At 40.6% G+C, this 57671-nt stretch carries 51 protein-coding genes and 1 tRNA gene (2 of these 52 cut by a window edge); 27 read left to right on the top strand and 25 right to left on the bottom strand.

Translation table 11 applies throughout. The features are described from left to right. A protein-coding gene (locus Q7J63_RS15620) for a T9SS type A sorting domain-containing protein (RefSeq protein ID WP_304887471.1) crosses the window boundary here: on the bottom strand, nt 1-912 show its 5' portion. The gene continues 3555 nt to the left of window position 1, outside the view; only the first 912 of its 4467 coding nucleotides appear in the window; it begins with the start codon at nt 910-912; its stop codon lies off the left edge, out of view. 622 nt (nt 913-1534) lie between these two features. On the opposite strand from Q7J63_RS15620, the gene Q7J63_RS15615 reads away from it, so the two are divergent. After that, nucleotides 1535-2701, top strand: coding sequence for an XdhC family protein (locus tag Q7J63_RS15615; protein WP_304887469.1), 1167 nt, complete (start codon nt 1535-1537; stop codon nt 2699-2701). Beyond that, nucleotides 2688-3284 carry a nucleotidyltransferase family protein gene (locus tag Q7J63_RS15610; RefSeq protein ID WP_304887467.1) on the top strand — a complete coding sequence of 199 codons (597 nt, stop codon included), beginning with the start codon at nt 2688-2690 and terminating at the stop codon, nt 3282-3284. The genes Q7J63_RS15615 and Q7J63_RS15610 overlap by 14 nt, the downstream gene beginning before the upstream one ends. A 23-nt stretch (nt 3285-3307) precedes the next feature. Here the strand turns inward: Q7J63_RS15610 and Q7J63_RS15605 are convergent, their stop codons facing one another. Beyond that, nucleotides 3308-4447, bottom strand: a complete 1140-nt coding sequence (locus Q7J63_RS15605; RefSeq protein WP_019600296.1) for a cysteine desulfurase family protein — start codon at nt 4445-4447, stop codon at nt 3308-3310. 264 nt (nt 4448-4711) lie between these two features. Between Q7J63_RS15605 and Q7J63_RS15600 the strand changes: the two genes are divergently transcribed. Continuing rightward, nucleotides 4712-5134 carry a cytochrome c gene (locus Q7J63_RS15600; protein ID WP_304887464.1) on the top strand — a complete coding sequence of 141 codons (423 nt, stop codon included), beginning with the start codon at nt 4712-4714 and terminating at the stop codon, nt 5132-5134. A gap of 6 nt (nt 5135-5140) precedes the next feature. Then, nucleotides 5141-5497, top strand: a complete 357-nt coding sequence (locus tag Q7J63_RS15595) for a hypothetical protein (RefSeq protein ID WP_304887462.1) — start codon at nt 5141-5143, stop codon at nt 5495-5497. Nucleotides 5498-5618: 121 nt separating this feature from the next. On the opposite strand, the gene Q7J63_RS15590 is transcribed toward Q7J63_RS15595, so the two are convergent. Next, nucleotides 5619-7781: a xanthine dehydrogenase family protein molybdopterin-binding subunit gene (locus tag Q7J63_RS15590; RefSeq protein WP_304887460.1), complete on the bottom strand. Its 2163-nt coding sequence runs from the start codon at nt 7779-7781 to the stop codon at nt 5619-5621. A 2-nt stretch (nt 7782-7783) separates the two neighbouring features. After that, nucleotides 7784-8245, bottom strand: coding sequence for a (2Fe-2S)-binding protein (locus Q7J63_RS15585; RefSeq protein WP_019600291.1), 462 nt, complete (start codon nt 8243-8245; stop codon nt 7784-7786). 366 nt (nt 8246-8611) lie between these two features. Here Q7J63_RS15585 and Q7J63_RS15580 point away from each other — a divergent pair, with 366 nt between their 5' ends. From Q7J63_RS15580 to hrpB, 4 genes are all read left to right on the top strand, one after another. Further along, on the top strand, nt 8612-9055 hold the full coding sequence (locus tag Q7J63_RS15580) for a hypothetical protein (protein WP_304887458.1): 444 nt from the start codon (nt 8612-8614) through the stop codon (nt 9053-9055). Nucleotides 9056-9283: 228 nt separating this feature from the next. Next, nucleotides 9284-10429, top strand: coding sequence for a Gfo/Idh/MocA family protein (locus Q7J63_RS15575; RefSeq protein WP_019600289.1), 1146 nt, complete (start codon nt 9284-9286; stop codon nt 10427-10429). A 78-nt stretch (nt 10430-10507) separates the two neighbouring features. Beyond that, complete coding sequence (locus tag Q7J63_RS15570; protein WP_026333879.1) at nt 10508-11023, top strand: DUF2911 domain-containing protein; 516 nt, start codon at nt 10508-10510, stop codon at nt 11021-11023. 94 nt (nt 11024-11117) lie between these two features. Continuing rightward, the gene (gene hrpB, locus Q7J63_RS15565; RefSeq protein ID WP_304887455.1) at nt 11118-13607 is read left to right on the top strand and encodes an ATP-dependent helicase HrpB; all 2490 of its coding nucleotides are present in this window, start codon (nt 11118-11120) and stop codon (nt 13605-13607) included. Between the two features lie 134 nt (nt 13608-13741). Here hrpB and Q7J63_RS15560 read toward each other — a convergent pair whose 3' ends face one another. Both Q7J63_RS15560 and Q7J63_RS15555 read right to left on the bottom strand, forming a co-directional pair. Beyond that, nucleotides 13742-14359: a hypothetical protein gene (locus tag Q7J63_RS15560; RefSeq protein WP_304887453.1), complete on the bottom strand. Its 618-nt coding sequence runs from the start codon at nt 14357-14359 to the stop codon at nt 13742-13744. 33 nt (nt 14360-14392) lie between these two features. Further along, complete coding sequence (locus Q7J63_RS15555) at nt 14393-14923, bottom strand: HEAT repeat domain-containing protein (protein WP_304887451.1); 531 nt, start codon at nt 14921-14923, stop codon at nt 14393-14395. A gap of 63 nt (nt 14924-14986) precedes the next feature. Here Q7J63_RS15555 and Q7J63_RS15550 point away from each other — a divergent pair, with 63 nt between their 5' ends. From Q7J63_RS15550 to Q7J63_RS15540, 3 genes are all read left to right on the top strand, one after another. Beyond that, a complete protein-coding gene (locus tag Q7J63_RS15550) occupies nt 14987-15700 on the top strand; it encodes a hypothetical protein (RefSeq protein ID WP_019600284.1) in 714 nt (237 codons plus the stop codon). 55 nt (nt 15701-15755) lie between these two features. Next, entirely contained in the window at nt 15756-16376 is a 621-nt protein-coding gene (locus Q7J63_RS15545; RefSeq protein ID WP_304887449.1) for a hypothetical protein, read from the top strand. A gap of 98 nt (nt 16377-16474) precedes the next feature. Further along, nucleotides 16475-18355 carry a CocE/NonD family hydrolase gene (locus Q7J63_RS15540; protein WP_304887447.1) on the top strand — a complete coding sequence of 627 codons (1881 nt, stop codon included), beginning with the start codon at nt 16475-16477 and terminating at the stop codon, nt 18353-18355. 68 nt (nt 18356-18423) lie between these two features. Here the strand turns inward: Q7J63_RS15540 and Q7J63_RS15535 are convergent, their stop codons facing one another. From Q7J63_RS15535 to Q7J63_RS15525, 3 genes are all read right to left on the bottom strand, one after another. Continuing rightward, nucleotides 18424-21039 (bottom strand): DNA gyrase/topoisomerase IV subunit A, encoded by a 2616-nt coding sequence (locus tag Q7J63_RS15535; protein WP_304887445.1) that lies wholly within the window; start codon nt 21037-21039, stop codon nt 18424-18426. A gap of 91 nt (nt 21040-21130) precedes the next feature. Beyond that, complete coding sequence (locus tag Q7J63_RS15530) at nt 21131-23032, bottom strand: DNA topoisomerase IV subunit B (protein WP_019600280.1); 1902 nt, start codon at nt 23030-23032, stop codon at nt 21131-21133. Between the two features lie 31 nt (nt 23033-23063). After that, nucleotides 23064-23555, bottom strand: coding sequence for a hypothetical protein (locus Q7J63_RS15525; protein ID WP_019600279.1), 492 nt, complete (start codon nt 23553-23555; stop codon nt 23064-23066). A 122-nt stretch (nt 23556-23677) separates the two neighbouring features. Here Q7J63_RS15525 and Q7J63_RS15520 point away from each other — a divergent pair, with 122 nt between their 5' ends. Together Q7J63_RS15520 and Q7J63_RS15515 are read left to right on the top strand one after the other, a co-directional pair. Further along, a complete protein-coding gene (locus Q7J63_RS15520; protein ID WP_304887441.1) occupies nt 23678-24928 on the top strand; it encodes a sterol desaturase family protein in 1251 nt (416 codons plus the stop codon). Next, the gene (locus Q7J63_RS15515; RefSeq protein ID WP_019600277.1) at nt 24921-25310 is read left to right on the top strand and encodes a hypothetical protein; all 390 of its coding nucleotides are present in this window, start codon (nt 24921-24923) and stop codon (nt 25308-25310) included. Before Q7J63_RS15520 ends, Q7J63_RS15515 begins: the two co-directional genes overlap by 8 nt. Here Q7J63_RS15515 and Q7J63_RS15510 read toward each other — a convergent pair. Next, nucleotides 25300-26226, bottom strand: coding sequence for an ROK family protein (locus Q7J63_RS15510; RefSeq protein ID WP_019600276.1), 927 nt, complete (start codon nt 26224-26226; stop codon nt 25300-25302). The genes Q7J63_RS15515 and Q7J63_RS15510 overlap by 11 nt on opposite strands. Before the next feature lie 424 nt (nt 26227-26650). On the opposite strand from Q7J63_RS15510, the gene Q7J63_RS15505 reads away from it, so the two are divergent. After that, nucleotides 26651-27010 (top strand): arsenate reductase family protein, encoded by a 360-nt coding sequence (locus Q7J63_RS15505; protein ID WP_019600275.1) that lies wholly within the window; start codon nt 26651-26653, stop codon nt 27008-27010. Here Q7J63_RS15505 and Q7J63_RS15500 read toward each other — a convergent pair. Then, nucleotides 27007-27834, bottom strand: a complete 828-nt coding sequence (locus Q7J63_RS15500; protein WP_304887438.1) for a S1 RNA-binding domain-containing protein — start codon at nt 27832-27834, stop codon at nt 27007-27009. The genes Q7J63_RS15505 and Q7J63_RS15500 overlap by 4 nt on opposite strands. Before the next feature lie 152 nt (nt 27835-27986). Here Q7J63_RS15500 and Q7J63_RS15495 point away from each other — a divergent pair, with 152 nt between their 5' ends. After that, nucleotides 27987-28874 (top strand): 3-hydroxybutyryl-CoA dehydrogenase, encoded by an 888-nt coding sequence (locus Q7J63_RS15495; RefSeq protein WP_304887436.1) that lies wholly within the window; start codon nt 27987-27989, stop codon nt 28872-28874. Nucleotides 28875-28951: 77 nt separating this feature from the next. After that, the gene (locus Q7J63_RS15490) at nt 28952-29569 is read left to right on the top strand and encodes a deoxynucleoside kinase (protein ID WP_019600272.1); all 618 of its coding nucleotides are present in this window, start codon (nt 28952-28954) and stop codon (nt 29567-29569) included. Nucleotides 29570-29611: 42 nt separating this feature from the next. On the opposite strand, the gene Q7J63_RS15485 is transcribed toward Q7J63_RS15490, so the two are convergent. The 3 genes from Q7J63_RS15485 to Q7J63_RS15475 form a co-directional block, all read right to left on the bottom strand. After that, entirely contained in the window at nt 29612-30256 is a 645-nt protein-coding gene (locus Q7J63_RS15485) for a hypothetical protein (protein WP_019600271.1), read from the bottom strand. 15 nt (nt 30257-30271) lie between these two features. Beyond that, entirely contained in the window at nt 30272-30733 is a 462-nt protein-coding gene (locus Q7J63_RS15480) for a DUF2452 domain-containing protein (protein ID WP_304887433.1), read from the bottom strand. Nucleotides 30734-30959: 226 nt separating this feature from the next. Beyond that, a complete protein-coding gene (locus tag Q7J63_RS15475) occupies nt 30960-31547 on the bottom strand; it encodes a rhomboid family intramembrane serine protease (RefSeq protein ID WP_304887431.1) in 588 nt (195 codons plus the stop codon). Nucleotides 31548-31662: 115 nt separating this feature from the next. Between Q7J63_RS15475 and Q7J63_RS15470 the strand changes: the two genes are divergently transcribed. The 3 genes from Q7J63_RS15470 to ggt all read left to right on the top strand — a co-directional run bounded on the left by Q7J63_RS15470 (nt 31663) and on the right by ggt (nt 36161). After that, complete coding sequence (locus Q7J63_RS15470; RefSeq protein WP_304887429.1) at nt 31663-31995, top strand: Hpt domain-containing protein; 333 nt, start codon at nt 31663-31665, stop codon at nt 31993-31995. Nucleotides 31996-32083: 88 nt separating this feature from the next. After that, on the top strand, nt 32084-34444 hold the full coding sequence (locus Q7J63_RS15465; RefSeq protein ID WP_304887427.1) for a prolyl oligopeptidase family serine peptidase: 2361 nt from the start codon (nt 32084-32086) through the stop codon (nt 34442-34444). A 1-nt stretch (nt 34445) separates the two neighbouring features. Then, on the top strand, nt 34446-36161 hold the full coding sequence (gene ggt, locus Q7J63_RS15460; protein ID WP_304887425.1) for a gamma-glutamyltransferase: 1716 nt from the start codon (nt 34446-34448) through the stop codon (nt 36159-36161). A gap of 125 nt (nt 36162-36286) precedes the next feature. Here ggt and Q7J63_RS15455 read toward each other — a convergent pair whose 3' ends face one another. Continuing rightward, on the bottom strand, nt 36287-37681 hold the full coding sequence (locus Q7J63_RS15455; RefSeq protein ID WP_304887423.1) for a serine aminopeptidase domain-containing protein: 1395 nt from the start codon (nt 37679-37681) through the stop codon (nt 36287-36289). Between the two features lie 186 nt (nt 37682-37867). Between Q7J63_RS15455 and Q7J63_RS15450 the strand changes: the two genes are divergently transcribed. Beyond that, nucleotides 37868-38083, top strand: a complete 216-nt coding sequence (locus Q7J63_RS15450; RefSeq protein ID WP_019600263.1) for a DUF3820 family protein — start codon at nt 37868-37870, stop codon at nt 38081-38083. A 57-nt stretch (nt 38084-38140) separates the two neighbouring features. On the opposite strand, the gene Q7J63_RS15445 is transcribed toward Q7J63_RS15450, so the two are convergent. Beyond that, nucleotides 38141-39709 (bottom strand): S8 family peptidase, encoded by a 1569-nt coding sequence (locus Q7J63_RS15445; protein ID WP_304887421.1) that lies wholly within the window; start codon nt 39707-39709, stop codon nt 38141-38143. A 259-nt stretch (nt 39710-39968) separates the two neighbouring features. Here Q7J63_RS15445 and Q7J63_RS15440 point away from each other — a divergent pair, with 259 nt between their 5' ends. The 3 genes from Q7J63_RS15440 to Q7J63_RS15430 all read left to right on the top strand — a co-directional run bounded on the left by Q7J63_RS15440 (nt 39969) and on the right by Q7J63_RS15430 (nt 43400). Beyond that, nucleotides 39969-42275, top strand: a complete 2307-nt coding sequence (locus tag Q7J63_RS15440; RefSeq protein ID WP_304887419.1) for a TonB-dependent receptor — start codon at nt 39969-39971, stop codon at nt 42273-42275. Nucleotides 42276-42294: 19 nt separating this feature from the next. Beyond that, the gene (locus tag Q7J63_RS15435) at nt 42295-42909 is read left to right on the top strand and encodes a hypothetical protein (protein ID WP_304887417.1); all 615 of its coding nucleotides are present in this window, start codon (nt 42295-42297) and stop codon (nt 42907-42909) included. An 80-nt stretch (nt 42910-42989) separates the two neighbouring features. Next, nucleotides 42990-43400 carry a hypothetical protein gene (locus tag Q7J63_RS15430; protein WP_019600259.1) on the top strand — a complete coding sequence of 137 codons (411 nt, stop codon included), beginning with the start codon at nt 42990-42992 and terminating at the stop codon, nt 43398-43400. Nucleotides 43401-43730: 330 nt separating this feature from the next. Here Q7J63_RS15430 and Q7J63_RS15425 read toward each other — a convergent pair whose 3' ends face one another. Then, the gene (locus Q7J63_RS15425; protein WP_139189914.1) at nt 43731-45704 is read right to left on the bottom strand and encodes a tetratricopeptide repeat-containing sensor histidine kinase; all 1974 of its coding nucleotides are present in this window, start codon (nt 45702-45704) and stop codon (nt 43731-43733) included. 154 nt (nt 45705-45858) lie between these two features. Between Q7J63_RS15425 and Q7J63_RS15420 the strand changes: the two genes are divergently transcribed. The 3 genes from Q7J63_RS15420 to Q7J63_RS15410 all read left to right on the top strand — a co-directional run bounded on the left by Q7J63_RS15420 (nt 45859) and on the right by Q7J63_RS15410 (nt 49064). Further along, on the top strand, nt 45859-46146 hold the full coding sequence (locus tag Q7J63_RS15420; protein WP_304887415.1) for a hypothetical protein: 288 nt from the start codon (nt 45859-45861) through the stop codon (nt 46144-46146). A 306-nt stretch (nt 46147-46452) separates the two neighbouring features. Continuing rightward, nucleotides 46453-48726 (top strand): FdhF/YdeP family oxidoreductase, encoded by a 2274-nt coding sequence (locus tag Q7J63_RS15415; RefSeq protein WP_304887413.1) that lies wholly within the window; start codon nt 46453-46455, stop codon nt 48724-48726. Nucleotides 48727-48872: 146 nt separating this feature from the next. Continuing rightward, the gene (locus tag Q7J63_RS15410; RefSeq protein ID WP_304887411.1) at nt 48873-49064 is read left to right on the top strand and encodes a hypothetical protein; all 192 of its coding nucleotides are present in this window, start codon (nt 48873-48875) and stop codon (nt 49062-49064) included. A gap of 141 nt (nt 49065-49205) precedes the next feature. On the opposite strand, the gene Q7J63_RS15405 is transcribed toward Q7J63_RS15410, so the two are convergent. From Q7J63_RS15405 to Q7J63_RS15395, 3 genes are all read right to left on the bottom strand, one after another. Beyond that, a tRNA-Thr gene (locus Q7J63_RS15405) sits at nt 49206-49278 on the bottom strand. 130 nt (nt 49279-49408) lie between these two features. Then, nucleotides 49409-51256 carry a DUF349 domain-containing protein gene (locus Q7J63_RS15400; RefSeq protein WP_019600253.1) on the bottom strand — a complete coding sequence of 616 codons (1848 nt, stop codon included), beginning with the start codon at nt 51254-51256 and terminating at the stop codon, nt 49409-49411. Between the two features lie 55 nt (nt 51257-51311). Further along, nucleotides 51312-51881 (bottom strand): YqgE/AlgH family protein, encoded by a 570-nt coding sequence (locus Q7J63_RS15395; RefSeq protein ID WP_019600252.1) that lies wholly within the window; start codon nt 51879-51881, stop codon nt 51312-51314. A gap of 92 nt (nt 51882-51973) precedes the next feature. On the opposite strand from Q7J63_RS15395, the gene pdxH reads away from it, so the two are divergent. Next, entirely contained in the window at nt 51974-52609 is a 636-nt protein-coding gene (pdxH, locus tag Q7J63_RS15390) for a pyridoxamine 5'-phosphate oxidase (protein WP_304887408.1), read from the top strand. A gap of 25 nt (nt 52610-52634) precedes the next feature. On the opposite strand, the gene bshB1 is transcribed toward pdxH, so the two are convergent. The 5 genes from bshB1 to pnp all read right to left on the bottom strand — a co-directional run. Then, nucleotides 52635-53351: a bacillithiol biosynthesis deacetylase BshB1 gene (bshB1, locus tag Q7J63_RS15385; protein WP_304887406.1), complete on the bottom strand. Its 717-nt coding sequence runs from the start codon at nt 53349-53351 to the stop codon at nt 52635-52637. A 55-nt stretch (nt 53352-53406) separates the two neighbouring features. Then, nucleotides 53407-54450, bottom strand: coding sequence for a peptidoglycan DD-metalloendopeptidase family protein (locus tag Q7J63_RS15380; RefSeq protein ID WP_026333875.1), 1044 nt, complete (start codon nt 54448-54450; stop codon nt 53407-53409). A gap of 9 nt (nt 54451-54459) precedes the next feature. Beyond that, nucleotides 54460-55404, bottom strand: a complete 945-nt coding sequence (gene trxB, locus Q7J63_RS15375) for a thioredoxin-disulfide reductase (RefSeq protein ID WP_019600248.1) — start codon at nt 55402-55404, stop codon at nt 54460-54462. A gap of 161 nt (nt 55405-55565) precedes the next feature. After that, entirely contained in the window at nt 55566-56429 is an 864-nt protein-coding gene (locus tag Q7J63_RS15370; protein ID WP_019600247.1) for an RNA polymerase sigma factor RpoD/SigA, read from the bottom strand. 88 nt (nt 56430-56517) lie between these two features. Continuing rightward, on the bottom strand, nt 56518-57671 hold the 3' portion of the coding sequence (gene pnp, locus Q7J63_RS15365) for a polyribonucleotide nucleotidyltransferase (RefSeq protein WP_019600246.1). 988 nt of this gene lie beyond the right edge of the window; 1154 of the gene's 2142 nt are visible here — the last part of the coding sequence; its start codon lies beyond the right edge, outside the window — the gene reads right to left on this strand; its stop codon occupies nt 56518-56520.

Below are 57671 nucleotides of genomic sequence, written 5' to 3'. Positions count from 1 at the left end.
ACTTTCAAAATCAACCGGAAGATCCAACTCTTCTGCTGCGATGAACACTACCTCATCCCAATAGTATGTTTGTTCGCCCGCTCCACCGTTCGTCCCAAAATCAAAGAAGATGGATACTTTATTGTATTGTTTTGCAAAATCAAGGGCGGCACCTTCCACTGGAGATGAGAAATCGAATACCAATGTTTGCCACTCGTTTGCAATAATGGAATTTGTTTGCGTTTCTACGGAAACATCTGTATTTCCTGCCTGTTCTACTTTCAATCGGATTGGAATTCCTGCTTTAGGAGACCAAACACGAACACTCATGGTTGTGGAACCTTCTTTAAATGGAATTGCAGAAGCAAAACCACTTGCATCCCCAATGGTTGTACCTGCCCACACTTCGGCACCTACAGTTTTGATCGATTTCACGACTCTGTTCTGAGGGTTGGTTGGATCTGCGACGATTTCAGAAGCGTTTCCTCCAAAATCCACCAGCTGGTAATCCAATGTGGTGTTTTCAAAGTCAACGGGTAGATTTAAAAGCGTATTCCCACAATCAGTACCCACAGTATATTCAAGAATTTTAGTAGTGGCCAATCCGCCGGCAAAAGCGAATTTACAGGCTATCCTAAATGTCGAACCGGGCGTTTGACCGGCAAAAGTCAAAGAAAACTTGTTTCCTTCAACCTGTGTCATGGGCCTTTCTGAAAAATTCGGATTGTAAGTCTGGGCAAAAGCCACTAGACCATCTTTTGATTCTAGAAGTTCAAAAGTAGCGGTTATATTAGTTCCATTGGTAGTGAAACGGTATTTGAAGCCATCGGTAAAAGCACCATCGGAAGCTTCGGTCGAAGTGCCTTCGCATTCTGTGTTTACGCTTTGCGCCTGCAAATAGGCAACAAACGCAAAACAGAATAACATAGTCATAGTAAATTTTTTCATAAGCAGTTTTACTTAGGGTTATTGTTGATTGTTAATGAATTAATAATATTGAAAAGTAATGTTTGTTCGTATAAAAACTGGATTTCACAGTACATCATTACTACATCATTGTGAGTTTTGATTTACATCATTACTACATCATTGGCTTCAGTGAGTTTTTTTGAATCCATTTAAGCCTGAAAAAATAGTTAAAATAAAAGCCTTGAGGCCTTGCTTAAAGGCAGAGAAATAAGGGACGTTTTTTAATGTGTTTTGAATTCTTGCCAAGGCAAAACCGCTTTTATAAAAATCAGGAAAATAATAGGAATAAAAAAAGTTCGAGTTGAGGTCAAGCGAATTCAAAACAAACCCAAAAACTTGCTTTTTTTGATTGGCTGTTAAGCCTGAAATATGCAAAAGGTTTCCAAATGGGATTGAAACTGAAAGAAAATTTGACTATTAGGTGAATAAATCCAGGTAACAATAGGGCAAAATCATAAATAGTAAACAACTAATTGATTATCAATTAGTTGTTTTATTGAATTCGAAATGCATAAAACGGGTTAAATTAAATATTTGTGGTTTTTTGCTTAAATTAGATTTTTGTTGTTCGTCATTTCAAAACCTCATGAAAGAAATCAATAACATCGTAGCAGCCTACGACAAAGCAGAAAGTCAAGGAAAAAAAACTGCCTTGGCAACAGTGGTGAAAGTCGATGGTTCAGCATATAGAAGACCAGGAGCCCGAATGTTGGTGACCGAGGATGGAGAACTCACAGGCGCCATCAGTGGAGGCTGCTTGGAAGGAGATGCTCTTCGGAAGGCACAATTGGTGATTTTTCAACAGAAACCAATGTTAGTGACTTACGATACTACCGATGAAGACGATCAAAAATTTGGTGTTGGTTTGGGCTGCAACGGAATCATACATGTCTTGATAGAACCCTTGGATCCAAATGATGTAGAGAATCCTGTGGCACTTTTGAAATTGAGTCAAAGAACAAGAGAAATCTGCGTAATGACCACCATTTTTTCACTCAAATATGCCTCTGCAGAACAAATAGGAACTAAGGTACTGTTCAAAAAAGACAGCATTACAGGAACGTTGGAAAAAGAACATGGTGAAATTTTTGAACAAATCAGGAATGAAATACCCTCTGTTTTCGAAAGCCAACACAACAAAATCAGTGAATGCATTGGTTTTGATGCGGTTCACGTTTTTTATCAATTTATAAAACCCCCTACAAAGCTATTGCTTTTCGGTGCTGGCAATGATGTAATCCCCTTGGTGAAAATGGCCCATATTTTAGGATATGAAATTACCTTGATTGACGGTAGAAAAAATTATGCGACCTCGGAAAGGTTTCCCGAAGTCAATCAAATTATTCTGGGAAAGGCAGATGAGGTGGTTTCAAAAATCGAATTTGATTCCAATACTATTGCCCTTTTGATGACCCACAATTTCGAATATGAAGCACAGGTTTTGTCGGCAGCACAAATGCAATCCCTGCCATATATCGGGATTTTGGGGCCAAAAAAGAAAACCGAAAAACTGAAAGAGAGGCTTGAGGCAAACGGCATCAAAATAAGTGAGGGGTTTGAATCAAAGATTTATGCACCCATCGGGCTTGATATCGGCTCAGAAACCCCTGAGGAAATTGCGTTGGCCATCTTCTCCGAGGTACAGGCAGTCATGAAAGGAAAATCTCCTTCATTTCTCCGGGACAAAAAAGGCCCCATCCACATGGAAGAATTGAAATCCACCAATAGTACTCTGGCTTATGGAAACCAATAAAACTGCACTTATCCTACTTGCTGCTGGAGGATCGACCCGAATGGGCGTTCCCAAACAGTTGCTGATGTACAAAAATCGGTCATTGCTTCAAATTTCCATTGATACGGGAATCCATTCCAATACCCAATACCAATTGTTGGTCCTGGGTGAAAAATATGCCCAAATCCTATCCCAAATCAAATTGGGGAAAATGGATGTTATCGTGAATGCAGCATGGGAAAAAGGAATGGCATCCACCTTGAAATTAGGATTGGAATATGTGATGGAAAAGGGATCATTCGATCAAGTGGTGGTGATTCTCTGTGACCAACCATTTATCAGCCCGGAATTGATTGATCAATTGATCACGACTCAAAACGCAACAGGAAAAGGCATCGTGGCATGCCATTATAAAGAGACCAATGGTGTTCCTGTTTTATTTACGAAAAAATATTTCCCGGAATTATTGAAATTAACCGGAAAGGAAGGAGCAAAAAAACTCATTTATGAACATTCCGGTGATTTGGCATTGGTGGATTTTGAATTGGGAATCGTGGATATCGATACCCGCGAAGATTACAGAGGTTTGATTGAGGGATTGTGAAAATCCCATTTGTACACATCGGATTACCGCAAAGTGTCCAACACTTTTTTGACATGCTCCACAGCCAAAAGAATGTCATTTTCGGTGGTTTGCATGCCCAAACTAAATCTAATTGAACTTCTCGCCAAATCTCCGTCCAGACCCATCGCGTTCAAAACATGAGAGGGTTTTGGTGAAATGGTGGAACATGCCGATCCAGAACTCACCGCAATTTCTTTGTTCACCAGCCTGAGCAACTCCTCGCCTTCCACTCCTTCAAATGCAATGTTGGCAACATGTGCCAATCGGTTTTCCTGATCTCCGTTCAATTTTGTGCCGGGCAAATCAAGCAGTTTTTTTTCGAGAAGATTCCTGAGGTTTTTCAAACGGACGTTTTCACTTTCCATCACTTTCAGTCGGATTTCAGCAGCTTTTCCAAATCCGACAATTGCCGGGACATTGAGCGTCCCACTCCGAAAACCCTTTTCATGACCTCCCCCCAGTATTTGACCAATTGGCTTGGGTTGATGGTGGTTGTGTCTGATGTATAAAGCCCCGATTCCTTTCGGACCGTAAAGTTTATGTGCGGAAATGGCCATCAGATGCAGATCTAAAACACTGACTGGAACCTTTCCGGCAGCTTGAACTGCATCCGTAAAAAGAATAAGATCCTTCTGTTTTGCCAGTTGCTTTATTTCTTCCATCGGAAAGATATTTCCGGTTTCATTGTTTGCCCACATCAAAGCAATCATTTTGGTATGGGGAAGTATTGCCTTTTCCAATAGATGCATTTCCAATTTTCCTAATCCATCAACAGCCAAATAAGTTACTTCTGCTCCATTTTTTTCCAAGGATTGGAAAGTGTCCAAAGTGGCTTTGTGTTCGGTTTGGCAGGTAATAAAATGCTGTTTTTCTCCTCGATAGTAATCCGATATCCCCTTAATTCCCAAATGAATAGCTTCTGTTGCACCTGAGGTAAAAATGATTTCTTTGGATTTTGCCCCGATTAGTTCCGCGACTTTGGATCTGGCGGTTTCCACTGCATCTTCGGCCATCCATCCATAAGCGTGGTTTTTACTGGCAGCATTTCCGAAATGGGTTCCAAACCAAGGCAACATTGCTTCAATTACCTCTTCATCACAGGGTGTCGTGGCATTGTAATCAAAATAAATGGGATATTTCATAGAATACGAAAGCAGCGGATTTCTGGATTTAAAATCCTTCTAATCCAAAATTAATGGATTGGTCCAAGCAGGCAAACTTTTGAACAAGAAATTAAAAACATATTCCGTCCGAAAATCATCCTACGCGAAAGACCAATATTTCTCCTAGAAAAATCCCTGATGATCAAATCTATCCAGTACTGTTTGTGATTTGGTATTTTTTTTGTCGATTTTTGAGGAGGATAAATTACCTGCCTTTATAATCATTTTCTACCCAGTCACATTATGGTCAAATTACTCTCACTGTTTTCAATGATGACCGTTCTCATTTACAGCGCATACCTTGTATTGAACAATGATGCGCTCCAAGAAAGTGTCAAAAGAGGAGAAACTGTATATGCCAACCAATGTGCAAGTTGCCACATGTCGGCGGGCGAAGGGATTGGCGGTGTATTTCCTCCTTTGGCCAAATCAGATTTTCTAATGGAGGATCGTGAAAGGTCCATTTTGGTTTTGTTGAAGGGACTGAATGAAAAAATAACCGTCAACGGAAAAGAATACAGCATTCCTATGGCAGCACAGGATTATCTTTCGGACCAACAAATCTCGGACGTTTTGAATTTCGTTAGAAATTCCTGGGGAAATGAGGGGAAAATAATTTTATCAGAAGAGGTGACAAATCTACGGAATAAGGAAATTATCAAATAGAGAGTTATGCAAGAATCTTGGAAATTTGACACGTCAGGCAGTGAAAAAATTGATGACTTAAAAGACACGATCACTGAAACGCTTTCAAATAATGTGCTGGAGATGGGTATTTTTCTTTCTTATTATTATAAAAAAGAAGGAGCCGTGGTGGAAAATGTAAAACAGATAGGCAACATTGAACTTACCGACAGTCTCAAAGGAAAACTAACAGTTGGCTTTGATTTGATCTACTTCAATGCCTGCCTGAATATCAATGAGCAGGGTAAAGAAAAAATGGATATTGAGTTTGAGTTTGACAAAGATATTCGAGAGTTAAAACTGATTGGCCCCTATTGGCCTGAAAGAGGAATGGATGAGATTTAACGTGTGTTATGGATTCCCAATTCCATTTTAACCCATAAAATTATAATTAATCATAAAAAGAGCCCATCTATCTGCATAAATGGGCTCTTTTTTTTTATTTCAATTCAATCACCAAGGGAATTTAAGTCATCCTCAATTCCAGATTGATTTCCGAAAATTCCTGTTGCTCGACAAAAGGTTGACTTCTCAACCTTTTTCCTGTCGCTTTGAAGATGGCATTGGCGATGGCTCCACCGGTGGGCGGTAAAGCAGGCTCGCCCAATCCTGTTGGATCAATCCCGTTTTGGACAAAATGCACTTCGATTTCAGGCACCTCTTTCATCCTGATCAGTCTATAACTGTCAAAATTCTTTTGTTTGGGCACCCCATTTTCAAAGGTCAGATTGCTGAACATCGCATGTCCCATGCCATCCACAATACCGCCGCGGACCTGTTGGTCTGCACCGGTTGGATTGACAACGATACCGCAGTCGGTCACGGCATAGATCTTTTTCAGCACTGGATTTCCTTTGTTTATCTCCACATCTGCTACCTGGGCTACATAAGATCTATGGGAATAATATACACTGAAACCCTGATGGAGATTTCCATTTTTGCCCCAGTTGGATTTTTCTGCTGCCAATTCGATGACGCCAATCATTCTGTCTACGTCGTATTTGATTTCTCCAATCGGAGATTTTTTCGCTCTTTCCAATAATTCCAGCCTGAATTTCACAGGGTCTTTTTTTGCTGCAAAGGCAACTTCATCCAAAAATGCCTGTTCTGCATAAGCCAGGAAGTTCGTGATTGGTGCTCTCCAGGGATTTGTCGTAATGGGAGATTTGTGTTCCACCGATTCTATCAATAGATTGTCCACGGACCCTGAAGGGAAATTGTCTTGTCTTGTACTGTTTCCGGCATTGATCCCTGCACCCCTTAACTTGTACCCAATCATGTTTCCTTGTTCATCCAAGGCTGCTTCAAAGCGGTAACGAACTGCCGGGCGGTATGCGCCGCCTGTCATGTCGTCTTCCCTGCTCCAAGTCACTTTTACCGGAGCCTTCATCATCTTGGACAATTCCACGGCCTCTACAACAAAATCCGCTCTCAATCGTCTCCCAAATCCACCTCCCAATCGGGTAAGTTCCACGCTGATATTTTCAGGTGGAATTCCCAATAATTCCGCGGTTTCACTTCTTGCCCTGTCGGGAGTTTGCGTAGGCCCAACCAATTCGACTTTGTCCGCACGGACATCCGCAAAAAAGTTCATGGGTTCCATTGGCGTATGGGATAAGAACGGACATTGGTATTCGCTTTTGATGACCTGCGCAGCATTTTTGAAAGCCAAATCCACATTCCCATCCTTTCTCATGACCTGGGCTTCTTTGCCATCCAGCAATTCCTGGAAAATCCTGTCATGATCCGAGGAACTTTCCACGCTCCCATCAGCCTCATACTCAATTTTCAGTAGTTTTCTTGCCTGTATCAAAGGCCATGTGGAATTCCCGACCACGGCCACATTGTTTTTAAAAGTGACCACATCCACAATTCCCTTCACACCCTTCGCCGCTACGTCGTTGACGGACTTCAATTTCATCCCAAATGGTGGTCGCTGGATCATGGCGTGAAGCATGCCTTCTCTGTAAAAATCCAAACCAAATAGTGGCTTGCCGGTAAACATCGCTTGGTTATCCACATTTTTTACCGGAGTTCCGATAATCTTAAAATCTTTTATGTCCTTCAAAGTAATTTCTTCCGGAGCAGTCAACAAGGATGCTTCCGTTGCTACTTCCCCATAAGTCAGTTTTTTGCCACTGTCTTTATGGAAGATTACACCCTTCTCTGTGGTCAGTGAATTTGCCGGAACTTCTAATTTTGCAGCTGCGGCTGCGACCAACATGTGTCTTGCCGTCGCTCCGGCTTTTCGAAGTCTTTCCCAAGAATGCGGCATGGCACCACTTCCACCGGTGACTTGCCTTTCATAGTTTTCGGTATCCAAAAAAGCCTGAACCACCCTTACATCTTTCCAATCGGCATCCAATTCCTCTGCTACTATCATCGGAAAGGAAGTTTTGATATTTTGTCCCAATTCTGGATTGGGAGAATAAATGACAATGTGTCCCTCCGGTGAAATGGAAAGGTAACTGTTGAATCCCAATGCTTTGGACAGGATTTCCGCTGTGCTCAACACCTTCATTTTGGGGGAGTCACAACTTGACAAATTGAAACCGATAAACAATCCTCCGCCAGCCATGGCTGCGATCTTGAGGAAATCCCTTCTATTCGTTTTGGTTAGATTTGCCATTTTTATTTAAGTTTTGATGAGGCCAGTGCCACTGCTTCCCGGATCCTATGATAGGTTCCGCAGCGACAAATATTTCTGTTCATTCCATTTTCAATCTCTTCTGTGGATGGTTTTGGGTTCTTTTTCAAGAGTGCCGCCGCAACCATGATTTGGCCGGCTTGACAATAGCCACATTGGGCAACATCCACTTCGTTCCAAGCTTCTTGAACGGGATGGTTACCTTCCTCTGAAAGCCCTTCAATGGTGGTGACTTTATCCGACCCGATCGAAGAAACAGGAAGCATACAGGAGGTAACAGCTTCTCCATTTATATGTACCATGCAGGCACCACATTGGGCTATTCCGCAGGAATATTTAGTTCCTACCAGACCAAGATGATCCCTTAAAACCCAAAGCAAAGGAGTATCTCCCTCGACATCTACAGTGTGGGTTTTTCCGTTTATTTGCAAATTAAAATTCGCCATTGTTTCTCGGTTTTTTGATTTTGACTTTAATTTATGAAAAAATGCGCAGGGGCTGACAGGATAGATTGTATATTTTGATCTAATTTGATAAAGCAAAGAAAAAGAAATTTGAATGGTCGGTGTTTTTGATTTTTTATTGCTTCAAAATGCCAAATAGTTTTATTTACGTACCTGAGCAAAAACAATAATATTCAAAAAATTAAATTCAAAAATGGAATTAATCCAAATTTAATCAACTATTTTTCGAAACTATATATTGATTGTAGTCACCCAATTCCTTCTCTATTCAAGTGATTCACCATGGAATTCAATTTCAATTCAAAGGCGTTACTTACCTTATTTTTATGTTCCATATGCGTACAGACCGTGAATTATTCTTTTTCCCAGAATCCTGTTTTTAAAATATTCGATAATTTTGAAAATGGCTATCCTAGCGGTTTTGGAAAATTTGTAGGGAATATCAAAGTTGCTGCACAAGATTCAAGCTTGGGGATTTCCTCAAGTACAGCCGATCCAAATCCCAATGGGAATGCAATCGATCCCTCTTCGGAGCCCAGTCATAACATCCTGGAATTATTGGAAAGCTTTCGAATTCCATTTCTCCTATTGGGTATTGTGCTCTTGATATGGTCCTACAAGATTTTGAAAACATTGGAAATTTATGAATTCTACAATACAGATAAGGAAGGAGTGATCACCTTCAAGGATGAAAAAGGATTCGAAAAACACAAAGCCAATGCAAAAAAGGGAAAGTTCATGCTGTTTTTTGGTATGGCCATTTTGTTATTTGGCGTTTATTTGTTTTTCTAAACTTGGGATTTGAAATGGATTGTTAACAAAAACAACAATTCTTTTTATCCCCATAAAAACCAAATCTAAACCCTATTAAATGGACACCAAGCGCTTGTATGTACCGCCAGTTTTCATGGATAAATTGGTTCTCAGTTCCCAAAAAAATCCAATGCTTGTTTTATATCCAAAAACTTGACCCTATCTTTAATTTTATTTCAAAAAATCAATCAAACCAAATAACCTATTATGAAAAAAATCAATGTTGCCATCGTGGGAACCGGCTTTATCGGTCCGGCTCACTTGGAAGCTCTACGTCGCCTACCCAATATTGAGGTTACGGCTCTATGTGAAGTAACCCTTGAATTGGCCAAAGAAAAAGCAAATCTTCTGGGGATCCCCAATGCCTATACTTTTGAGGAAATGTTGAAACAGTCGGAAATCGATGTGGTCCATATTTGCACCCCAAATTTCCTTCACTTTCCGCAATCCAAAGCTGCACTTTTGGCTGGAAAGCATGTCATTTGTGAAAAACCTTTGGCCACTAAAATCGAAGAGGCCGAAGAGCTCGTCGCTTTGGCGAAAGATAAAGGTCTCGTCAATGCAGTCCACTTCAATCTGAGATATTATCCGATGGTACGTCAAATGAAGACCATGCGAGAAAGCGGTGAGTTGGGTGATGTTTACAGCATTATGGGTTCTTATCTTCAAGATTGGCTCTTTTTGAATACGGATTACAATTGGAGATTGGAGCCGGACAAATCCGGAGATTCAAGAGCCATCGCGGATATCGGTTCGCATTTGTTGGACATTACCGAATATGTCACCGGTCTGAAAATAACCGAAGTAATGGCGGATTTTTCTACCGTTCACAAGACCAGGTTGAAGCCTCTGAAAGCTGTTGAAAGCTTTTCCAATAAAAAACTTCAGGCATCAGACTATGAAGAAGTTCCGATCAGCACCGAAGACCATGCTTCTGTTTTGCTTCGTTTTGACAATGGAAACAAAGGCTCCGTCACGGTAAGCCAAATCAATGCAGGTCGTAAAAACAGGCTGAATATTGAAATCGCGGGTTCAAAGGCAAACTTTGAATGGTGCTCTGAAAAGCCCAATGAAATGTGGATCGGAAAAAGAGAAACGGCCAATCATCAATTGATGAAAGATCCTTCCCTTTTCTCCAAAGAAGCAGCTCAATTGATTAGTTTCCCAGGTGGTCACAATGAAGGATTCCCGGACACCTCCAAACAGATGTTCAAAGAAGTTTATGCAGCAATAAGAGAAGGAAGGCAACCGGAAGCACCAAGTTTCCCAGCCTTCTTGGATGGGCAAAGGGAATTGTTGATTTGTGAAAGAATCATCGAAAGCCATAGAAAACAAGCTTGGGTGAAAATATAACAAAACCATTCGCCTCCAAACCAATGTTGCATTTAAGAGTTAATTAAATCGAACAAATCAAATCAAACTCAATCCAATATGAAAAAAACAACTTTTGGAAAATCTGGTCTATTGACCGTCTTATTATCGGTGTTTTCTCTTATGGCCTTTGCCCAGGAAGAAAAACCAAGTCCGGCCAAAACTGCCACAGGCGAAATCAATGGCGCCAGTATCACTATCAATTACTCCAGCCCGGCTGTGAAGGGTAGAACGATATGGGGAGATTTGGTTCCCATGGGCGAAATTTGGAGAGCTGGGGCAAATGATGCCACCACTTTTGAAACCAGCAAAGCCATCAAGGTTCAAGGCCAAAGCCTACCTGCTGGAACCTATAGTTTTTTCATTATTCCTGGAGAATATGAATCAACTTTTGTCTTCAACAAAGAAGCCAAACAATGGGGTGCTTACAAATATGACCAAAGCAAAGACGCTTTAAGAGTGAAAGTTCCTTCAGGACAGGGCTCTTCAATGGAAGAAAGATTGGTTTACGAAGTTAATTCTGGTGGTTTTGAAATCAGATGGGAATACGGAAAGGCTTCTGCTAAAATAGAGTAGTAAAAACAAAAACTAAAAAATACCACTGGTTCTGAAATTTAATTTTCATGGATCAGTGGTATTTTTTTTACCTTTGAGGCTAAATTTTATTGACTTGAAATTCGATCCTTACAAAATTGATTTACCGGTTCTGGAAATTCTTCCAGAGTTGAAACAAAAATTAGCACAACACAACACCTTGATTGTCCATGCCCCTCCGGGCGCTGGAAAAAGCACGCTTTTGCCATTGGCTTTGCTTGAAGAGCAATTTTTGGCCGGGAAAAAGATATTGATGCTCGAACCAAGAAGACTAGCCGCCAAGACAATTGCTTTTAGGATGGCGGAGCTTTTGGAAGAAAAAATCGGGCAAACCGTAGGGTATCGAATAAGATTCGAAAGCCAGGTCACTTCCTCGACCAAACTTGAAGTCCTCACTGAGGGGATACTCACCAGGATGCTCCACCAAGACAATGCTTTGGAAAATGTAGGCATGGTGATTTTTGACGAATTCCATGAGAGAAATATCCATGCAGATGTAGCCATGGCCCTTTGCCGGGAGGCACAGCAAGTGCTCAGACCTGATTTGAGGATATTGGTGATGTCGGCTACTTTGGATATGCCACAGCTTTCTGCTCTTTTAAATGCCCCAGTAATATCCAGTGAAGGGAGATTGTTTCCCGTTGAAGTCCATTATTCCGGGGATATCGACCCTTGGTTGATGCCGGAAATGGTTTCAAAAACCATCATTCAAGCCTCAAAATCAAATTTGGGAGATATTCTGGTTTTTTTGCCCGGTCAGGGAGAAATCAAAAAGACGGAGAGTATCTTAAGAAAGCAGCTGCCGAATTTTTCCATTCATCCACTTTATGGTCAACTCTCCCCTACTGCCCAATTCCAAGCCATCATGCCCAATAGAAATGGGAAAAGAAAGGTGGTTTTGGCGACGTCTATTGCTGAAACAAGTTTGACCATAGAGGGAATTACCATTGTGGTGGACTCCGGATTTGGGCGAACCTCTAAATTTGACCCGAAGTCAGGGCTTTCGAGATTGGAAACTGTTAGGATAGCGAAAGATTCTGCTGACCAAAGAGCTGGTCGCGCGGGAAGGCTTTCCCCTGGGGTTTGTTTTAGGCTTTGGTCCAAGGCCACCCAAGGGACCATGGCCAATTTTAGGACTCCTGAAATCCTAGATGCTGACCTTGCTTTTTTGGTGTTGGACATGGTGCTGTGGGGAATCAAAGACATCAAGGATCTAACTTGGTTGACTCCACCTCCGGCGGGAATGCTGGCGCAGGCTTTTGATATTCTTCACCAGCTGGGTGCTTTGGAGGAAAATAGGATTACAGCCCATGGAAAGAAAATCCATTCCATACCTTCCCATCCACGGATTGCCCACATGCTGGTCATTGCAGAAGAAGAAGGGAAAACTGCACTCGCTACGGACATTGCGGCATTGCTGGAAGAAAGAGATCCTTTGGATCCAGAAACCGGCATCGACATCAACCTGAGAATCGAAGCCTTGCGAAGGGCGAGAAAGGAAAATCTTTCTGTCAAGGGTTTGAATAAAATTGAAAAAGTGGCAGCTAACTATCGGAGAATGTTCAGGGTAGATGTTGAAAATTCAGCTTTTGATCCCTACGAAACAGGTCTGCTGATTGCCAATGCCTATCCGGAACGGATTGCATTTGCGAGGCCCGGTAATAATGCCCAATATCAATTGGCGAACGGGAAATTGGCAATGTTCGGTCACAAGGATGATTTGGCCCACGAGCCATGGCTAGCCATTTCCCACATCGATGCACGTGAGGGAATGGGGAAAATATTCTTGGGCTCTCCACTGAATCCAAGGGATTTGGCACCAATGGTTAAGGAAAAAAAAGTGGTCCTCTGGGATGCGAAAAAAGGAGGCCTGGTCGCGTCAAAGGATTTGAGGATCGGAAGTATTGTCCTAAAATCTACCCCCATTCAAAATATCCCCGAAGAACAAATGATCGATGCGGCATCGAAATTTATCAGTTTGGAAGGCAAACAGCATCTGGAATTTTCCGATTCATTCCTGCAGCTGCAAAATCGTGTGCACAGTTTGAAGGTTTGGAGAAAGGATGATAATTGGCCGGATTGGAGCTTGTCTTATTTACTCCAGACCAATAAGGAATGGTTGGGACCCTATTTGATCGGCGTTAGGAAAATAGAAGATTTGAAAAAATTGGACTTGGAGAAAATCCTCTTCCACAGTCTGACATCGGAGCAGCAAAATTCATTGGACCGTTTGGCACCCAAAAAGATTCTAGTCCCAAGTGGTAGCAGCATTACGCTCCAATACCAGGCAGACGGAGCGAACCCAGTGTTGGCTGTTCGACTCCAGGAAGTTTTCGGCTGGATGGAAACACCACGGATCAATGGAGGAGAAATTCCATTGTTATTGCATTTACTTTCCCCGGGACACAAGCCTGTACAGGTGACCTCAGATTTAAAAAGTTTTTGGATGAACACTTATTTTGAAGTAAAAAAAGAGATGAAAAGAAGATATCCCAAGCATTCTTGGCCTGAAAATCCGCTAGAGGCCCAAGCGGTAAAAGGTGTGAAAAAAAGAACGACGGTTTAGCTAAATCAAAAGCTACCGATTTTTAAAGTTTGACAACAATCAGAATCCAATTTTTAGTAGCAAAATCGTTTTCAAATGTTGATTGTAAAGAAATTGAATCGAAAATGGTTAAATATGAAAAGCTGTTATTCGGATCAAAGATTATCCAAATAATCGAGAAGATTTAAAAAACTGGCTAAGGTAAAAGGCGTTTCCTGTTTTTCTTCAAGTTTTTCCAGATAAAAAGTCTTCACATTTTGGTATTCAGCGGGATTGTAGAGTTTACTGAGGGTGACACCTCGAGCAGACCTGTAAGTAAAATTCTGACTTACTTTGCTGAAATCCGCGGCATCGTTAAACAGTCGCTCCATATTTAAAGGATTTGAATATTCATCAAGCCATTTGAATCCCTCTTTTACCAAAAAATGTTCTGCTTCTTTGATCACCGCATTGATTTCCAATTCATTCTCGACCAAAAACCTTCTCGGAATGGACTTATTGATGGAATCCACTGTTTCGACCAAGGTAATACTCCGATCTTGGTAATCCCCGGATGAGGGCAAAAATTGATTGATGATTACCTCAACGATATCAAACCGGATTCCAAGGTGATACTCCAAATAGCTGACTTCCGGTTGTTGTGTATGGTGGAAAAAAATAATCTGCTTCCCTTGAGGAATTTTCTTGATAAAATGAAAAATCTCCTGGTCTAGACTGAAACCAAAATCTTCCAAGAAATCTTCATGAAGAGATATCATTTCTTTGATTTCCATACACTTATAACTTTTACTTGTGAATTTTGTTGCCTATTCTGACTCAAATAATTCTTTCATGTCCATTCGTATTTTTTCAATTTCCTGCTTTTTGATGATGTATTCATCATCTTCCTTTGAAATGTTATTCTCGAAATGACTCCAATGCTTCTCGATTTTTTTGATCACCCGAGGCGTCAGATCAAATTCAGTGTAATCCAGATATTCTTTAGCCAAGGCAGAGGCTTTGAAATTTCCAAAAAGATAAATTCTTAAAATATCCACGAATTTTGACCCTAGGTCGAAACCTTCAAGCGCTTGGACGAAAGCCCCGTTCTTGTTTTTGTAAGCAGTATCATGTATCAATTCTAGCAAAGGCTCTAGAGCTTTCTCATTGTTTTCTGTTTTGCTCAATGCCCTAGCGGCGAGAATGGCACTGTCCATGTCCTCCCCCTTCAATATCCTTATCAATTCGTCCACGACCTCCTCGGTACCGATTTTGGCCAACTTGTCCGCATATTCAAAAGATTCATCCTCGTTTTTGTCACACATTTTGCCAAACAGGTTGGCTATTTTATTTTCCATTGTTTATTCTTTAGTCACTTGATCAAATTTAAGGTTAATTTTACTTTAAATCATGGAATTTTTATGAGAAGAGAAATATTTGATAAAAATTTGATTGAGAAATTCTTGGTATTTATGCAGTCCCGAAATTTTGAAGTCCTCTTTGAGGCTAAAAAAAACCAGCTCGTTTATTATTCAGAATCTGAGGCTTTGATGAAACTTAGATTGCCCTTGGATTTGGAATTTGATCCTGAAAAGAATCAAACCAATCTCCTGGATTTCAAGCATTATGTTTTGGTACTCATACGATCCGGGATCGCGGCGGTTGGCTATTTTGAGAATTTTATAAATACGGATCATAAAGTATTCAGGGCTTACATGGTCCGGAAAAAGCAAGGAAAAAGTCAGATCAAATACCTGAAAACCAAAGGCAAATCAAGGGCTGGCTCCAGGGTTAGGCTGAGTGAGACGCTTGAGTTTTTTGAAGAAATCAATATTCGGCTTTCCTCCTATTTCAAGGATTTTAGGGTTGATCAAATCGGAATAACCTGCTCTGAAACCCTTATGCCTTACTTATTTGGAAGCAAAGAGGAAACACCTTTTGATAAAAAAGATCCACGGATTTTTAAAATCCCAAAGCACATCCAAAATCCAACCTATGAGGAATTGTTGAAAACAAATGATTTTCTGCTCAGTGCGGAAATTAAATACAATGACAAAGGAGAAGAATTGTGGAAGGATTTTTTGGCCTCGGTGGATGAAAAAAACGAAAAAATAAGTCCTGAAGACAATTGGTGAATTTAAATGCCAAATTTGGAATAATTATTGAACCTTAAGAAAATCAATCAAATACATGCCTGTGCACTACAGATACATCACCCTGGTTTTATTTCTTATACTTGTTTCGGGATCCTCCGTTTTGGCTCAACGATACGGAACTTCTGCTGGATTGAGGTTGGGAAGCAATGATCTTAGCAGGACCGTTGGGATTTCCGTCCAACAACGGGTCCTCAAAAATGTCACTGTGGAAGGAATAATCCAGTCGGATTTTAGCAGGAATTCCGGAATGCACATATTACTGGAAAAGCATCATCCCATTATTTCCAAAAGATTCAATTACTACTATGGAGGCGGCTTTTCTCTTGGCAGGGAGGAAAGTTTTATCAAGAACCGGGATACGAAAGAAATCACCCAAACCTACGGCAATGCCACCACGGGAATTGACCTGATAGGAGGCATAGAAATGACTATTGCCGGCACCAACATTTCGATTGATTACAAGCCGAACTTCAACATGGCTGGAAGGGAAGAATTTTTTAGGGGACAAGTTGGAATCTCTGCAAGAATGGTTTTGGTGAAGGGAAGGGAGCAAGACAAAAAATGGAGAAAAAAAGCAAGGGATAAAAAGCGAAAGAATAGAAAGAGCAAAGCTCCCCTATTTGAAAACCTTAAAGAGAAATTCAAAAGAAATTGATCATCCATATATTTTTATAGGCCTTTGGTCAAATAGTCATCGATTCTTATCAGGATTATTATTATTATCATAAATTGTTTTCATCAAAAAGACATTCTATGAAAAAAACCAGATTTTACTTATTGGGGCTCCTATTATTTTTTAATGGAGTCGCCTGGGCACAAGAAAAAAACGTCCTTCAACAATTGGAAGAAATTGCCATTGTGGACCAAAAGGTAATGATGCCCATGAGAGATGGCGTTCGGTTGTCTACCGATATTTATCGACCAAAAACGGACCAACCAGTCCCAATCATTTTTTCTCGCACACCTTACAATTTCAATTCCTATCGAGATGGAGAACTCGTCACCAGAACGCTACAGACAGCACTGGAGGCTGTTGAAAAAGGGTATGCCTATGTGGTCCAAAACGAAAGAGGAAGATTTTTTTCCGAAGGGGAATGGGAAATCTTGGGTGCACCGCTGACCGATGGCTACGATGCATTTACCTGGATGGCCGATCAAGCTTGGAGCAATGGGAAAATCGGAACGATTGGTTGTTCTTCGACTGCTGAATGGCAAATGGCCGTTGCTTCATTGGATCATCCTGCGCATGCAGCCATGGTTCCACAAGCTTTTGGCGCTGGTGTCGGAAGAATTGGTGATTACCACGAACAAGGCAATTGGTATCGCGGTGGAGCGGGACAAATGCTGTTTACCGCTTGGCTGTATGGGACACAACATGACCCAATGGCCCCAAAACTTGCCGAGGGTATTTCCCAAGAAGATTTATTGAGATTGCAGCGTTTTTATGACATGGCGCCAAGGTATCCGCGCGTGGATTGGAAAGAAGGTCTGAGTCATCTTCCGGTCCAGGACATCATCAAAAATGTGAATGGTCCCAAAGGTCTCTACGAAGAGATGATCACCAGAAAACCCAATGATCCAAAATGGTTTGAAGGTGGCTTGTACCATGATGATATGCCTTTCAACAAACCTAGTTACTGGTTTGTATCTTGGTATGATGTGTCATCCAGCCCAAATTTGGCACTTTTCAACCATGTAAGGGAAAATGCCAAAGACCAGGCGATGAGAGACAACCAATATTTGGTGATTGCCCCTACCCTACATTGCGCTTTTACTCGGGCAACTGAAAACACTGTCGTCGGTGAAAGAAGCATGGGAGATGCAAGACTTCCTTACAATGATATGACCTACGCTTGGTTTGACCATTGGTTAAAAGGCGAAGAAGGGAATTTGAAAGCCGAATTGCCCCGTGTCACCTATTTCACCATGGGGTCCAATAAATGGCAAACATCTGACACTTGGCCACCAAAAGAAGCCGAAATGGTCACCTACTTCTTGGACAGTAAGGGGAAGGCGAATTCAAGAATGGGAGATGGTGTCTTGACTACAAAAAAGGCAAGAAAAGACAATCCAGACACCTTCCAATATGATCCCATGGATCCTGTAACTTCATACGGGGGAAATGTTTGCTGTACTGGCAATGCCGTCCAAGGTGGTTCATTTGACCAACAAGAAATGGAAATGAGGGAAGATATTTTGGTCTATACTTCCGAACCCTTTGAAGAGGGCGTCGAAATAAGTGGTTTTATCGAATCAAAATTGTTCCTTTCCACCGATGTAAAGGACACAGACTTGACCATCAAAATCATTGATGTCTATCCTGATGGGAAAGCATATAACCTTGACGAAACCATCCAAAGGGTAAGATACCGGGAAGGTTATGAAAAAGAAGTCTTTATGGAAAAAGGAAAAGTCTATGAAGTGAATTTGACACCGATGTCCACATCCAATTATTTCGAAAAAGGACACCGCGTCAGAATCGAGGTTTCCAGCTCAAATTTCCCGAGATTTGACAGAAACATGAATACGGGAGGAAATAATTATGACGAGACAGAAGCTGTGGTGGCAACCAACAACATCCACCACTCCAGCAAATACCCAAGTAGCATTTCTCTTCCTATCATGAAAAAATAAACATGAAAATGCCCTTAACTCTTCAGTTAAGGGCATTTAAATTACCAAATGTGAATTATGGATTTTTCTTAAAATAAATCCATCTGTTCATCATCCTCCTTTTTTATCTTCATCTCAACGGTCGTTCCTACTTCCAAATCATCACTTTCTTTGTCTGGATTTTCACTGCTGTTTTCTGGCTCTTCCTCCTTCACAGATTCCAGTAAAGTCAATTCCTTGATTGGGAAACTGGAAAGTCTATTGCCAAGGGCTTTCCAACCTTTGACATCGATCAACATGTCCAAATCATACTCGTGCTCTTCAGTCTCATTCCCTTTTTCAAGGATGGCTTTCACCTGAGGTTGTTTTTCTGTGGAGATGATTTTGAGTTTGGATTGCTTGTGGTCTGATATGAAGTGGAATTTTTTATTGAGTGTAGTGGTCTCGATTTGAAAGCGTTTGACATAATAGGTCTTGCTGGCTCCATCAAAATAGACAGCTGAAACTACTTTCTTTAAGTTGAATTTTTCAATCAACAACACTTCGGATGCTTCATACCTATTGGTGACCTCAAAGGTGGTCAATTCATATTCTCCATTTTTGTAGAAAACGAGGATCCGATCGTCCCCAAGAAAATTCCCAATCAATTTGCCTCTTTGGTCCGTATTCAGTCTGCCCACGGAAGAATCGTAGTACACATTCAATCCTCCAAGTGTGGAAACACCTTCCATTTTCCACTGAATTTTTCTCACAGGATAGCGGGTCAAAATATTCCCTCCCGCACTCCTGCCTTTTATTTCTATCGTACTGAAATCAAAGTCGAATACTTTTACCCTTGCTTTTGCTCCTTGTGTAAGATAAACCGTCACAATCTCCGCTTCTCCATTCGGATTGGGCGTCAAATACATGATTTTGGAGCCTTTGGTTCCTTTGGTAAGATCATATTCCCGATCGCGGGTCACCGCCAAAACCTGAAAACGTTTGACCATCGATTTGCCTGAACCTCCATCCAGATAAATCAAATTGTAAACCATGCGCTCATCACCTTTCCTGAAAATCGCGACATGGATGATGTCTTTTCCAAGGAAACCTTTTTCCTGTATTTTGGAAACCACACATTTGCCATCCCTACGGATCACGATCACATCGTCAAGGTCAGAACAATCACAGACGAACTCATCTTTTTTCAAGCCATAGCCGACAAAACCATCGGCTTTATTCACATAAAGCTTGGCATTATTGGCGGCCACAAAAGTCGCTTGGATGGTGTCAAAGGTTCTTATTTCCGTTTTCCTCTCTCTTCCTTTTCCGTATTTTGCAATAAGGTTTTGATAATAATTGACGGCATATTCAGTCAGGTGCTTCAAGTTGTAATTGACCTCTTTCAATTCTTCCTCTAGCTTGCGCATCAATTCATCAGCCTTGAAAGCATCGAATTTTGAAATCCTCTTGATTCTTATCTCTGTCAATCGGACAATGTCCTCTGTGGTGATCTCTCTGTAAAAATTTGGTTTGAAAGGTTCAAGTCCCTTGTCGATCGTTTGGATAACAGATTCCCATGTTTCGCACTCCTCTATGTCGCGATAGATCCTGTTTTCGATGAATATTTTTTCCAGTGAAGAAAAAAGCAATTTTTCCAGCAACTCTCCTTTTCGGATTTCCAACTCCCTTTTCAGGAGAGCTTTGGTTTGCTTGGTGTTGTACTCCAAGATTTTGTTGACACTCAAAAACACCGGTCTGTCTTCGATGATCACACAGGCATTTGGAGAGATGCTCACTTCACAGTCCGTGAAGGCATACAAGGCATCAATGGTCATGTCTGGGGATTGACCCGGTGCCAATTGGATCTGGATTTCTACATCCTTCGCCGTATTGTCAACCACTTTTTTGATTTTGATCTTTCCCTTATCATTTGCTTTGATGATGGATTCAATCAAAGTATTGGTTGTAACACCAAAGGGTATATCCTTGATCAACAGAGTTTTATTATCCCCTTCTTCGATCCTGGCGCGAACCTTAATCCGGCCACCGCGAAGTCCTTCATTGTATTCCGTGAAATCCGCGAGTCCTCCGGTTGGGAAATCCGGTTGGATATTTGTTTTTTCTCCTTTCAGGATTTGGATGGATCCCTCGATCAATTCAATGAAGTTATGTGGTAGGATTTTGGTGGAAAGACCTACTGCGATCCCTTCAACTCCCTGCGCCAATAAAAGCGGGAATTTTACCGGAAGTGTGACCGGTTCTTTCTTTCTTCCATCATAAGAAAGCTGCCAGTCTGTCGTTTGTGCATTGAAGACTACTTCAAGGGCAAATTTGGAAAGCCTTGCTTCTATGTAACGGGAAGCCGCTGCACCATCACCAGTTCTGATATCTCCCCAGTTTCCTTGGGTTTCTATCAAAAGTTCCTTTTGACCTAGGTTGACAATCGCATCCCCGATCGATGCGTCACCATGGGGATGGTATTGCATCGATTGGCCAATGATGTTGGCCACCTTGTTGAATCGGCCATCATCCATCTCCTTCATTGCGTGGAGAATCCTGCATTGGACCGGTTTAAGACCGTCCTCAATCGCTGGAACGGCCCTTTCCAAGATCACATAAGATGCATAATCCAAAAACCAGTCTTTGTACATTCCGGTTACCGGAATGGATTCATGTAAGGTTCCTTCTGACTCTGGATTGTTAATATTACTATCTTCACTCATTTACAAAATATTGATTTTGGTACACAGAGCGTACAAGTGGGTATTCAAGTTTAATTGTTTAATTACTGAATAAAATCAGCCATCATCAAGTTTACGCAGCTTCAGATTCTTCTTCTTCATCATCCTTTTGGGCTGGATCATCAAAAACAATGTCCTTTTCAATTTTAAGATTCGCAATGATGAAATTCTGCCTGTCGGGTGTGTTTTTGCCCATGTAGAAATTGAGCAATTCACTGATTTTGGTTTCCTTGCTCAGGATAATCGGCTCCAAGCGGATGTCTTCGCCTATAAATCCTCCGAATTCCCCAGGGGAAATCTCTCCCAAACCCTTAAATCTGGTGATTTCAGCATTTTTCCCCAATTTATGGATCGCCCTCTGTCGCTCTTCGTCGGTATAGCAATAGATGGTTTCTTTTTTATTCCTTACCCGGAACAATGGTGTATCGAGAATATACAAATGTCCGTTTTTGACCAAGTCTGGGAAAAACTGAAGGAAATAGGTCATGATCAGCAGCCTGATATGCATCCCATCCACGTCGGCATCGGTGGCGATTACAATTTTCCTGTATCTAAGGTTTTCTATACCATCCTCTATATTCAGTGCATGTTGAAGAAGATTGAATTCTTCGTTTTCATAAACCACCTTTTTGGTCATCCCATAGCAATTGAGCGGTTTTCCCCTCAGGGAAAATACTGCCTGCGTCTGGACATTTCGGGATTTGGTAATTGATCCTGAGGCAGAATCTCCTTCGGTCAAGAAAAGCATGGTTTGGTTTTTCAATTCCTCATCCGCCTTCGGATCATCATAATGAGCCCTGCAATCCCTTAGTTTTTTATTATGAAGGTTTGCTTTTTTAGCCCTTTCATTGGCCAATTTCTTGATGCCGGATATTTCCTTTCTTTCGCGCTCCGATTGCAGAATCCGTTTCAACAAAGCATCTGCAACCGCCGGGTTTTTGTGCAGGTAATTGTCAAGTTCGGTTTTGATGAAATCGTTGACAAAGGTTCTGAGTGTCGGTCCGTCCGGGCCGATGGTCTGGGAACCCAATTTAGTTTTGGTCTGGGATTCAAAAACCGGCTCCACTACCCTTACGGCGATGGCTGCTACGACTCCTTGCCTGATATCGGATGCATCATAGTCTTTTTTATAAAACTCGCGAATGGTCTTTACCAAAGCTTCCCTGAATGCCGCAAGGTGTGTACCCCCTTGTGTTGTATATTGTCCATTCACGAAGGAATAGTATTCCTCTCCGTATTGGTTGGAATGGGTAAGGGCAAGTTCGATGTCATTTCCTTTGAGGTGAATAACCGGATACCGAATGGAATCCTCGTCCACTTTTCTCATCAAAAGATCATAAAGTCCTTTTTCCGAGAAAAACTTCTTGCCATTATAATTGATGGTCAATCCTGCATTTAGGAAAGCGTAATTCCAGATTTGGTTTTCCAGGTATTCAGGAATGAAATGGTAATTCTTGAAAACAGTGGGATCCGGTGTAAAGATGATTTTGGTACCATTTCTTTCGGAGGTCTTGTCGATGGGTTTTTCCATGGTCAAATTTCCGGTTTCAAATTCCGCTACTTTGGTTTCTCCGTCACGATAAGATTGTACTTTGAAATAACCGGAAAGGGCATTGACGGCTTTTGTACCAACTCCATTCAGACCAACGGATTTTTGAAATGCTCCAGAATCGTATTTTCCTCCGGTATTGATCTTGGACACACAGTCGATCACTTTCCCAAGGGGAATCCCACGACCATAATCCCTAACTTCCACTTTGTGGTCAGAGATTTTGATTTCAATGGTGCGCCCATATCCCATCATGTGCTCATCGATACTATTATCCAGAATCTCTTTGACCAAAACATAGATACCATCGTCCTGAGCACTCCCATCCCCAAGTTTTCCGATATACATCCCAGGTCTCATCCGGATGTGTTCTCTCCAATCAAGGGACTTAATGCTGTCTTCGGTATATTGAAAGTTTTCTGCCATTTATTGAAATTGATTTATAAAGTCTTGATAATTATTTAACTTGGACTGATTTGAATTTTTCCAATAAAATCCAAAACAAGGCGATGATCCAAACTACAAAAAATACGGGTATCAGATAAAAGAAAAAGCTGAATTCTGACATGCTGATTTCATTTTGGTGGTTGAGGCTTTTGATAAAAAGCAGCATAATGGCCAAACAAACATTGATGATTCCAGCGAAACTATATATCCAAATCAGCATCCGATCCCTTGCAGGATCTCCGACTGGAAACAATCTTTTGATGTTTTTTGTGCTTTGGTTCTCCACCATTTTGCCAGGAAAAATGATCAAAACGTTTAGGACCACAAAAAAAATGATCCCGGTATAGAAGAAACTTTCCTTGGAAACTTGTTTTAAAACAGTCCCTTGGTCGTCTATCGCATAGGCCACTTGTTCTGAAAGGGAAGCATAAATGAATAAGAAAGAGAAAATAAATAACAGTACCGAGAAGAAATGAAATACTTTACCGAATCGAAAATGCATGTTTGATTAAATTTAAGCCGCTAATATAAAGATTTAAGATTATAGAAATGCGAAACTGTTTTTTCCTTTATTTAGTTTTTATTTAGGATGCAATCATCAAAAACCCAAATACCTGATATCCAATGAACCTTAGTCCTGTAGTGATCGCCATTCCCATTTATTTTCTACTGATGGGCATTGAATTGATCGTTTTGCGATTTCAAGAGAACCCAAGTTACCGGCTGAATGACGCGATTACCAACATCAATCTTGGAGTGATGTCTCAAGTAACGGGTGTTTTTATCAAGGTGTTGTCCATTGGCGTATATACTTTGGTTTTTGAAAACTTTGCCCTGATGCAGATCCAGAGCAACATCTGGACTTTCCTGCTTCTTTTTTTCCTCTACGATTTCTGTTATTATTGGGCCCACCGAATGAGCCATGAAATCAATTTGTTTTGGGGCGGACATGTCGTCCACCATTCCAGCGAGGAGTACAATTTATCCGTGGCCTTGAGACAAAGTTCGACGCAAACCCTTTGGACATTTTTCTTTTATCTGCCATTGGCATTGATTGGATTTGATCCCATTTCTTTGGTACTGGTCTCTGGGCTAAACTTGTTGTACCAATTTTGGATTCACACGGAGGCCATTGACAGAATGGGGTTTTTGGAGAAATTCATGAACACTCCATCCCATCATAGGGTGCATCATGGCAGAAACCCCAAATATATCGACAAAAACCACGGAGGAACTTTTATCCTCTTCGATAAATGGTTTGGGACTTTCAAGGAAGAAGAGGAAAGACCGACTTATGGTATTACCACGCCCGTAAAAAGTTGGAATCCAGTCTGGGTAAATATTTCCCACTACTCCAGTATGAAAGAGGAATTGGGCCAAATACACAATTGGAAGGATCGCATCAGATACCTTTTCAAAAAGCCGGGCTGGCTTCCAGATTATTTGGGAGGATATCGAGCGCCTAAGGAAGTAGAACCCAACTACGAAAAATTCAACACCACAATGCCCAACCCACTCAACTATTATGTGTTTTTCCAATATGTTTTGTTGATGGGTTTGACGGCATTCTTTCTTTTCAATTTGGATACATTTGGCATCCTGTCAAAGATCCTGATTTCAGGATTGATCGTATGGAGCACGGTCAGTTTCTCGGGAATATTTGAACAAAGTAAGTGGTACCATGTTCAGGAAGTGCTGAGAATTACAATTTTCTCCCTGTTCATTTGGTACGTTGGCGGTGAAATGCTCTCTGAAAATATAATGTGGATTGTACTTTCCGTTTATGCTTTCGTCTCGTACTTTTGGCTTTGGTTAAATCTAAATACCGTGAAAAAATTTCAGGCCCAAATTCAAAACAATACTCAGAATGCATAAAATTTTGATCTCCGCATTCAGCGTTGCGCTTATTTTCCAATTCACTTCCTGTACATCCAAAGTAGAAGCTGGCAAAATCAATATTGAAAATTGGAAGAATGACAGGTATGGATGCAAAGGGCTTCGCATCCAGGATATCGAAGAATTCAGAAAAATAAAAAATGATTTTTTGGGCATCAACAACCAAGAGTTGATCAAAACCTTTGGGAGACCAGACCGTGTGGAATTGTTTGACAAAAGCCAAAGTTTCTTCTACTATTTTCTGGAACCTTCCAATGAATGTACAGGGGTGGAAAATGAAAAAGAACCCCTAAAGGTTCTTTTTCGAATGAATGCGATCAGTAAAGTCAGCGAGGTGACCATTACCAACCTTAATCCATAAAACACAAAGCTGCGGCACCCAAAGTACCGGCATTGTTGTCCAAGGTGGCTTTTTTCAATTTAAGATCTTTTACATAATATGGGGTCAGATATTGCCTGACAGTTTTGTCCAAAGAAGGCATCATAAATTCCAAACCTGCAGAAATCCCACCTCCAAAATAAACCTCTGTTACATCCAAAATCCTGATGGTGGAAACGATAGCTTCTCCTAGGATTCTTCCAACTTCCTCAAAAACCATCAAGGAAACCTTATTCCCTGCTTTTGCGGTATCCACAAGTAAATGGGTCCCAAGCTCTTTGTTGGTCAAATCATCGCCCGCGAGAACAGGGTAAGCTTGGATCAAACGTTCCAGGATTCTTAAAATCCCATCCCTACCGATCAACTTCTCCAAACCGGCATTTCCGTGCGAAAGCATGTGTCCCATTTCCATGGCATTGCCTCTGGAACCTTTGAATATTTCACCATCCAGAATCAATCCACTGCCAATGCCTGTACCCATGGTAATGAAAAGGAAATTGTCGGATGGATTTTCTTTTCCGTATCTGAATTCACCAAGCGCTGCTGCAGCTGCGTCGTTTTCCAAATAAAATTTTATATCTGGATATTTTTCCAGAAGTCCCTTCTTGAGATTAAAACCGTTGAGTGCCGGTATCGCCGGAATCTCAAGTGTTGTCGTCCTGTTTTTGGAAATCAGCCCTGGAAGTCCAATCCCAACTTTCCTGACTTCGGGATATTTTTTGAGGTATTTTGCCAATCCATTGATAAAACAGGCGTTAAAGCCCTCTGGATTTTCTCTGTACGGGGTCGTGTCTTCTTTGTCGAAGGAAATGATATCTCCCTGGCGGTTTACCAATCCGATTTTTAGATGGGTTCCCCCTACGTCTACTCCCAAAAAATGCTCTTCTTGTTTATTCATGGCTATCTTCAATAGGTTTAAAAGCCTAAAATAGTGAAGAGATTGCTTTACATCCTAAAAAACTTTTATAAAGTATTTGAATTTTTAATTGACAGGGTAAATTCAAGGTTATAGGGATTAAAAAAGCATTGATTTTCAGGTCCTTTTGTGATTTCCGAATGAATTGGTTGACAAAAAACAATTTTGAAGGGTTAATTCCTGAAATTACCTGAAACCGGTACAACAGCTATTTTGCCTGTCGCATTTTCAACTGAAACCTAATAATCGGTTTACACCCATTCGCTTTTCTCAAAAATCAACACAACATCCTGTTTGTAAAACCTAATTTTTTAATATTAAAATATGGTTTATTCACAAAATATCAGCAATTTATTTTGTGAATAAGATAAAAACCGCTATATTAAACTACCTAACACTATGAATTATGAAAATGCACCCCAATGAATTGTTTTTCTATTTCAACCCCAGCAATCCGGTGGACAAGCAAACCCGGGCTTATGCGCAGGTAGTTGCCACCCATATCAATGAAATAAATATGGAAAAGGAAAAAATAACCACCACGGGATGGTTGTCTATACTGGATAAACTGAATCTACGGCCCAAAGATCTTCTGAATCGGGCACATCCGGATTATCAAACCCACATTGCAGGAAAAACCTGGGATGACGAAGGCTGGTTGAATATATTGATCAGATTTTCTTATCTGATCAAGGCGCCCATCGCCATCAAGAAAAATAAAGCGGTATTGTGTATAAGCCCAAACGATGTATTGAAACTGGACTAAACCAGTTCAATCCCTTCGTCTGTGATCTTTATTTTTTTAGCACTGTACAATTGACCTATTGACTGTTTGAAATGTTTTTTACTCATTCCCAACAACTCTTTGATGGCATCAGGGGATGATTTATCGTGAAGGGGCAAGAATTTCTGCACTTTTAAGACTTCCAGGATTTTTTCCGCCCCTTCTTCATACTTTTCCCTTCCAATGGGCTGAATCTGAAGATCCAACTTCCCATCTTCCCTACGTTTTTTGACAAATGCCTTTATTTTTTCACCGACTTCAATCTTCTGAAAAACCTCATTTTTAAAAATCAATCCTTCAAAATTGTTTTCAATCAATGCCTTGAAACCCAAATCTGTTTCGTCAAAAATCCAAGCTTCCACTTCTTGACCAGCCTGAAAACCTTGGGTATCGGTGATGATAAAATCCTCGTATTTGGAGACACCAATCAACCGGTTGGTTTGAAAATCCTTACAAACCCGAACCAGGTAATGGTTTCCCTTTTCCATTGGTTTCGCCATTTCGGCCATTGGCACAAAAAGATCTTTCATCAATCCCCAATCCATGAAGGCTCCGAATTTCGTGATTTCCTTGGCTTCCATGACGGCAAATTCATCCACCAATGCTACTGGTCGGTTGGTGACCGCTACAGGCCTGTCCTCACTGTCTGTGTACACAAACACTTCGATTTCTTGCCCTTCTTTTTCATCCCCTTTCAGGTAACTTTTTGGTAAAAGCAGTTCATCTCCATTGTGAAGCGCCAAGTATGCACCATTTGCCGTGAACCTATTGATCAATAATTGATTGATTTTCCCCAATTCTTCCATGCTACAAAGGTAACTAAATTACTTGAAGTAGGAATTGGATTTCCTTGCGAATCAAATTAGATTTGACGTTCCAAACAACGGTGAACCCCAGCCTTCAATTAGGTATGCTTCCGACGTTCCCTTAAGACCATAAATATAAACCCCAATATCATATGAAAAACATTGCAGTGATTGGCTCCGGTACCATGGGAAATGGCATCGCCCATCTTTTTTCCCAGCATGGCTTTCAGGTAGCCTTGATAGACATTAATCAGGCTGCTTTAGACAAAGCCATGATTACCATAGGTAAAAACTTTGACCGCCAAATCGGTAAGGGAATATTGACAGAGGAGGAAAAGGTCCAAGGCTTGAACAATATTCAAACCTTCACCGAAATGGGCCAAGGGGTAAAAAATGCAGATCTTGTTATAGAAGCGGCCACAGAAAATGTTGCCGTCAAATTGGAGATTTTCAAACAATTGGACAGTCTTTGCCCAGCTGACACCATATTGTCCTCCAATACTTCCTCCATTTCTATCACCAAAATCGCGGCGGCCACCAAAAGAGCGGAACGTGTCATTGGCATGCACTTCATGAACCCTGTGCCGATAATGAAACTGATAGAAGTCATCAGAGGTTATGCGACTTCTGATGCCGTGACAATGGAGATCATGGTGCTTTCCAAAACCATCGGAAAAAGCCCCGTGGAGGTAAACGATTACCCAGGCTTCGTTGCCAACAGAATCTTGATGCCGATGATCAATGAAGCCATCTACACTTTATATGAGGGGGTAGCGGGAATTGAGGAAATCGATACCGTGATGAAACTCGGAATGGCGCATCCTATGGGACCATTACAATTGGCGGATTTTATTGGCCTTGATGTTTGTTTATCCATAATGAAGGTCCTTCAGGATGGCTTTGGCAATCCAAAATATGCTCCATGCCCACTCTTGGTCAATATGGTAGCTGCGGATTTTAAAGGAGTCAAAACAGGTGAAGGTTTTTACAAATACACTGCGGGTAGCAAGGAATTGGTCGTTTCAGAGAGATTTAAATAAATTCATCAAATAAAACCTTAAGATTTTTTTCGGTTTAGTAACCGAACAAAATCTTAAGGTTCATCTCATCAAAAAAAATGCATATAGCGGTTTCGGGAAATATAGGAAGTGGCAAAACAACATTGACGGAAAAGTTGGCCAGACACTATGGTTGGAAGGCTGAGTTTGAAGCAGTGGATAACAATCCCTATTTGGCGGACTTTTACGAGGACATGAAGCGTTGGTCCTTCCATCTTCAGGTGTATTTCCTCAACAGTAGATTCAATCAAATCACTAAAATTAGGCAAAGTGAAATTTCGGTGATCCAAGACAGGACCATCTATGAGGATGCCTATATATTTGCGGCAAACCTTCATAAATCAAAGTTGATATCAGAAAGGGATTATGAAAATTACTTGAGCCTGTTCAATTCCATGATAAATTTGGTGAAAGCGCCCGACCTTTTGATTTATCTGAAAGCAGATATTCCAAAATTGGTGGGTCAAATCGAAAAACGTGGTCGCGAGTACGAAAACTCAATCCGAATAGATTACTTAAAAAATCTCAATACCCATTATGAGGACTGGATTGGGAGTTATGACAAAGGCAAACTTCTGATCGTGGATGTGAATGACCTTGATTTTGTTGCCAATCCAGAGGATTTTTCAGCCATTGTGGGAAGGGTGGATGTAGAAATCCACGGTTTGTTTTCCTGATTGAAATGGAATAAAGGATCTTTTGAGAATTCGAGAGATCCTTTATTCCATTTTTCTCAAAAGCCAATTGGAAATCGCCTTGTGGTTTTCCTCTTTGGGATTCAGTAGAAGTCCGTCTATTTGTTTTAGGCTTCCTCCGGTCATGATGTTTTCGTAAACCGATATTCTGATCAATTTATATCCATGCAGCCTTGACATCAGATCATACTGGGCATCATTGTATGCATTCAGCTTCCAACCCGGAGACCCATTCCCGGAAAGATCTCCGAATTCCTCCCCTTTCCCAAAAACTTTTGCAGCGATAGGTGGACCATTCCATATTCTTTCCTGCAAACCCACTTTTAGACATTCTCTTTCGAAGGTCCTACATTGCCTTTTGTATGCATCGGCCCAATAAAAAGAAAATACATCATAAATACCTGTTTTTAAAGTACTTAACCTGTACCTGTTAAAATGGACTTCATCATCATAAAGAAATAAAAATCGATTGATTTTAAAATCGAATTTGAGAGAATCCAATAAAATGGGTTGTCCTTCACCTCCCAAAGCAGCAAAAGCTTCTGACAAAAGAATTTCTCCCTTACCCTTCAAAAACTCAGGGTTAACCTGAAAAATGAAGGCTTCTTCCAATTCTACGGCTGCCTCCTCAAGTATTTGAATGAGATGATTTACTTTTAAATTGTGCACGATTTTTAAATTTGTTTATTCCCCTTTTCGGATAATGTCCCAGGTATGATCCGCCAGCAAATTGACTTCTGCAATGAAGGTGGCAAAACTCCCCTTCCTCCCCCATTCTTCAGGTGCAATCATACTCATAAAATCTGATCCATCTTCTTTTTCATAAAGGAAGTAATGATGGTTGATCAAGGGTTCAAACCCAATCGAGGCTTCATAAATTCTTTCGGAAACTTCCAACCGCTTTTGAATAAGTTTTGCTTGGTCTGCCAAAAGCTGCATTTGTTGGTAAATCTGAGACATTTGCATATCCGTCTGTGAATGCATCGCAGATACAGCCCTTCCGGTTATTTTGCCCTTGTCCTCTGGTCTAATGATCGCACTGCCCGCTTGGTGCGCGTAGGGAAGAAGTCCCGGATTATCGGTGGTCTTCTCCTTCATTTTCTCCAGATCAAAGTTACTGATATCAATCTTGTTTCGGTTCTTCATTTTTTTTGATACTATCGGTGGGTACAATTCTTTCTTTCAGGTTTCCCTTTGATCCAGGAAAGGTGGTTCGGGAAGAAATATCAATTCCAATAATCACCATGGCTATCATAAAGAGAACCGCTATTATTAAAAAGATAAGTTTTTTCCTATTCATAAGCATTGTCAGATTAACATCAATGTATCCAATTCGGTTTTATTTTGGCAAAAATAGTTCAAACAATCGTGTTTAAAAACTACTAATTTTTCGTTTTCTGCTGACTTGAAAAGCTGAAACAATCCCGACCGCAGTCCCCGCCAAATGAGACTCCCATGAAATTTTTTTTTCTGTGGGGAGTACGCCATAGATAATGCCGCCATACAGAAAAATAGTGATAAAGGAGATAATTATTGATTTCACGGTCCCCCTAAAAACCCCCAAGGAGATCATGAAGAAGGCCAAACCATAAACCAAACCACTCGCCCCAATATGAAAATAGGGTCTGCCAGCAAACCAAACGATCAAATTTGTAAAGAGATAACACTGGAGGATTACCCGATCGGCTACTTTATCATAAAAAAAATACAAACTTGTCCCCAATACCAGAAAAGGAATCAAATTCGAAATGAGATGCAAAACATTGCCATGAATAAGTGGCGAGAACAGAACGCCGTGCAAAAATTTGATTTTCATCGGGAAAATACCCAAAAATGCCAGATCAATTCTAAACACTTCTTGAACTAAAAACAAAAGAACTATAAGCACTCCAAATCGGAAAGGCACAAAGAAACTTTCCCCCATCCTTTCCCCCATCCTTTTCCCCAAAGTCATTTTCATAAACAGGTAATCCTAATTTAAAAAAAAATGTTTTTAATTTTAATCTAATTGTAAGTAATTTACTTTATTATTACTTTAAGTTTTTAACTCTCCAAAAGAACAATTACGACATTTTATGTATCAATTGATAAATCCGCAAATTATTTTTCAGTATTTCGGTGATGATGATGAGGAGATGCTTAGAGAGATGATTCAAATCATCCTTGACACCAATTTCAACGATCTGAAGCATTTGGAACAGTATTATGTTTCAGGGGATCTGGCAATGGTGAAAAAAAAGTGTCATAAATCCAAACCAAGTATGAGTTATGTGGGAGCCATGAAAACCAGAAAACTTCTGGAAGAGATTGAAGCTGACCTTGAAAATTCCCATTCAAAATACCTTGAATTGCTTAAGGATTTGGATATTTTGGACGCAGAACTCAATTCCTTCTTGAAAAATCTTTGACTACACAAAATTAAAATTTACCACCTATAATTTATTTCCAGTCAAAGTCCGATTTTTCCGATAATTTTCGGAAAAATCGGACTTTGATATGAAAAAACTGCATACCTCCATTCTCTTTCTTTTCTTTTTTGTTAACCTGTCAATTGCACAGAACAAGCTGACAGTAGAGAAGATCATGCAAGATCCCAAGTGGATGGGCACTTTCCCATCAAACCTGAATTGGGATGCCCAAGGGCAATTGATTTATTTCAACTACAACAAAAATCAGGATCCTTCGGATTCACTGTATAAAATCAGCCTCAATCAAACCTCCCAAATCACAAAAGTCGGATTGAAGGAACAACTTGAGATTATTCCCAATAATGCCTCAGACAACATTTCCAAAACCAAAAAACTTTTTTCGAAAAGTGATGAATTGTTCCTTTATGAATCCGCATTAAACAAAAAAAAGAGTTTGCTTTTATTTGGAGACCGGATTTCCAATCCAAGGTTTTTGAAAGATGAAAACCGCATCGCATTTGAATCCAAAAACAACCTTTACGTTTTTGATATCCCCTCCGGCAAGATCCAAAAAGTCACCAATATCCAAATCGGCGTCGATCCCGAATCCAAGGAAAAGAAAGCCAGCCAAAAAGAGGAATGGCTGAAAGAAGATAATTTAAGATTACTCGGTGTCATTAAAGATAGGGAAGATAAAAAAGCACAAACAAAGGCGTATCGAGAAGCAACAGAAGAAAAAAAACCTAAGCCTTTCTTCACGGGTACAAAACAGATATCCAACCTACAATTGTCTCCTGACGAGAAATTCGTCACTTTTTCATTGATCACGCGTTCGGAGAACAAAAGAACAGACGTTCCTGATTACACTGAGGTGACCGGTTACACCACCAACATCGCTGCAAGAACGAAAGTGGGTGACGACCCGGTGAAAGTTGAATTGGGTATTTATAATTTGACCACCGACAGTGTAATGATGGTATCGGCGGATAACCTTCCCGGCATCAAGGATCTGCCCGACTATGTTAAGGATTACCCTGAAAAGAAATGGGAGGAAAAAGATCGGAAAATCATTCCTTCCAGCCCTGTTTTTTCAAATGATGGCAAGAATGCAATTATCAATATCCGCTCTTTTGACAACAAGGACAGATGGATATCCCTCTTGGATTTATCAACAGGGACACTTAAAACGTTGGATAGACAGAGAGATGAGGCCTGGGTAGGCGGTCCTGGCGTGGGCTCCAGTTTTGGCGGTGGCACCTTGGGTTGGCTATCCGACAACAAACACATCTATTTCCAATCCGAGGAAACAGGATTTTCCCACCTTTATCTTTTGGACATCACATCGGGGACAAAAAAAGCCCTGACAGCTGGAAATTACGAAGTTTTCAACCCCTTCATTTCAAAAGATGGTAAATCTTGGTATTTGACCAGTTCTGAAGTCCATCCTGGAGAAAGGCATTTTTATAAGATGCCATTGATGGGTGGGAAAATGGAGAAATTGACCAGCATGACTGGAAACAACGACGTCACACTTTCCCCTGACGAAAAACAATTGGCGATACTTTTTTCATCCAGCAACCAACCTTGGGAATTGTATCTTCAAGCAAATTCTTCCAAGGCAAAGGCAAAACAATTGACCGACGGGCAAAGCAATGCATTCAAAGAATATCCTTGGAGAGAGTCTTCCCTGATCCACTTTGATGCTGCAGATGGCGCCAAAGTCCCAGCGAGACTTTACACTCCCGATGCGAGCAATAACAATGGCGCAGCCGTTATTTTCGTTCATGGTGCCGGATACCTTCAAAATGTCCACAAGTGGTGGTCGAGTTATTTTAGGGAATACATGTTCCACAATTTGCTGACGGATTTGGGATACACGGTTTTGGACATTGACTATCGTGGGTCTGCAGGATATGGCAGAGATTGGCGAACGGCCATATACCGTCATATGGGTGGAAAAGACCTATCAGATCAGGTCGATGGGGCAAAATATTTAATGGCCCAGCATGGCGTAAACCCCGGGAGCATCGGGATTTATGGAGGCAGTTATGGGGGCTTCATCACATTGATGGCGCTTTTTAATGCCTCTGAGACCTTCACATCAGGTGGTGCCTTGCGTTCTGTTACAGATTGGGCACACTACAATCACGGTTATACATCGAATATCCTCAATGAGCCTTTCAATGATCCCATTGCTTATGAAAGATCTTCCCCTATCAACTTCGCCGAAGGCTTGAAAGGCAATCTGCTGATTGCGCACGGGATGTTGGATGTCAATGTGCATTTTCAGGATGTGGTTCGGTTGGCCCAAAGACTCATTGAATTGGAAAAAGACAATTGGGAAATGGCAGTTTATCCAGTTGAGGACCATGGATTTGTGGAGCCCAGCAGTTGGACGGATGAATACAAGCGAATACTGAAATTATTCAATGAAACACTTTTGAAATAACATGAAAAACTTCAAGCCGAATTTTTCTCAGCTTCCGATATTCTTGGGATTTCTTTTTCTGTTTTTCTCCTGTGGGGAAAAAAAAGACAATGCCTCCGAGGAAAATGGATTGGTCGCAGCCAAAGCGATGGTTGTATCGGCCCGTAAAGAGGCCTCAGAAATAGGGATTGAAATCCTTCGACAAGGAGGGAATGCCTTTGATGCGATGGTAGCGACCGAGTTGGCATTGGCTGTTGCATATCCATTTGCGGGAAATTTGGGTGGCGGAGGCTTTATGGTTTACCGGATGTCAGATGGAGAAATAGGTTCCATCGATTATCGTGAAAAAGCCCCATTGGCCGCTACAAGGGATATGTATTTGGATGAAAATGGCGACGTGATCCCTGGCAAAAGCACACATGGCGCAATGGCTGTTGGTATACCGGGAACCATCGCAGGGGTTTTTGAAGTGCACCGAAAATTTGGATCATTGCCGATTGAGGTCATCCTTGCTCCCGTCATTAAATTGGCAAAAAAAGGAGTGATTGTCACTGAAAAGCAAGAGAGAAGATTGGCTGGAAGTCGGGCGGATATCATCAAAGTCAGCGGAGAAAACACCCTTTTTGCTGCGACTTACCAAGTGAACGATACCATAAAATATCCAGCATTGGCAGAAACCCTGATGCGGATATCCAAAGGTGGAAAAGATGAGTTTTATAAAGGGGAAACCGCAAAACGACTCGTCCAATTTTTGGAGGAAAACGGGGGAATCATCACATTGGAGGATCTTGCCAGCTATGAAGCCAAATGGAGAACCCCACTTACCTTCCCCTACAAAGGATATAAAATAATCTCCATGGCACCCCCCAGTAGCGGAGGCGTCACTTTGGGGCAAATTATGGGAATGGTAGAAAAATTTGATTTGGCTCAATTGGGACATAATTCACTGCCATACATCCAGGTACTGACTGAAGCAGAAAGAAGGGCCTACGCCGACAGAAATTATTATTTGGGAGATCCCGATTTTGTGGAAATCCCTGTTGGGAAGTTGATGGAGAAGGATTATTTAAATGCAAGGATGCAATCTTTCTCCTTCGATAAAGCCACTTTGTCATCGGAATTGGCACAGGGTGAAATCCAATTCCAAGAAAGTGATGAAACTACCCATTACTCCATCGTTGACCCATTTGGAAATGCTGTTTCAATCACGACAACACTCAATGGCGCATACGGATCTAAATTGTACTGTGATGATTTGGGTTTTTTCCTCAACAATGAGATGGATGATTTCAGCTCCAAAACCGGTGTTCCCAATATGTTTGGACTTATCGGTGCCGAAGCCAATGCAATAGAGCCTGGAAAAAGAATGCTCAGTTCCATGACCCCTACCTTGGTGGAAAAAGAAGGAAAACTTTTCATGGTAGTGGGAACTCCTGGAGGGTCCACCATTATCACAGCCGTATTGCAAACAATCTTGAACGTGGTCGAATTCGATATGGGCATGCAGCAAGCCGTCAACGCACCGCGATTCCACCACCAGTGGTTACCGGATAATGTGACCTTTGAGCCTCAGGGATTCTCTGATGAGCTGCTGAAGGAATTAGAGAAAAAAGGGTATTTGATCAATAAAAACAATACGCCAATCATCGGGAAAGTCGATGCCATTCTTGTTTTGCCAAACGGTAAATTGGAAGGTGGAGCTGATAAGCGAGGCGACGATACGGCTGTTGGCTTCTGATTGTTCTGTTCAAAAAAGAATGGATTCTAAGTGGGCATATTCCCATCAGGATCCATTCTTTTTTGATACAACCAAGCTAAAAAAATCTAAGGGCTGGTCTTGTTTATGATTTTTATTTTTTAGCCTTATCGTTTCAAAATAAATGCGGCAATATCCCGCAAAACTTCCTCACTGATAGATTCTTCGATCTGGCTGTATTCACTTACCGCGCCCGTTTTTGCAGTTTGGAAAAGATGGTTCATTTCTGGATAAACTTTTAAATGGAGCAACTCACTTTTCTCCTCAAAAAGTGAGTTCAACAAATTGCCGTTTTCGGCAGCATTTACCTGAAGATCCTTTCCACCAAAGGCGGCAAATACAGGAATATTTATTTTTGAAATGGCTATTTCTGGTTTGGTTTTGAGAAAATTGATGAGCCAAGGGCTGATATTGGGCTCATAAGCTTTCAAGAGAGCTTCCTTTTGCTGGCTTTTGGTTTCATCTGAAAGTTCTTGATTTGCCAACGATTCCTCAATCAAGCCTGTCAGTTTTGATTTTGCTTCCGCTTCGCTGTTGCTCATTTTCAACAATTCATAAAAAGACGCATTAAAAGAAACCTGTTGGTCGACGAAGGTTTTTGACAAACCGGAAGAACGTGCGATGTCTTTGGTCTGTTTGACCATCAAATCGGAAATGGGTACCACGGGTGCGGCCAAGGCTACAAGGAAATTGGGTGAGATGTCACCTGCACCAATTTCCCAAGCGATCATGCCCCCTTCGGAATGGCCAATCACTCCAATTTTGGTTTGATCCACAAATGGAAATTTGCGGAGATGATCCAAAGCACTTTCTGCATCCTTTTGAAAATCTATGGAAGTTGCTGTTGCAAAATCTCCCTCTGAGGCGGCAACACCCCTTTCATCATACCTGAAAACAACAATTCCCTGACTGGTCAGGTAATCCGCTACCACCCAAAATGGTTTATGTCCTAAAATTTCCTGGTTTCTATCTTGTGGGCCTGAACCTGAAATCAAAATAACAGCAGGAAAAGGCCCATCCCCTCTTGGTTTAGTGATTGTCCCTTCCAGCTTAATCCCAGCACTAAGGTTTTCAAAAGTGGTTTCTTCCAAATCGTAATCAAAAGGTGCGATTGGGGTTTGTGGTCGTTTTGGTACTTCATCCACAGCATCTGCAGATAATTTTTGGAGATCGAGGGGGAAATTCATTCCATTTTGGGTAAATTTTCCCTTGATCAATTCGGAAGTCAGAATTCCTTCATAAGATATCCCACCAGCGGCAATTTCCAAGTTCAATAAAATCCCTTCAAAAAGGACTTTGGAAAGTTTAATTCCCTTAGCTCCCTGATTTGGACTATCCATTGTCCCGGCCCATTCCCCGCCCTCCTTTTGAAAGTTAAATACCAATGGCAGCTTTTGCCCCATTACATCTAATTCCCCTTTCCAGCTTCCAGCCAGTTCTTGGCTAAGACTGGGTTGCAGTGAGATATAAAGTACATAAAGTATGAATATTGATTTTTTCATGGACACTTGGTGTTGGAGGATTGATACTTAATTGTTTTTTGAATGTGATTCAATTTATTTCCAACCCTCAAGATATTGGTTTCTTATCAAAAAAACACTTAATGACGGTTTGTAATGACTAAAAGTTTAAAGTGTCAATGCGCAGGTGAAAAATTTTACCTTAGATAAAAACATCTACATTTGGGAATGGATAAAGAAATTCTGATGGATTTGGTGACCAAAAAGATGCCTTTTGGAAAATATAAAGGAAAACTCCTCTGTGATGTTCCTGAAGATTATTTGGTTTGGATGAACAAAAAAGGTTTCCCGGAGGGAAAACTTGGGATGTGGCTAAGTACCCTTTATGAAATCCGTTTGAACGGTCTTGAGGATATCCTGTATCAACTGAAAAAAATGCGTTAAAAAAGAGCCGTTCAGAATTTCCGAACGGCTCTCATTTGCTCTTAATTGAAATTGGTATTAATAGTTTAAAGTCAATGCATTGGAACAAGTTCCCGTTCCAGCTTCACAAACTTTATAGGTGACGGAACCGCCTCCTTTTAAGCCTGTGTTATCGGTATATTGACCGGTGGCACTGGAAATGGTCGCAACTTTTACAGAACCTCTGTAAATGTCCACATTAGCAGAACTTGCTCCATTCCATTTCAAATTGGCAGTAAACAAACCCTTAATCTTAGCGCCTGAACCTGAAAGTACAATACTAGCTGGTTCTGGATCCACTGGATCCACGATTGGACCGCCGTTATTGTTTCCTTCTCCCAGAGAATACAGGAGATGATTTTTAGCAGTGCTGGAGTTTGTGACGATTCCTTGGGTAGCGGTAGCAGAAATAAAATCATAAACTGCCTGCACACCTGCAGTAGTATTCGCCTCTAAATAAAGCGCTGCAACCCCTGCTACGTGAGGAGATGCCATACTTGTACCGCTAATGGTGCTGAGTGCGGTATTACTGGTATACCAAGCAGAAGTTATTCCAGCACCAGGGGCAAAAATATCTACACAGCTACCGTAATTTGACCATGAGGTTTTTCCATCTGTTGTAGTAGTGGCACCGACAGTATAGGCCTTAGGCGCTCTTGCGGGGGAATAATTACAGGCAGGTTGCTCTCTTCCACGACTGTCTCCATTTCCCGCAGCAACAATTACAGGAATACCGGCATCATACATTCTCCCCACTGCATCGTCTATAGTTTGGCTAGCACCACCTCCAAGAGACATGTTGGCCACACTTAACTTGTTGCTTCCATTTGAGGCTACCCAGTCCATTCCGGCCACTACCCCGCTCCAGGATCCTGATCCATTACAATCCAGTACCCTGACCGCTACCAACGAGACTCCTTTGGCTACGCCATAAATTGTCCCGCCAACAGTACCTGCAACATGACTCCCATGACCGTTGCAGTCCTCTCCATTACCTCCGAAGGCATCAAACCCTGAGGCTTGTGCCCTTACACCAAAATCAACATGGTCACGTTTAATGCCAGTATCGATGATATAAGCAGTAACACCAGAACCTGTTGTTTTGTATTCGTAATTTGCATTCAAAGGCAATGCCCGCTGGTCTATCCTATCCAAACCCCAAGTTGCATTGGATTGGGTTATTGTTGTACTGGCATAGGCATAGCCATCCTGTTCGATATAGCTCACGGCCGGATCCTGCTCCATTGCCTCTAGTTGTCGGGAGGTCAACTCAACAGAAAATCCGGTAAGCAGGTTACCATAAACGCGATCTATTTTTTGTTCGGAGACATTGTATCGGGCTGCCAGATCATTGGAAACAATCCTCATGCCCGCCTGTACATCTTCATAACTGTCCGTTTTCCTGAAATTTAGCTGAAGATTATCTTCCTGAAGGACCACGATAAATTTTCCGGGTATAAAACCCTGCTCCTTTATCAAGGACACATTCTCCATTTCTGCGATTGTCTGATCTTCGCCAAGTTCCTGACAGGAGCTAGCGATAATGGTAAAACCAAAAAGGAACAAGCCAAATTGTTTTCCGATAGATAGGTAATTTTTCTTTTGCATAAATTTTGTTTAGTGGTTTGTAATGTTGCCTAATGAATGAAAATTGATGACTCAACTTAAGATTTTAATTCTTTAATAAAAAGAATTATTGAAAATAATATAGATAAAATTTGGTTTAATTACTGAATAACCATATAAACAGGTATAAATGATATTTTTATGTATATAAAAAGTTTTTCGGGTTAATAAATGTCACAAAGTTGCAAAAGAAATAGCATAAACAAGATGGATCCCTTATTTTTGCAACTCTGTTACAAATATGATAAACAAGATCCTGGGAATATTATTCATTGCCTTTTGGTACACTGGCCTCACTGTAGCGCAAGAAGATTGTGTCTTGACGATTCGGGGAAAGGTCATCCATGCCGAAAACAATGAACCCATTGAAGGCGCTTATATTTGGATAAAGGAGATAGACCGTGGAGCAATAAGTGATTATAACGGTAATTTCAGGATTCTCAACCTCTGCACAGGCAATTACACTGTTTCCGTCCAATACCTTGGGCACAGCGATTATAAAGAAAGCATTGTGGTTACCTCAAATTCCAATTTCACGTTCAGGTTGGAGGCAGAAGACATCACCTTAGAAGGTGTGGACATCCATGGACACCAGGACGCCGTCATCACCACTTCATCCGTTTCCAGTATCCGTGGAGCAGAATTGCGTATTGCAAGAGGAGAAACCCTTGGCGAAACCCTTGGCAGAATCCCAGGAGTAAGTTCATACAGTACAGGTGCCAATATTTCCAAACCCGTCATTCAGGGTTTGCACAGCAACCGGATCATGATTCTGAACAACGGAATCCGATTGGAAGGCCAACAATGGGGTACCGAACATGCTCCTGAAATAGATGCTTTTATTGCCAAAGAGATTGCAGTCGTTAAAGGGGCGGAAACAGTCCGTTTTGGACCAGAAGCCATGGGGGGTGTGATCCTGATCAACCCTGCGCCCATACCTACAAAAGCCGGATTTGCTGGAGAACTAGACCTAGTAGGAGCATCCAATGGACGAATGGTCAATACTTCCGTCACGATATCGGGAGGATCCAAAAAATGGCAAGGATTGGGCTATAGAGTTCAAAGTTCATCCAAAATGGCAGGGAATATCCAATCTCCTGATTACTATCAAGACAATACCGGTGTGCGTGAGTTGAATTTTTCGGGAGCCCTAGGGTATAGCAACAATAAATTGGGGACGGAACTGTACTTTAGCCATTTCCAGACCAGCCTCGGGATTCTAAGTGATGCACACACAGGCAATTTATCAGATCTCAATGGTATCATTGAAAATGGAAGACCTTTTCGGGACTCAGAATTCACCTACCAAATCGGAAATCCCAAACAGCAAGTAGACCACCAATTGTTAAAACTCAAATCCCATTACCACCTTGGCAATGGAAGTAAATTGAACCTGCAATATGGATTTCAAAGAAACCACAGAAGGGAGTTTGACCGAAGACGGGGTGAATTGAACGAGAGGGCATCTCTGGACTTGGAGCTTTTTTCCAATACATTGGATATCAGCTTCACGCACATGACTCGGAAAAAATGGAATGGATCTGTGGGATTGAATTTGATTCAACAGGCAAATTCAAATGTCCCCGGTACAGGCGTAGTGCCTTTGATCCCCAATTATGACATGAAGAATGTCGGTATCTTTGTCATTGAGAAGTATACAAGCGGTCCCTTGGAGATAGAAGGAGGTTTGAGGTACGATTTTAGACAAGTAAAAAGTGCAAGAATCCAAAATGGTGAATTGGATGATCGTGAATTTGAATTCCAAAATTTCTCTGCATTCTTGGGTGGGGTGTATGCCCTAAGCCGTTCACTCACTTTCAATTCGAACCTTGGGTCTGCTTGGAGACCACCCAATATCAATGAACAATTCAGTCAGGGGCTTCATCATGGGTTGGCGGCAATCGAGATCGGCAATCCGGATTTTGTCAGCGAGCAGTCTTATAAATGGGTAAACACCTTGAATTTCGTCGACAATAATCTCCGTATGGAATTAACGGGATTTGCCAATCGGATCAATAATTATATTTATTTAAGTCCAAGCCAAGAGCAGTTTGTATCCTTGAGAGGGTCCTTTGCGATTTTTGAATATTTGCAGACCGACGCAAACCTCTGGGGCGGTGATCTTTCAGTCAACTACACGCTTACGCCTGTCTTGGAATTGTATTCGAAGGGGTCCATTGTCCGGGCAAAGAACATAAAAGAAAATAATTTCCTTCCCTTCATTTCCTCAGATCGTTTGGAAACGGGAATAATTTTAAATATGCCAACAAAGGATGGGGTTTCCAATACAAAATTCACCCTTGGCAACCTAATGGTCGCAAAACAAACTAGGGTTCCTGACTTTGACCTGGCCCCCGCTCCTCCCGGATATTTCCTTTGGAACGCGGCCTTTCAAACCTCTTTTAAGATTTCTGACAAAACACTTAATCTTGGCTTTCAAGCAAAAAACATATTCAATACCTCGTATAAAGATTATATGAATCGCTTCAGATATTTCACCCACGATATTGGAAGGAATTTCTTACTCAAACTCAATTATGAATTTTAATATTTTAACCAAAATAAAAATGAACACAACAATGAAAATGATCAACAAAGGATTTTTGGCCATGCTCTTATTATCATCTGTATTCCTGTACAGCTCGTGTACGAGTGAGGATCCCGAAGAGGAAAATGAAGAGGAACTCATCACCGATGTCACACTGAAGTTCACAGAGGTAAATCCTGCTGGCGAAGCCATCGGAACGCCATTCAATGTCAAAGCAATCGATAACCAAGGATTGGGTTTGGGCACAACACCAACAATTGAAACCATCACTTTGATCAAGGGAAAGCGGTATATGTTAGAAATTGAATTGTTCAATAGCATAGAAAATGAGGACATCACCAAAGAGATCAAAGAGGAAGCAGACGAACATCAATTTTATTTCCTTGGGACAGCATTTGTAGGTTCTGCGCCTCTGACTTATACCTATGCTGACGAAGGAAGTGAATTGGTTGGATTGAAAGGTTTCGTTGCAGTGGCACAAAACCCAGGATTCAACAATGCTACATTCAGATTGGTTTTAAGACATGATTTGAACAAAAGCTTTCCGGGAGCAAATAACCCCAGCTTTGAGAATTTTATCCAGGCTGGTGGCGAGACGGATTTGGATATTGTATTTCCATTGGTTTTGAATTAAAAAATTCAAAAGGCATCTTAAAATACATTCATTTTTAGATGCCTTTTTTTATCTTTAAAGCATAATTAAACGATAAATCCATGCAAACTAAAATACATCTTTCGGTTTTTTTTCTCATCCTATTTCAACTTGTTTCCTGCGGCACCAAAAATCAGGAGCCTAGTGAAATTTTGAAAGAAGCGAATGTCTTTCACCAAAAATCGCTCGATTTGCGGGAAGAAATCATGGGAATTGAAAAACAGCTACAGAATGAAGGCTTGGATTATACCAACCTGAAAGAAGAATTGAAAATATGGGACAAGGATATCATAGAAGTGGTGGGATATGAGCATTCCGATGCTAATGGTTATCACCGGAAATACCATATTCATAATCCCCCAAAACCCCTTTCAGAAGAGGAACAATTGGCCTATCAAAAAATGATGTACGAAGAAATATTGGCCATTCACGAAAAATTCGCTCGGTTAATGGCTCCGGAAGTCATGTCTTGAAATCATTGATTTTTTTTACTCGAAATGTGCATCCCTTTTTCCAATGAGATTTGGGTTTGAAAGGAAATCAGAATGTTCGGAGAATGGAGTGTAGTTACCGTTTGGATGAAGTAAAAAAACGTAAACCCCTGACGGATTAACGCGCAATTTCAGTCTGGAATAGAATTGCCGATGCATAATACAGCAAAAAAGTTTTTGGATATTTTTTTTAAGTTTCGAGGATTTGAATCTTTGGCAGTAAAAATAAAGAAAACTTATTGTGAGTCCAGTAAGGTACCCCTTTCATCATGGGTAATCATTGCTCCTATTTAGACTTGGCTTATTTTGAGATCAACTGATCTGGTCAATTGGGATATTGGCATTGTTTAGTTTGATGATAAAACTGGTTCCCAAATTCACCGTGCTTTCCACCTCCAGTTCGGCATTGATACTATCCGCAAAATCTTTACAAAGCATCAATCCGATTCCTGTCCCGGTTTCGCCATCCGTCCCCTTTGTAGATTGGTTCTTGTTGCCAAATATTTTTGCAACTTTGCTCTCATTCATCCCCATTCCGGTATCTCTTATGATGATTTCACCATCGTTTCTATCCAAGATCTCTATGTATATCTTCCCTCCTACCGGTGTGAATTTTATCGCGTTCATGACAATGTTTCTGATAATGAAATTCAACCTATCTTTGTCCGAAATCACTCGCTGATCAATTGGTATTTTATTAACCAACTCCTGGTTTTTTCTTGCAAGCTGAACATTGAAAAATTCAATATTGGTTTCTATCAGCTTGTTTAGGTTGAATTCCTTCATTTGAACCACATTCGACCCCATCTGCGTTCTTGCCCAGACCAATAGATTTTCCAACATAAGGGATGCCGCATTGGTATCTCTTGAAATCAACTTCATCATTTCCTCCAATTCTTGATGGGAAAGCATTTCGAAATTCCACAATTCTATTGTGCTGTGAATATTGGAAAAAGGTCCACGGAGGTCATGGGAAATAATGGAAAATAATTTATCCCTGAATATATTGGCTTTACTTAAAGCCAGGTTGGTTTCATTGAGATGTTCAGTTTGAGATTGAATTTGAAGATGTTGCTTTTTGACCAATTCCAGAGATTTCCTTAATTTATGATGGGCAAATTTAAGTTTTTTGTAATTTTTTATCTGTCCCAAAAGCAGAACTGCCATTAACAAAACGGCGATGATGATGATAATTAACAATTCATTTTTTCGTTGTAGGGAGAGTCTTGAAAATTCCTGTTCTTGAATCAAACCCTGGTTTTCCAACTCCTTTTTTTCACTCTCATATTGAATGGTAAGTTCCTCCCTAACCTTCTGCCTATTTTCACTAAAAAAAGCATCGTCATTTGTTTTTTGGATGACAAGATATTCGTAGGCCTTCTTAAAGTCATTTTGAGCCAAGGCGATGGTTGAAATTCTTCCTGCAGTATGGGTGATTTGGAATCTTGATTTGATGCTTTGGGCAATCGCAAAGGCTTGTTCCGCATAGTCCATGGCCTTTTTATAATTTTTGTCTGCTCTATGAAAATCAGAAATTTGGCATAGCACAGAAATCTTACTCTCTACATCATTTTGGTTTTCAATGAGCTCAAGTGCTCGATTCAACATTTTAATCCCGGTCTTACTGTCTCCCGATTCCAAATACAATTCTGACAACTGGTTGATGCTGTTGATCATTCCTCTATCGTCCTTCATTGACTCTTTGATTTCCAAGGCTTTTTGGAGATAATCCATTGCCAGATCAAAATCTTCGCCCTTGGAATTCCCTCTCCATTTGTCTCTGTGATAGCTTCCCAGATTATTGTAGATCAATGCCAAGCCTCTTTGATTGTTGGTTTTCAATCCAAAAACCAAAGCCTTCTGATACATTTTTTCGGCTTTTTCGATTTCACCCGACCGGTAATAGATATTTCCCAAATTCAAATTGGATTCAAGCATTCCAACGGAATCATCGATATTTTCCCTGATTGTCAATGCTCCGAAATGGGCTTTCAAAGCGGATTCATATTCAGATTTGATCAGGTTACTTACACCAATGACATTCAACGCACTTGCGTGGTGTTTTTTTAAACCTAACTTTTCTGAATAAATGATCGATTGATTCGCAAAATAGATGGCGCTATCTTGCTCAAAGGAATAATAATGCTTGCTCAGGTCAAGAAAAAGGACTGCCTTAATAGAGTCATTTTCTGTTTCCACAATGGAATTCTTAAGACTATCAGGAAGTGATTGTTGTGGTAAGGCTTGCAGCACCAATGACCAAAAAATCAAAAAAACAGTGAACATATTTTTCTTTTTTTCAGGATAATAAAACAAAAGATTGGATGTGGGATGACAAAGCAAATATGCATGCTATCTGGTAATAAAAAAAACAATACAATCGATTATACCAATAATTACGTTCAATTTCAATGTTTTTTTATTTCAACTCAAATTTGAAATGAATAATCACAAGATTTCCTTTGAATTAATCAATTCTAAGGAAATAGAACTAAAACATTTTTGGCAAAAAGCTTTTTTGGGATTTCCTAAAACTTCTATGGAAAGCATGATTTTAATGAGAAGGGGTAAATTTCAATCAAAACATCCATTCTGGATAAAAAATCAAACCTTAACTGATCCTGTTGAATTGAACTCCCCAATGGGATTGGCAGGGATTATTGAATTTGTGGGCGGAATCCTGACACTGCAAGGCTTAAAAACCCATCATCATATTGATCCATCATAGCCAAATTGAAAATGCACCAATGCGAGGCTCCTTTTGCAAAAAGATCTGATCTTTTTGGAGTGCATCAATTAATAATTGAAAGATATCAATCAAGCTTTTTCTAGAGGGGAATTGACCACGATTCAGATAAAAACATCCGGCCTAAATGCCATTATTTTTTTCATATCATATTGGAATGCTTTGATGAAGGTTAAAATAGCCCATCTTCGAGGACCCATCCCAAAGAATTACTGATACCTTTAAAATTTTAATTTCGCTAACTCTAAATAAGTGTTATTTTTAGTTAATGGATGTTCTTCTACAATTATGACTGGAAATAAAGATTTGAGGATTGAAAGTCCACCTAAAAGTGTGGCGGGTATAAAAGCGGTTTTCATCGCCATGAAAAACATCTTCCAGGTCATGCCAAAAAGCAAGGCCATCAAGGTTCTCCATAAATTGAACCAAAAGGAAGGCGTGGATTGTCCTGGTTGCGCTTGGCCAGATCCAAAAAATCGATCCAAATTAGGCGAATATTGTGAAAACGGGGTAAAAGCCATTGCTGAAGAAGCCATGGAGCAAGTTGTCGGTCCCTCTTTTTTTACAACCCATTCCATTGATGATCTACGGGCCAAGAGCGATTATTGGTTGGGTCAGCAAGGCCGTTTGACACACCCCATGGTGCTTAGACCTGGGGAAAGCCATTATCTTCCTATTTCTTGGAATGAAGCCAATGCATGCATTGGAGAGGAATTGAAGGGATTGAGTCACCCAAATGAAGCTGCTTTCTACACTTCGGGAAGAACAAGCAATGAAGCCGCATTTCTTTATCAACTTTTTGCGCGCATGTTTGGGACGAATAATCTTCCCGATTGCTCCAATATGTGCCACGAATCCAGCGGTGTCGCTCTTTCCAGAACCTTGGGCTCGTCGAAAGGTTCTGTGACTTTAGAAGATTTTGAAAAGGCGGAATTGATCTTGGTTTTCGGTCAAAATCCAGCGACAAATCATCCGCGGATGTTATCCTCCTTGGAAAAAGCGAAAAAAAAGGGCGCAAAGATCGTCTCCATTAACCCGATGAAAGAAGTTGGTCTGGTCCATTTCAAAAATCCGCAAACGGTCCAGGGCATGCTTGGTGGAGGTGTGGAGATTTCCGATTTTTATTTACAAGTGCGGATCAATGAGGATGTGGCCTTGCTAAAAGCGGTCATGTTTAAATTATTGAAAATAGCGGAAAAAGAACCTTCCATTTTGGACAACAGATTTATTAGCGAAAAAACCGCTGGATTTGAGGCTTTCAAAAATATGCTTCTTTCCCAAGATCTTTCTGTATTGATGAAAAGAACGGGCCTCGAGGAAGCCGAAATTGATGCCTTGACAGACTTGATTGCCAAGCGAAACAAAATCATTGCCTGTTGGGGAATGGGATTGACGCAGCACGTCAATGGAGTGGACAATATTCAGGAGTTGGTCAATCTGCTATTGATGAAAGGAAGCATTGGAAAAGAAGGTGCTGGAACCTGTCCTGTCCGCGGGCATAGCAATGTGCAAGGTGACAGGACTATGGGCATTGCTGAAAGACCTTCAAAGGAACTGTTGGATAAGATCAGTGAGAATTTTGGCTTTTCTCCTCCCCGAGCGGATGGGTATTCGGTAGTAGATGCCATCAAAGCAATGCACGAAGAAAAAGTCAAGGTTTTTGTCGGAATGGGAGGGAATTTTTCAGCTGCTGCTCCTGATACACATTTCACGGCGGAAGCACTGCGGAAATGTAATTTGACTGTCCATATTTCAACAAAATTGAATCGTTCCCATTTGACACATGGGAAGACAGCCTTGATCCTCCCATCCATGGGAAGAACAGACAAATACATCAAAAATGGGAAATCACAATTTGTTACCGTGGAAAACTCCATGGGGATTGTTCATTCCACCCAGGGAATATTTCCCGCTCCTTCTGAATTTGTAGAAAGTGAACCCGTCATCGTTGCAAACATTGCAAAAGCAACATTGGATCAGGACAAAGTTGATTGGGATTTCCTCATCGAGGATTATGGGAATATTCGAGATTTGATCGAAAAGACCATTGATGGCTTTGAAAACTTCAACGAACGCATTAAGAAGCCATTGGGATTTGAATTGCCGAATGCATCCAGAATCGGAGAATTCAATACATCCAACAAGAAGGCCAATTTCACCATCAACCAAATGATGGACAATCCCCTAGAGGCCGAGGAATTCATCATGATGACCACCCGCAGCCACGACCAGTTCAACACGACTATATATGGTTTGGATGACCGCTATCGCGGTGTTTTCAATGGAAGAATGGTTGTCTTTATGAATGGTGAGGATGCAGCTCGAAACAACCTTAAAAAGGGAGATAAAATTACTTTGTTTAACAATTACGAAAATCAAGAAAGAATCGTGGAAGGTTTTTCCGTGGTTCCTTACGATCTTCCAAAGGGATGTTTGGCCACTTATTTCCCGGAAGCAAATCCATTGGTTCCCATTGGCCTTATGGCCCATTCTAGCCATACCCCTTCTTCGAAATCCGTGAGGGTAAAAATCAGGTTGGTGACCCCAAACATGAAATTGTGAAAAAACCCCCATTATGTCCGCTTATGGACGATAAATTGACCTGTTTTGGTACAGGACAAAAACCTGTATTACCGGTGGCGTACCTGTAGTGGTTTTTTGGCTATTGGAACAGAAATTGTAAATTTAATCGAAAAACGTGCCCTGTTATGACGAGTTTTCTTCTTTGGTTTATCCTTTTGATTTTGTGTTGGCCCATTGCCATCATTGCATTGGTCCTATATCCAGTGGTTTGGCTGATTTTGATCCCCTTTAGACTTTTGGGATTTGCGGTTGATTTGTCATTTGATTTTATCAGATCCCTGCTGATGCTTCCTTTTACTTTGCTTTCCAGAAAATAAAAGCAATCGGGATAACGGATCTAAATCTGTATTCTTGGAATTCTCCAAATAATCAGATTTTACTTTGAGTTAAAAATTGGCGGAAAGTGTCGGACAAAAAAAAACACTTAGGAATTTCTTCCTAAGTGTTTGATAATCAAGAGCCCCTTGCCGGGATCGAACCAGCGACCTACTGATTACAAGTCAGTTGCTCTACCAGCTGAGCTAAAGAGGCCTATTCTTAATTTGTTTTTGTCTCAGAGTTTCCCCTTATGACAATGCAAATATAGAACCTTAAGATTAACTGCCAAAGGGATTTTGAAAAAAAATAGATAGATAAATTTATCTCTCTATAATTGAGTACTTTAAAATTCACGAATAATGGAAAGCTTTTTCTTAAGCTTCTCAATTTCGGTTTCAGCCTTAATAATTTTCTCATCAAACTGATCTCTGAGCTTGTCTGCTGTCTTGGAGGAAGCAAAAAACTCGAGATTATTTTTCCAAAGGGTAACATTATTTTCAAGATCAGAAATTTGTTTCCTGATTCCATGCTCCTTTTTATTCAGCACCCTATCGCTATTAGGATCCGACTGAAGCTTGTTCAAATTTAACCTGAACAAAAATTCCTCCCTATCGATTCCCGCAACTCCCATCGCACTGACATAAGTATCTATGGCTTCATTGAATTTGACTAGGACTTCCTTCATGTTCTTCCTCGGCACAAAGCCGATTGTATTGAACTCAAGTATCATCTTTTCAAGACTCTCAATGGATACAGTCTTACCTTTGGCTTCTTCAGCTATTTTGGAGATGATAACTTCTTTTTCTTCAAGGTTTTGCTCAAATTCTCTATTCACCTGTTTATTTGCATTTCTTCTGTTCTCAAAGAACGCATCACAGGCAGCTTTAAAGCGCGTATAAAGATCATTTCTGACTTTTTCTGGTGTTGGACCCAATTTTCTCCATTCTTGTTGGAGGGCTATCAATTTATTGGCCGCGGTCTGCCAATCCTCACTGTCTTTGAAGGATTCAGCTTTTTCAATCAGCTCCTCAGCTTTTTGCCTATTGACCAATCGGATATCATCCAGTTCTTTGAAGAATTGGTTCTTGTTATGGAAAAATTGTTTGAACAGACCCCAGAAGCGTTTATTAACGTCTTTTCCGATATCCTTTGGAACAGATCCGGCGATTTCCCACTCTTTCTGTACTGCTAATACCTCTTTCGTTTTGGCATTCCAATCCTTGATTTTGCCACCGTTAAAATCCTTGTAGGCTTCTAATTTCTCAATTAAAGTTTCCTTGAACTTGAGGTTGTCTTTGAACACTTCCTTTTGTCCCTCATAAAACTCTTTTCTTTTTGCATAAATAGCATCTGAAGCTGCCTTGAATCTTTGCCACAGATTTTCCTGTTCTTCTCTTGGAACAGGGCCTACATGCTTGTATTCCTCATGAAGATCGTTTAGCGTCTTGATTGCGTCTCTCAATTCTTCGTGATTGACGAGCGCTTCCGCTTTTTCACAGATTTCGGTTTTTAATTCAAGGTTTTTCTTCCGATCGAGTTCTTTAAGCTCAAAATAAATACTTCTGTTATCATAAAACCGATCCATCAAAGCATTGAAAGATGCCCAGAGATTTCTGTTTTGTGCATTGGGTACTGGGCCGATCTTCTTCCATTCTTCTTGGATATCTTTAATGGTCGTGATGCTATGGGTGGTTTCTTCCCCATCTACCAAGTCCCTTAAGGTATCAAGGATTTTATTTTTGGCATACAGATTTTTTTCCTTTTGTTTCTCCATCTCCTTATAGTGGGAAGCTTTCCGTTCCCTAAATTGATGGTAGGCAGCTAAAAAATCTTTGTCCTCATCGGTTGGCTTATATTCAAAATCAGCGGCGTCACCTCCATTGGATACAAAATCCTGAAGAGCCTCTTCTTTTTCCTTGTTGAAAAAATCATCAAAACTGGTTTTGATTTCATTGATTTGGGAATCAACCTTTCCTATATTCTCCGAAACTGCAAGTTCTTTAATGGCCTGTATCAGTTCACTTTTCGAAAAATGTGAATAATCAACCGCTTCTTCCCCCCCTTCATTTGGGCTACTCTCTTCCTCGGATGGAGTAGAAACATCATCTGTTACTTCAATACCATGGGCCTGATTTTCATCAATGGCTTGGGTCACCTTGTCTTCTTCAGACATTTCTTTATCTGTATTCATAATTTTAAATCAGAACTTTTTAGAAAGCTATCAAAACAAAAGTAACGAATTTGATTTAATTTAATCTTGGGTCAATGGGATAATTTGCCAAAACCTGATATTCTCCTCCCATTTTCTTTAAAATAACGCGCCATAATTCTTCAGGAGAGGATTTAAAAATACTTTCAGTTTCTGATTTTTCACAAACTATCCAAGTTTTTTCCTCCAATTCACTTTCCAGCTGTCCTACTGACCATCCTGAATATCCAATGAAAAATCGAATATCCTCCAGGTCTATTTCCGAAGCGTTGAGTTTGAGAATAAGTTGCTCAAAACTTCCACCCCACCACATATTCTCGCCAAGACTGACACTTCCGTCCAGAAGTTTTTGCCCAGAATAAATAAAATGAAGTGTGTTTTGTTCTACGGGGCCTCCAACATAAACCTCTGTATTTAAAAAGTCAAGCTCATCAATCAGTTCGTTCAGCTTCAAAATGGAAACTTTGTTGAGTACCAATCCAAATGCTCCACTTTCATTGTTTTCACAAATCAATACAACAGATCTTACAAAATTCTCATCTTGTAAAAAAGGTTCTGAAATTAAAAGATGCCCTGGTTGAGGTACTGTTTTAGAATTCTCTTTCATAAAAAATCCATCTTTTTTACTGAAGTTTAATTTAAATCTAAATTTTTTAATTGCAATAAGAATAGTAATTTTAAATACAAATTTTATAAAAAATGAAAATATCAGATATTCGGATTGATTATTCACTTAAATCATTGGATTTAAATGATGTATTGCCCTCACCCATCGAACAGTTCAAAATATGGCTGAATGAGGCTATTCAGGCAAAGGTACTGGAAGTCAATGCAATGAATTTGGCAACGGTCAAAGAGGATGGCCGTCCAAACTCCAGAATAGTCTTGTTAAAAGGGGTAGATACAGGATTGGTTTTTTTTACCAATTACTCAAGTACCAAAGGTATTGAATTGGAAAAAAATCCCTACGTATCTGTCACTTTTTTTTGGGCTGAGCTGGAAAGACAAGTGCGAATAATGGGCAAAGTGTCGAAAATCAAAGGAGAAGAATCTGATGAATATTTTTTTTCAAGACCCTTTTCAAGCCAAATCGGGGCATGGGTTTCTCCTCAAAGCGAGGCGATCGAGGATCGTGAATTTCTTGAAAAAAGGGATGTGGCTCTAAGGGAAAAATTTGATCCTGATACAATCAAAAGGCCAATGCATTGGGGTGGATATAGAATTGATGTCAGTGAAGTAGAGTTCTGGCAAGGAAGGCCAAGCAGGTTACATGATCGCATCCTGTATACCCAAACAGCGAATGGCCATTGGGAGAAAAAAAGGTTAGCGCCTTGATTTCTCCCAAGAATTGCAATTAAGTCTATTTTAGATCGAAAAGATTGTCGACCCCGATCATTTTTTCGACTGTAAAACCTTCCCCGAATTTGACGTTGATGCTATGTCCAAATTCCCTGGCTCGTGCCTCAATGAAATCCAGAAATTCCGGTGAGGAAATAAAGCTCGCTGGTTCGGCATTGCTGGGATCAAAGAATTGGGATTTGAAAGCCACTATACTTTCCACCTTTTTTTCCCAAAAAGGAGTGATATCGAATACGAAATCAGGTTTGATGTAATTGTTTTGAATGTAGTGGTAAACGAATTTCGGTCTCCAAGCAGGTTGAAATTGGCCATCATGCGTTGTTTCTATTTTTCTCAAGCCACTCATAAAACATGCATTGGAAGTCAATACACTTCCTTTTCCATGGTCTGGATGTCTATCGGATACTGCATTTGCCAGCACTATTTCGGGTTGATACTTCCTGATTGCCTTAATGATTTCAAGTTGGTGGGCAGCATCATCATTAAAAAAAACATCTTGAAAAGCCAAATTTTCCCTTGCGGAAAGCCCTAAGATGGTTGCTGCCATATCAGATTCCAATATTCGGATTTCAGGAGTTCCCCGAGTACCAAGTTCTCCTTTGGTTAGATCCAAAATACCAACTTTATAACCTTTGGCAACATGGGCAGCAATGGTTCCAGAACAACCGAGCTCCGCATCGTCTGGATGGGCTGCAACAACTAGAATATCAAGTTTCATATATTATCATTCAATACTTTTGGTGAATACCATAAAAAATCCTGGTACCATGATGCTACCTTACTTTTATTCTTTGACCAACCCTCAAAACACTTCTTGTGGTTATGTTATTCATGCTTGTCAAGGTACTGACCCTAACGCCATATTTCTTGGCAATCAAGCTCAGATTCTCGCCGCTTTTCACACGGTGGTATACAGCCTCTTGCGTATTCGGTTTTATGACATGATCGAAACTTGAGGCGGTTATGCTGTAAAGCTCGGACTTGATTCTTCCTCCATTGAAATCGAAAACTTCGGTAGGGTTGATGGATAAACCCTGAAAACGAATTTCATAATGGAGATGGGGACCGGAGCTTCGACCCGTACTGCCACCAAGGCCCAAAATTTCTCCAGATTTGACCTCTTGGCCTATCTCCACTAAAATCTTTGACATATGGCCATAAAGTGTTTCCAAACCATTTTTATGCCTTACTACCACATAATAGCCATATCCATTCCTGTCATAGGATTTGATCCTGACAATCCCATCAAAAGTGCTGAAAATTGGGTCACCAGTGTTCAGTTTTAGATCGGTTCCATGGTGCCATCTGTACCTTCTGAATCCAAATTCAGAGGTAATCTTTGTGCTTTCCAAAGGCAGGTTCCAATTTGCTCCAAAAAACTGGTCATACAATTTGATGTTGACAGTATCTTTAAAATCTTTAGGATTAAAATCGTAGATATTTATTTTTTTACTATCCCAAGAGGAGTAATACTCGAAAGCGGTAACCCAAATGCTGTCAATCAATACTTGTTCAGAAACCTGCACGAGTTGGTTTGTGGGCGCCCAAACCAAGGACAAAGTATCTTCAGCGACGATGCTCATCCTCTTTCTCAAATCCACATAATCCTTATAAAGCAAGGAATCTGTTTGTCGAGTAAGGTTCTGTAAATATTTTTGGGAATCAAAAAGTCTAATGTCTCTTTTTAAGGGATTATTTGTGGATGAACTTTGTGTTTTTGGCTTTTTGATGATCTTGGGAAAATTTTGAGCATGGCTCGAAAACGAACCAATGCTCAAAAATAAAACCATTAAAATGCGGATAATTTTTAAACTCATCTGAAAATATTAAGCCATTTCGATTTCTGCAAGATATCTTTCAGAATCAAGAGCAGCCATACAGCCGGTTCCTGCTGCGGTTACAGCTTGACGGTAAATGTGATCTTGGGCATCACCACAAGCAAAAACACCCTCAATATTTGTTTTGGTGCTTCCAGGGATTGTTTTGATATATCCAGATTCATCCATCGTGATGAAATCCTTGAAAACCGCAGTGTTGGGCTCATGTCCAATGGCCACAAAAAAACCTGATACTTTTAGATCCTGTTTCTCATTCGTAACCGTATTGACAATGCGCACTCCCTCAACTTCCTCTTCACCCAAAATCTCCTCAGTTTCGGTATTCCAAAGAACAACGATTTTCGGATTTTTCAACACTCTTTTTTGCATGATTTGAGAAGCCCTCATTTCACTGCGCCTGATCAGCATATATACCTTGCTGCAAATATTGGCAAGATAGGTGGCTTCTTCGCATGCGGTATCTCCTGCACCAACAATGGCTACTTCCTGACCTTTGAAGAAAAACCCATCACATACAGCACAAGCTGAAACCCCTTTTCCATTGAGCCTTGTTTCACTTTCCAGTCCCAACCATTTTGCGGATGCTCCGGTAGAAATGATAACGGTTTCGGCCTGGATCTCTATTTGTTCATCAACAATAACCTGAAAAGGCCTTTCTGAAAAATCAACTTTGGTAACCATACCATATCTAACCCTTGTATCGAATCTTTCGGCCTGCGACCTAAAATCTTCCATCATTTGGGGACCCATCACACCATTTGGATAGCCGGGATAATTTTCCACATCGTTGGTGATGGTCAATTGACCTCCGGGCTGTGGGCCAGTGTATAAAACTGGATTAAGTCCTGCCCTTGCAGCATAAATTGCGGCTGTATAACCAGCCGGACCAGATCCGATAATTAAAACCTTTACTTTTTCTATTTCAGGGGACATTTCAATTGAATTTTTGGGTGGGCAAATTTTAAGAAATTAAAGTTTACAACAAAGTTTATGGTTGTTAAAATTCCCTAAAATTTAAAGTTATATTTTAGTTCTGATTTATAACAAAAAAAGGGGGAATATCCCCCTTTTTTCATAACCCTTATGAAGGACGTTTATCCTAAATATGGCTTTAAAGTTTTACTTCTTGAAGTATGTCTTAACCTCCTGATAGCCTTTTCTTTGATCTGCCTTACTCGTTCCCTTGTAAGATTGAATTTTTCACCGATTTCTTCGAGTGTCATGGAATGCTCTCCATTCAAACCAAAATAAAGGGTGATTACATCCGCCTCTCTTTGGGTCAAAGTAGATAAGGCTCTTTGAACTTCCTTCCTAAGGGAATCATTCATCAATCCATCATCCGGTTTTTCTTCGCCATCATTCTCCAAAACATCCAAAAGACTGTTTTCTTCACCTTGAACGAATGGGGCATCCATAGAAACGTGTCTACCCGAGATTTTCATGGTATCCACAACCTCAGCAGCGGTAACTTCCAAGACCTCGGCAAGTTCTTCAGGAGAGGGTTCTCTCTCGAATTTTTGCTCAAGCTCACTAAAAGTTTTGCTGATTTTATTCAAAGAGCCTACCCTGTTCAAAGGAAGACGTACTATTCTTGACTGCTCAGCTAAGGCCTGAAGAATAGATTGTCTAATCCACCAAACTGCATAGGAGATGAATTTGAAACCACGGGTTTCGTCAAATCTTTGCGCGGCTTTGATCAAACCAAGATTACCCTCGTTAATCAAATCACCCAAAGAAAGTCCTTGGTTTTGGTATTGTTTGGCAACAGACACTACGAATCTTAAATTGGCTTTGGTAAGCTTTTCAAGAGCGAGTTGATCCCCTTCCCTTATTCTTTTTGCAAGAACTACCTCTTCATCTGCCGTAAGAAGATCCACTTTGCCTATCTCCTGTAAATATTTATCCAGGGATTGGCTCTCCCTGTTGGTAATCTGTTTGCTAATCTTTAGCTGCCTCATTCAAGAAATTTTATTTTGCGGTTAAGACTATTGGTATAACAGAATTGGTTTTCAATTAAGTTCACTAATGAAAATATTCATCAAATCCTTAATCGTTCCTTTCGGTTTTTTCTGGTTTGGGCAACAAGACTTTTCTAGAAAGTTTAAATTTCCCAGTTTTCTTATCTACATCGATAAGTTTAACCATGATCTCTTCTCCTGGTTCCAAAACACCTTCCATATTTTCCAATCTCTCCCATTTGATTTCGGATATATGCAATAAACCATCTTTACCTGGCATAAATTCAACAAATGCACCAAAAGGCATGATGTTTTTCACTTTGCCGGTATAAGTTTCTCCAATTTCAGGTTGAGAGACAATGCTCTTGATCCTTCCAACCGCTGCATCCATGGATGTTTGGTTATTAGAGAAGATACTGATACGGCCAGCATTGTCTTTTTCTTCAATGATGATGGTCGCTCCGGTGTCTTTTTGGATTTCCTGGATGACTTTACCGCCTGGTCCAATTACCGCGCCAATCAATTCCTTAGGAATGGTCAACATAAACGATCTTGGCGTATGCGGTTTCAATTCCGGTCTTGGGGAAGCAAGGGTTTTTTCAATTTCTCTAAGAATATGAAGTCTTCCCTCTCTCGCTTGGTACAATGCCTCTTTCAATACATTATAATCCAAACCTTCAACTTTCAAATCCATTTGACAGGCAGTGATTCCTTTTTCTGTTCCTGTGATTTTGAAATCCATATCTCCCAGATGATCTTCATCACCCAAAATATCGGATAGGATTGAATATTTCCCTGTTTTGGAATCGGAAATCATTCCCATCGCAATTCCAGTAACTGGTGCGGTGATTTTTACTCCCGCATCCATCAATGCCAAGGATCCAGCACAGACAGTTGCCATGGAAGAAGAACCGTTTGATTCCAAAATATCCGAAACAATCCTTATCGTGTATGGATTTTCATCCAATGGAGGCAATACTTTTTTCAAAGCACGCATCGCAAGATTACCATGACCCACCTCTCTTCTTCCTACTCCCCTGTTGATTTTTACTTCTCCAGTAGAGAATCCAGGGAAATTGTAATGAAGATAGAATTTATTATATCCTGAAAAAACAGCTCCATCCACCATTTGTTCGTCCATTTTTGTACCCAAAGTACAGGTAGTGACGGACTGGGTTTCACCTCTTGTAAATACGGCAGATCCATGCGCGGATGGAAGATAGTCAACAGCAGACCAGATTG

This window comes from Rhodonellum sp., assembly GCF_030656585.1.
Lineage (GTDB): Bacteria > Bacteroidota > Bacteroidia > Cytophagales > Cyclobacteriaceae > Rhodonellum > Rhodonellum psychrophilum.
The sequence above is the reverse complement of the archived record's forward strand: the minus strand, read 5'-3'. Positions and strand labels throughout refer to the sequence as shown.

Bases quoted from the DNA above. Each gene is read 5' to 3' on its own strand.
- Q7J63_RS15450 (WP_019600263.1), top strand. From the start codon at position 37,868: ATGGATAAAGAAATTCTGATGGATTTGGTGACCAAAAAGATGCCTTTT.
- Q7J63_RS15455 (WP_304887423.1), bottom strand. From the start codon at position 37,681: ATGAAAAAATCAATATTCATACTTTATGTACTTTATATCTCACTGCAA.
- Q7J63_RS15475 (WP_304887431.1), bottom strand. From the start codon at position 31,547: ATGAAAATGACTTTGGGGAAAAGGATGGGGGAAAGGATGGGGGAAAGT.
- Q7J63_RS15535 (WP_304887445.1), bottom strand. From the start codon at position 21,039: ATGAGTGAAGATAGTAATATTAACAATCCAGAGTCAGAAGGAACCTTA.
- Q7J63_RS15410 (WP_304887411.1), top strand. From the start codon at position 48,873: ATGACGAGTTTTCTTCTTTGGTTTATCCTTTTGATTTTGTGTTGGCCC.
- Q7J63_RS15490 (WP_019600272.1), top strand. From the start codon at position 28,952: ATGCATATAGCGGTTTCGGGAAATATAGGAAGTGGCAAAACAACATTG.
- Q7J63_RS15430 (WP_019600259.1), top strand. From the start codon at position 42,990: ATGCAAACTAAAATACATCTTTCGGTTTTTTTTCTCATCCTATTTCAA.
- Q7J63_RS15415 (WP_304887413.1), top strand. From the start codon at position 46,453: ATGACTGGAAATAAAGATTTGAGGATTGAAAGTCCACCTAAAAGTGTG.
- Q7J63_RS15495 (WP_304887436.1), top strand. From the start codon at position 27,987: ATGAAAAACATTGCAGTGATTGGCTCCGGTACCATGGGAAATGGCATC.
- bshB1 (WP_304887406.1), bottom strand. From the start codon at position 53,351: ATGAAACTTGATATTCTAGTTGTTGCAGCCCATCCAGACGATGCGGAG.
- Q7J63_RS15425 (WP_139189914.1), bottom strand. From the start codon at position 45,704: ATGTTCACTGTTTTTTTGATTTTTTGGTCATTGGTGCTGCAAGCCTTA.
- pdxH (WP_304887408.1), top strand. From the start codon at position 51,974: ATGAAAATATCAGATATTCGGATTGATTATTCACTTAAATCATTGGAT.
- Q7J63_RS15435 (WP_304887417.1), top strand. From the start codon at position 42,295: ATGAACACAACAATGAAAATGATCAACAAAGGATTTTTGGCCATGCTC.
- Q7J63_RS15560 (WP_304887453.1), bottom strand. From the start codon at position 14,359: ATGGAAATCAAAGAAATGATATCTCTTCATGAAGATTTCTTGGAAGAT.
- Q7J63_RS15550 (WP_019600284.1), top strand. From the start codon at position 14,987: ATGAGAAGAGAAATATTTGATAAAAATTTGATTGAGAAATTCTTGGTA.
- Q7J63_RS15515 (WP_019600277.1), top strand. From the start codon at position 24,921: ATGCATAAAATTTTGATCTCCGCATTCAGCGTTGCGCTTATTTTCCAA.
- Q7J63_RS15585 (WP_019600291.1), bottom strand. From the start codon at position 8,245: ATGGCGAATTTTAATTTGCAAATAAACGGAAAAACCCACACTGTAGAT.
- Q7J63_RS15445 (WP_304887421.1), bottom strand. From the start codon at position 39,709: ATGCAAAAGAAAAATTACCTATCTATCGGAAAACAATTTGGCTTGTTC.
- Q7J63_RS15400 (WP_019600253.1), bottom strand. From the start codon at position 51,256: ATGAATACAGATAAAGAAATGTCTGAAGAAGACAAGGTGACCCAAGCC.
- Q7J63_RS15465 (WP_304887427.1), top strand. From the start codon at position 32,084: ATGAAAAAACTGCATACCTCCATTCTCTTTCTTTTCTTTTTTGTTAAC.
- Q7J63_RS15395 (WP_019600252.1), bottom strand. From the start codon at position 51,881: ATGAAAGAGAATTCTAAAACAGTACCTCAACCAGGGCATCTTTTAATT.
- Q7J63_RS15420 (WP_304887415.1), top strand. From the start codon at position 45,859: ATGAATAATCACAAGATTTCCTTTGAATTAATCAATTCTAAGGAAATA.
- Q7J63_RS15380 (WP_026333875.1), bottom strand. From the start codon at position 54,450: ATGAGTTTAAAAATTATCCGCATTTTAATGGTTTTATTTTTGAGCATT.
- Q7J63_RS15595 (WP_304887462.1), top strand. From the start codon at position 5,141: ATGCAAGAATCTTGGAAATTTGACACGTCAGGCAGTGAAAAAATTGAT.
- Q7J63_RS15570 (WP_026333879.1), top strand. From the start codon at position 10,508: ATGAAAAAAACAACTTTTGGAAAATCTGGTCTATTGACCGTCTTATTA.
- Q7J63_RS15615 (WP_304887469.1), top strand. From the start codon at position 1,535: ATGAAAGAAATCAATAACATCGTAGCAGCCTACGACAAAGCAGAAAGT.
- Q7J63_RS15370 (WP_019600247.1), bottom strand. From the start codon at position 56,429: ATGAGGCAGCTAAAGATTAGCAAACAGATTACCAACAGGGAGAGCCAA.
- Q7J63_RS15440 (WP_304887419.1), top strand. From the start codon at position 39,969: ATGATAAACAAGATCCTGGGAATATTATTCATTGCCTTTTGGTACACT.
- Q7J63_RS15590 (WP_304887460.1), bottom strand. From the start codon at position 7,781: ATGGCAAATCTAACCAAAACGAATAGAAGGGATTTCCTCAAGATCGCA.
- Q7J63_RS15480 (WP_304887433.1), bottom strand. From the start codon at position 30,733: ATGAAGAACCGAAACAAGATTGATATCAGTAACTTTGATCTGGAGAAA.
- Q7J63_RS15505 (WP_019600275.1), top strand. From the start codon at position 26,651: ATGAAAATGCACCCCAATGAATTGTTTTTCTATTTCAACCCCAGCAAT.
- Q7J63_RS15540 (WP_304887447.1), top strand. From the start codon at position 16,475: ATGAAAAAAACCAGATTTTACTTATTGGGGCTCCTATTATTTTTTAAT.
- Q7J63_RS15530 (WP_019600280.1), bottom strand. From the start codon at position 23,032: ATGGCAGAAAACTTTCAATATACCGAAGACAGCATTAAGTCCCTTGAT.
- Q7J63_RS15545 (WP_304887449.1), top strand. From the start codon at position 15,756: ATGCCTGTGCACTACAGATACATCACCCTGGTTTTATTTCTTATACTT.
- Q7J63_RS15575 (WP_019600289.1), top strand. From the start codon at position 9,284: ATGAAAAAAATCAATGTTGCCATCGTGGGAACCGGCTTTATCGGTCCG.
- Q7J63_RS15600 (WP_304887464.1), top strand. From the start codon at position 4,712: ATGGTCAAATTACTCTCACTGTTTTCAATGATGACCGTTCTCATTTAC.
- trxB (WP_019600248.1), bottom strand. From the start codon at position 55,404: ATGTCCCCTGAAATAGAAAAAGTAAAGGTTTTAATTATCGGATCTGGT.
- Q7J63_RS15610 (WP_304887467.1), top strand. From the start codon at position 2,688: ATGGAAACCAATAAAACTGCACTTATCCTACTTGCTGCTGGAGGATCG.
- Q7J63_RS15470 (WP_304887429.1), top strand. From the start codon at position 31,663: ATGTATCAATTGATAAATCCGCAAATTATTTTTCAGTATTTCGGTGAT.
- Q7J63_RS15510 (WP_019600276.1), bottom strand. From the start codon at position 26,226: ATGAATAAACAAGAAGAGCATTTTTTGGGAGTAGACGTAGGGGGAACC.
- Q7J63_RS15605 (WP_019600296.1), bottom strand. From the start codon at position 4,447: ATGAAATATCCCATTTATTTTGATTACAATGCCACGACACCCTGTGAT.
- Q7J63_RS15555 (WP_304887451.1), bottom strand. From the start codon at position 14,923: ATGGAAAATAAAATAGCCAACCTGTTTGGCAAAATGTGTGACAAAAAC.
- Q7J63_RS15500 (WP_304887438.1), bottom strand. From the start codon at position 27,834: ATGGAAGAATTGGGGAAAATCAATCAATTATTGATCAATAGGTTCACG.
- Q7J63_RS15525 (WP_019600279.1), bottom strand. From the start codon at position 23,555: ATGCATTTTCGATTCGGTAAAGTATTTCATTTCTTCTCGGTACTGTTA.
- ggt (WP_304887425.1), top strand. From the start codon at position 34,446: ATGAAAAACTTCAAGCCGAATTTTTCTCAGCTTCCGATATTCTTGGGA.
- Q7J63_RS15520 (WP_304887441.1), top strand. From the start codon at position 23,678: ATGAACCTTAGTCCTGTAGTGATCGCCATTCCCATTTATTTTCTACTG.